The 47,239-nt window shown below is 67.1% G+C and carries 34 protein-coding genes and 1 pseudogene; 26 read left to right on the plus strand and 9 right to left on the minus strand.

Annotated features, from left to right (window positions below; genetic code table 11):
• Nucleotides 1-708 precede the first annotated feature (708 nt).
• Nucleotides 709-1,815 carry a hypothetical protein gene (locus EFAMC1_RS03285; protein WP_154052904.1) on the plus strand — a complete coding sequence of 369 codons (1,107 nt, stop codon included), beginning with the start codon at nt 709-711 and terminating at the stop codon, nt 1,813-1,815.
• A 564-nt stretch (nt 1,816-2,379) separates the two neighbouring features.
• On the plus strand, nt 2,380-3,750 hold the full coding sequence (locus tag EFAMC1_RS03290) for a Wadjet anti-phage system protein JetD domain-containing protein (protein ID WP_187324532.1): 1,371 nt from the start codon (nt 2,380-2,382) through the stop codon (nt 3,748-3,750).
• An 81-nt stretch (nt 3,751-3,831) separates the two neighbouring features.
• Here EFAMC1_RS03290 and EFAMC1_RS03295 read toward each other — a convergent pair whose 3' ends face one another.
• Entirely contained in the window at nt 3,832-4,842 is a 1,011-nt protein-coding gene (locus tag EFAMC1_RS03295; protein ID WP_154052906.1) for an endonuclease/exonuclease/phosphatase family protein, read from the minus strand.
• A 175-nt stretch (nt 4,843-5,017) separates the two neighbouring features.
• The gene (locus tag EFAMC1_RS03300; RefSeq protein WP_154052907.1) at nt 5,018-7,369 is read right to left on the minus strand and encodes a transglycosylase domain-containing protein; all 2,352 of its coding nucleotides are present in this window, start codon (nt 7,367-7,369) and stop codon (nt 5,018-5,020) included.
• Nucleotides 7,370-7,742: 373 nt separating this feature from the next.
• On the opposite strand from EFAMC1_RS03300, the gene EFAMC1_RS03305 reads away from it, so the two are divergent.
• The 4 genes from EFAMC1_RS03305 to tyrS all read left to right on the plus strand — a co-directional run bounded on the left by EFAMC1_RS03305 (nt 7,743) and on the right by tyrS (nt 14,687).
• Nucleotides 7,743-9,425, plus strand: a complete 1,683-nt coding sequence (locus EFAMC1_RS03305; RefSeq protein WP_154052908.1) for a hypothetical protein — start codon at nt 7,743-7,745, stop codon at nt 9,423-9,425.
• Nucleotides 9,422-11,302 carry a hypothetical protein gene (locus EFAMC1_RS03310; protein WP_154052909.1) on the plus strand — a complete coding sequence of 627 codons (1,881 nt, stop codon included), beginning with the start codon at nt 9,422-9,424 and terminating at the stop codon, nt 11,300-11,302. The genes EFAMC1_RS03305 and EFAMC1_RS03310 overlap by 4 nt, the downstream gene beginning before the upstream one ends.
• A 16-nt stretch (nt 11,303-11,318) precedes the next feature.
• A complete protein-coding gene (locus EFAMC1_RS03315) occupies nt 11,319-13,031 on the plus strand; it encodes a hypothetical protein (protein ID WP_154052910.1) in 1,713 nt (570 codons plus the stop codon).
• A 441-nt stretch (nt 13,032-13,472) separates the two neighbouring features.
• Nucleotides 13,473-14,687, plus strand: coding sequence for a tyrosine--tRNA ligase (gene tyrS, locus EFAMC1_RS03320; RefSeq protein ID WP_187324533.1), 1,215 nt, complete (start codon nt 13,473-13,475; stop codon nt 14,685-14,687).
• 972 nt (nt 14,688-15,659) lie between these two features.
• On the opposite strand, the gene EFAMC1_RS11145 is transcribed toward tyrS, so the two are convergent.
• Nucleotides 15,660-16,109, minus strand: a complete 450-nt coding sequence (locus EFAMC1_RS11145) for a hypothetical protein (RefSeq protein ID WP_154052911.1) — start codon at nt 16,107-16,109, stop codon at nt 15,660-15,662.
• A 69-nt stretch (nt 16,110-16,178) separates the two neighbouring features.
• On the opposite strand from EFAMC1_RS11145, the gene EFAMC1_RS11150 reads away from it, so the two are divergent.
• From EFAMC1_RS11150 to lgt, 6 genes are all read left to right on the plus strand, one after another.
• Nucleotides 16,179-16,580 carry a hypothetical protein gene (locus EFAMC1_RS11150; protein WP_154052912.1) on the plus strand — a complete coding sequence of 134 codons (402 nt, stop codon included), beginning with the start codon at nt 16,179-16,181 and terminating at the stop codon, nt 16,578-16,580.
• Between the two features lie 434 nt (nt 16,581-17,014).
• Complete coding sequence (locus tag EFAMC1_RS03330; protein WP_154052913.1) at nt 17,015-19,513, plus strand: U32 family peptidase; 2,499 nt, start codon at nt 17,015-17,017, stop codon at nt 19,511-19,513.
• Between the two features lie 232 nt (nt 19,514-19,745).
• Entirely contained in the window at nt 19,746-20,063 is a 318-nt protein-coding gene (locus EFAMC1_RS03335; protein ID WP_154052914.1) for a NifU family protein, read from the plus strand.
• Between the two features lie 15 nt (nt 20,064-20,078).
• A complete protein-coding gene (locus tag EFAMC1_RS03340) occupies nt 20,079-20,312 on the plus strand; it encodes a NifU family protein (RefSeq protein WP_154052915.1) in 234 nt (77 codons plus the stop codon).
• Nucleotides 20,313-20,870: a dCTP deaminase gene (gene dcd, locus EFAMC1_RS03345; protein WP_154052916.1), complete on the plus strand. Its 558-nt coding sequence runs from the start codon at nt 20,313-20,315 to the stop codon at nt 20,868-20,870.
• 52 nt (nt 20,871-20,922) lie between these two features.
• Entirely contained in the window at nt 20,923-21,738 is an 816-nt protein-coding gene (gene lgt / locus EFAMC1_RS03350) for a prolipoprotein diacylglyceryl transferase (RefSeq protein WP_154052917.1), read from the plus strand.
• 115 nt (nt 21,739-21,853) lie between these two features.
• Here lgt and EFAMC1_RS03355 read toward each other — a convergent pair whose 3' ends face one another.
• Nucleotides 21,854-22,264, minus strand: a complete 411-nt coding sequence (locus EFAMC1_RS03355) for a transcriptional repressor (RefSeq protein ID WP_154052918.1) — start codon at nt 22,262-22,264, stop codon at nt 21,854-21,856.
• Nucleotides 22,265-22,504: 240 nt separating this feature from the next.
• Between EFAMC1_RS03355 and ahpC the strand changes: the two genes are divergently transcribed.
• The 3 genes from ahpC (at nt 22,505) to EFAMC1_RS03370 (ending at nt 25,793) form a co-directional block, all read left to right on the plus strand.
• Nucleotides 22,505-23,068, plus strand: coding sequence for an alkyl hydroperoxide reductase subunit C (gene ahpC / locus EFAMC1_RS03360; protein WP_154052919.1), 564 nt, complete (start codon nt 22,505-22,507; stop codon nt 23,066-23,068).
• Between the two features lie 127 nt (nt 23,069-23,195).
• Nucleotides 23,196-24,878 carry an FAD-dependent oxidoreductase gene (locus tag EFAMC1_RS03365; RefSeq protein WP_154052920.1) on the plus strand — a complete coding sequence of 561 codons (1,683 nt, stop codon included), beginning with the start codon at nt 23,196-23,198 and terminating at the stop codon, nt 24,876-24,878.
• A 207-nt stretch (nt 24,879-25,085) separates the two neighbouring features.
• Entirely contained in the window at nt 25,086-25,793 is a 708-nt protein-coding gene (locus EFAMC1_RS03370; RefSeq protein WP_154052921.1) for a 5'-methylthioadenosine/adenosylhomocysteine nucleosidase, read from the plus strand.
• Between the two features lie 49 nt (nt 25,794-25,842).
• Here the strand turns inward: EFAMC1_RS03370 and EFAMC1_RS03375 are convergent, their stop codons facing one another.
• Nucleotides 25,843-26,676 (minus strand): hypothetical protein, encoded by an 834-nt coding sequence (locus EFAMC1_RS03375; RefSeq protein WP_154052922.1) that lies wholly within the window; start codon nt 26,674-26,676, stop codon nt 25,843-25,845.
• Between the two features lie 564 nt (nt 26,677-27,240).
• Here EFAMC1_RS03375 and carA point away from each other — a divergent pair.
• The 5 genes from carA to EFAMC1_RS03400 all read left to right on the plus strand — a co-directional run bounded on the left by carA (nt 27,241) and on the right by EFAMC1_RS03400 (nt 36,448).
• Nucleotides 27,241-28,527, plus strand: a complete 1,287-nt coding sequence (gene carA, locus EFAMC1_RS03380) for a glutamine-hydrolyzing carbamoyl-phosphate synthase small subunit (protein ID WP_261981746.1) — start codon at nt 27,241-27,243, stop codon at nt 28,525-28,527.
• Nucleotides 28,528-31,737: a carbamoyl-phosphate synthase large subunit gene (gene carB / locus EFAMC1_RS03385; RefSeq protein WP_154052924.1), complete on the plus strand. Its 3,210-nt coding sequence runs from the start codon at nt 28,528-28,530 to the stop codon at nt 31,735-31,737.
• A gap of 756 nt (nt 31,738-32,493) precedes the next feature.
• A complete protein-coding gene (locus tag EFAMC1_RS03390) occupies nt 32,494-33,534 on the plus strand; it encodes a branched-chain amino acid aminotransferase (RefSeq protein ID WP_154052925.1) in 1,041 nt (346 codons plus the stop codon).
• 441 nt (nt 33,535-33,975) lie between these two features.
• The gene (locus EFAMC1_RS03395) at nt 33,976-35,370 is read left to right on the plus strand and encodes a DNA recombination protein RmuC (protein WP_261981747.1); all 1,395 of its coding nucleotides are present in this window, start codon (nt 33,976-33,978) and stop codon (nt 35,368-35,370) included.
• Nucleotide 35,371: 1 nt separating this feature from the next.
• A complete protein-coding gene (locus EFAMC1_RS03400) occupies nt 35,372-36,448 on the plus strand; it encodes a M42 family metallopeptidase (protein WP_187324535.1) in 1,077 nt (358 codons plus the stop codon).
• A gap of 144 nt (nt 36,449-36,592) precedes the next feature.
• Here EFAMC1_RS03400 and EFAMC1_RS03405 read toward each other — a convergent pair whose 3' ends face one another.
• A complete protein-coding gene (locus EFAMC1_RS03405; protein ID WP_154052927.1) occupies nt 36,593-38,044 on the minus strand; it encodes an ATP-binding protein in 1,452 nt (483 codons plus the stop codon).
• A gap of 209 nt (nt 38,045-38,253) precedes the next feature.
• Between EFAMC1_RS03405 and EFAMC1_RS03410 the strand changes: the two genes are divergently transcribed.
• Nucleotides 38,254-38,535 (plus strand): HigA family addiction module antitoxin, encoded by a 282-nt coding sequence (locus EFAMC1_RS03410; protein ID WP_261981748.1) that lies wholly within the window; start codon nt 38,254-38,256, stop codon nt 38,533-38,535.
• Here EFAMC1_RS03410 and EFAMC1_RS11415 read toward each other — a convergent pair.
• On the minus strand, nt 38,486-39,106 hold the full coding sequence (locus EFAMC1_RS11415; protein WP_187324536.1) for a hypothetical protein: 621 nt from the start codon (nt 39,104-39,106) through the stop codon (nt 38,486-38,488). The two genes, EFAMC1_RS03410 and EFAMC1_RS11415, sit on opposite strands and share 50 nt — an antisense overlap.
• 251 nt (nt 39,107-39,357) lie before the next feature.
• Nucleotides 39,358-39,612 (minus strand): annotated as a pseudogene (locus EFAMC1_RS11420) (AbaSI family restriction endonuclease); the annotation flags it as partial.
• Nucleotides 39,613-40,137: 525 nt separating this feature from the next.
• Between EFAMC1_RS11420 and EFAMC1_RS03420 the strand changes: the two are divergent.
• From EFAMC1_RS03420 to EFAMC1_RS03435, 4 genes are all read left to right on the plus strand, one after another.
• Nucleotides 40,138-41,103, plus strand: coding sequence for a putative ABC transporter permease (locus EFAMC1_RS03420; RefSeq protein ID WP_154052930.1), 966 nt, complete (start codon nt 40,138-40,140; stop codon nt 41,101-41,103).
• Between the two features lie 260 nt (nt 41,104-41,363).
• Nucleotides 41,364-42,086 (plus strand): Bax inhibitor-1 family protein, encoded by a 723-nt coding sequence (locus EFAMC1_RS03425; protein WP_154052931.1) that lies wholly within the window; start codon nt 41,364-41,366, stop codon nt 42,084-42,086.
• A gap of 441 nt (nt 42,087-42,527) precedes the next feature.
• The gene (locus EFAMC1_RS03430) at nt 42,528-43,094 is read left to right on the plus strand and encodes a manganese efflux pump MntP family protein (RefSeq protein WP_154052932.1); all 567 of its coding nucleotides are present in this window, start codon (nt 42,528-42,530) and stop codon (nt 43,092-43,094) included.
• A 167-nt stretch (nt 43,095-43,261) separates the two neighbouring features.
• The gene (locus tag EFAMC1_RS03435; RefSeq protein ID WP_154052933.1) at nt 43,262-43,795 is read left to right on the plus strand and encodes an HdeD family acid-resistance protein; all 534 of its coding nucleotides are present in this window, start codon (nt 43,262-43,264) and stop codon (nt 43,793-43,795) included.
• 380 nt (nt 43,796-44,175) lie between these two features.
• Here EFAMC1_RS03435 and serB read toward each other — a convergent pair whose 3' ends face one another.
• Nucleotides 44,176-44,832 carry a phosphoserine phosphatase SerB gene (gene serB / locus EFAMC1_RS03440; RefSeq protein WP_154052934.1) on the minus strand — a complete coding sequence of 219 codons (657 nt, stop codon included), beginning with the start codon at nt 44,830-44,832 and terminating at the stop codon, nt 44,176-44,178.
• Between the two features lie 203 nt (nt 44,833-45,035).
• Between serB and EFAMC1_RS03445 the strand changes: the two genes are divergently transcribed.
• Nucleotides 45,036-47,123 carry a glutamine synthetase III gene (locus EFAMC1_RS03445; protein WP_154052935.1) on the plus strand — a complete coding sequence of 696 codons (2,088 nt, stop codon included), beginning with the start codon at nt 45,036-45,038 and terminating at the stop codon, nt 47,121-47,123.
• Nucleotides 47,124-47,239 lie beyond the last annotated feature (116 nt).

Genomic DNA, 47,239 nt, shown 5'->3' on the forward strand with positions numbered 1-47,239 from the left:
CCGGGGCAATGCCCCGGGCGCCCTTTCGACCTCGGGGCACTTGCGTCGCGTGCGTTATCTCGCGTCATTTCACTGTCTTGTGAGTCTTGCGCGCCATTTCCTGTCTGGCCACATCCGGGTCCTGTTCATGAACGCTCGCGTAATCTCTGACCGTGTCATCTTGCGCCGTGGCCATTTCCCTGTTGCCTGGCCTGGGGCTACCTACCACCGGAATTGACCGACAGCCTCGACCCGCGCGCAATCTACGTGGGAATCTCGAATGACGGTCTTCGCACTTTTGAGTTGTGAACGATTTTTCCGGGTCTATTTGGAGATGTGGCGGTAGGTATCCCGGCGTTTGCATCCGTGGGCCCCTCAAGGGCGCCAAATAGTCGTTCACAACTCAAATGTGCGAAGACGCAATTCTCCGAATCTCCGGTAGATTGGCTGCCGGCTGCTCAGGCGGGCAGGACGGATTGTCATATGGCTATCTTTCTGCTGATTGGCAGCTGGTCGATTACCAAGACGGATGGCCCGGACGCCTCTCGCCCCCTCCCGGTCTCCCGGGTGCTTCACCTTGTACCTCCCCGATGGTGCCGTTCATCCCATCTTTTCTGCCGCGCACCCCTCGAAGCGAACCATTTGCCGTTTTTAGGTGGCGGGGGTGACAAATCCTCGTGTCTTCTCGGTAGCATTTCTCCCCACCATCGCACGCGTGGAAGGAGTGCCATGCAGGGACGCAGTGACAGGCCGGGCTTGGCCTCACCCTCTCGGCTTGTTGGGTTTACGCGGGTCGTTCCCGGTGATGCCATCGTGTTTGGCTACGAGACTGCCGCGGCCTTCTGGGCCCACCTTCGCTCCTTTGACGATGCGTCCCTGAGAGGCTGCCTTGACGAGCTCTACCCAACCGACATGCTTCGCGGCATGGGGCACGAGGACATGATGAGGGACGCGTCATTGGCACCCATCACCGTACCCAGGCTCTCTGCCTTTCGCGCTGAGGACGCCGAGATGGCCCTGAGGCTATCTGGGCCGTACGAGGCCCTGGTTGGCAGCGCGAAGAACCGTAGGACCTCCAAGCTCCTGAGCTTTCACGTATGGCGCGGGGCAGTTCCCGACGGGTTGCTCGTTCGTGTGGCCAGAGACATGTACGTCTGCTCGCCGGAGCTCGCGCTGTTGCAGCTAGCTTCCGGAATGTCGCGCATCGCCCTGCTCGAGTTTGCGTTCGAACTGTGCGGCTCCTATGCGTTTCCGAATGGTCGAGGCAATCTTATGTGTGACGGGGTCCGTCCCGTCACGACCCCCGAGCGGCTTGCCCTCGTAAGCTCGCTCATCACGGATGTCCGTGGGCTTGCGAAGGCCTCGTTTGCCTCCCGACATGTACGTGCCGGGGCGCGCTCTCCGATGGAGGCCCAGCTTGCCATGTTGCTCGGGCTGCCAAAGGTCTACGGGGGCTTTGAGTGTGGCGACTATCGCATGGACTATCGGATCGACCTGCCCCCTGCTGCCCGGGTGCTTGCCGGGCGTGATTACCTCGTCGCGGACATCTATGTGCCAGGTGCGAGGACCGACGTGGAATACCAGGGCTTCGCCCATCGCCTTGCTGGTGGCAGCGCAAGAGACGATGCCAGAACGAACGCGCTGCTCTCGGTGGGCATCCAAGAGTTATCGGTCTGGGCCGATCAGCTGTACGACCTGGACGCCATGGCTGAGATCGCGAGGGTGATACGGCGCAGTGCCGGTCTAAAGCCAAAGTCTGAGAGCCATCGCACGCGGGAGGTCCGTGACCGGCTGTGCGCGGAACTCCGGGCATCCTCGCTTGCGGGTTTGGCCTGAGACGTAGGGTCACGGGCCGGGTTCAGGTCGTGGGGAGCGGGTGTGGCAGGGCCCTCGCGTCCTGTTGTCTCCGCGACGCGGTTGTGATGGCTCCGGGCTTGTTCGCGTGGATGATTGGACGTGGGACCTTTGCCTCGCGAGGCATCTACCGGAAGGATTGAGATTTGAGTCTTCGCACTTTCGAGTTGTGAACGAGTAATTGCGCCGTTTTTTGGCACGACGCCTGCAAACGCCGGGATAGCTACTTTCAAGGGTGCGTTTTGGTCCCTAAAAATCGTTCACAACTCAAAAGTGCGAAGACGCGAGCGTCGCTTTGCCCGGTAGATTGCGTGTCGCTGCTCAATCGTTGGCGCACGGCTGCTGCGGGGTCGGCGTGTGCGTGGGGGTGCGCGACGAGTCGGGCGGGGGCGCGAGGCCCGCGTCACAAAAGTGAAGTGTTGGTCCCGGGGGAGCGGCACTTCGGCAGTAGGTGGGCCGCATGATGCGTTGACGATCAAGAAGAGGGAGCCGGGGGCGTCGTTCGACGGTATGCTAAAAGAGTTGGCTCGCAAGGAAAGGGCAATCGTGGCAAAGAAGCTTACCGTCGAGGAGCAGGGCATGGTCGTGCGCCTTGCCAAGGTGCTGGCCAAGATCTCGTACGGGCCGGTGCGCAGCAACGCGAGCGGCATCTCGAGCGGCCTCGTGCGGCTTCGCAGGGACCCGCTCACGCCGGCGGACATCGACTCGGTGCTCGAGAGGTACGGCTGCGCGGGTCCCACCTCGCGCTCGACGCTCGAGCGCGCCGGCGTGCTCGTGGCCGCGGGTGAGTCGGGCGGCTTCCACCTGGCCCTGCCCAAGGGCGAGGGCGCCAAGAAGGCCCAGGACGCGCAGGCCCAGCCGACCGCCGCGAAGGGTGTCGCCAAGTCCGATGCGCCGTCGGCGAAGGCTCCCGCGGGCGCCAGGGGCGCAGACGCGCAGGCGGCCGCCTCGCGCGGCGCGGGCTCGCAGCAGCCGGCCGCCAAGCGCGGCCGCGAGCAGGCGAGGTCGCAGGCGGGACAGAGCCGCACCGAGCCCCGCTCGCTGCTGGGACCCGGCCCACGCACGCTTGCCGAGGTGCCGCGCGTGGTGCAGCACACGCCCGAGGCGACGGACCTGCGCCGCAAGATCTTGGACCTCGACCCGCGCCTGTGGATCAACGGCTGGCTGTTGAGCTTCCCGGAGGCCTACGAGCTCTTCGAGGACAAGATACGCTCGCTCGACCGCGCGCTCGTGGGCTCGCCCACACTCGGCGACGGCACGCTGACCTGCCGACAGCTCTCCTACCAGGTGTTTGGTGACGAGAAGTTCCTCGAGCAGGACGGCGACGGCCGCAAGCTCCTCGAGCGCATGGGGCTGCGCGACATCGTGCGCCACCGTCCCCAGCCGCGCCTGGGGCTGCTCCACCACGTGCCGCGCAAGCGGTCGCACATGCACATCGTGGTGACGGAGAACCTTGACCCGTGGCTCGACATCCGCGAGCTCATGTATGCCGACGGGCGCCGCCTCATCCTGGGCGAGCGCGTCGAGGGCGTGGTCTTTGGCAACGGCTACCTCGTGGACGACGCGCGGCGCCTGCCCGAGTTCATCGACTCGCTTGGCTGCGACGACGTCGAGGTCCTGTACTGGGGCGACATCGACCGGGCGGGGCTCCAGATCTACGACCGCCTGCGCCGCGTGGCCGAGGGGCGCTTCGAGCTGCGTCCCTTCGTGGCGGCGTATGTGGCAATGGTGCGCCGGGCCCGCGAGCGCTTCGCCGACCCGCTCGACAACGAGGCGAGCGCCCAGGAGGGCGTGCCCTTCGACGGCCTCGAGGCGTTCTGCAACGAGCTGCCGGCGGACGTGCGCGACTACGTGCGGGGCGTCATCTCGGGCAAGCGGCTCGTGCCGCAGGAGATCCTCACCAAGGCGGACCTGTAGGCGGGCGTCGGCTGCGGTGCAGGCGGCGGGTTGCCGCTGCCGGCGGGCCACGCATGCGCGAGCCGGCCGCCGTCCGGCTCGCTACGAGACCTCAAGCGTGGCGAGGAGGGCCCTGTGGTCCGTGCCGGCAACGGGCGCCACCTCGATGTCTTGTGCCCCCACGCCCGGCCCCATGACCACGTGGTCAATGCCGGAGAGCGCGGGCACGGGACCCCTGTCCGCCGGCCAGGTGAGCGTGAGCCTGCCCACCTCGCGGGCGGCGTCCCTCAGCGTGCCGCCCAGCATCTCCCGAAACAGCGCGTGGTCGTAGGTCGCGTTGAAGTCGCCCATGAGGACGTAGCGCGTGGCGGTGTCCACCGCGGCCCGGTCGCGCACCGAGCCGATCTCCTCGACGCTCCTTTTCCAGAGGTCCCAGTAGCCGGGGACGGGCGCGCAGGTGTGCACGGAGACGAGACAGATGCGCGCGCCCGCGCCCGAGTCATCCGCGCCAAGCGTCACCGTTCCCGACGGCATGGCCGAGGCGCTCGAGCCCACGGCGTCGCTCTGCGCGTCAGAGATGGGCAGGGCGCTCCAGATGCCATTGCCGTACACGCCGTCCGACGAGGCGCGCGAGGAGTAGGGGAGCAGCTCCCCCAGTCCCGCCCGTTCGAGCTCGCTCACGAAGTCGCGCGTCGTCTCCTGCAGGGCGAGCACCTGGACGCCCCCGGAGCGGACGAGCTCGACGATGCGCTTGGGGTCGGCCTTGCCCTTATAGACGTTGCAGGTCATGACGCGAAGCGTGGTGGCGGAGGCCTGCGCTGGGGCGGAGGCCTGTCCTGCGGAGGCACCCGCCTGGGCGTGGGGGACGAGGAAGAGACCCTGCCACAGGACCTCGAGTGCGAGCGCGCCCAGCATGAGGACGCGGACGGCAATCCGCGCGCCCGCGCCCAGCGCGTGCGACAGGACGAGCGCCACGACCGCGGTTGCCGCGAACCAGGGCGTGAGTGCCACGATGACGGGCAGGTAGGGCAGGTCTGATGCGGCCGCGGGCACGAGGCGGGCCACGACGCCCACGAGCGTGATGCCTGCAAAAACCCACGCGACGACGCGCATGCCAGCCCCTTCCACCGTGGTCCGAAGGCCTGCTGCCTATCGAACGCCCAATGAACTGGCCTTCCACTATGCCACGCCTCGGGCTCCTTCTCCAGGGGCTGCCCGGATACGAGAGCGGCCCGGTTCCCAGCGAGGGGGAACCGGGCCGCCTGCATGCCAGCGTGGCCGTGGCGCGCTACTGCTTGGAGGAGTCGCCCGGGCTGCCCGAGGCCGTCCCTCCGGAGCCGGAGTTTCCGCCCGACGTGCCGCCGGACCCCGACGTGCCGCCGGATCCGGGCGTGCCACCGCCGGAGGTGCTCCCGCCGCCCGTGCCGGAGCCATTGCTGCCCGGCGTGCCACCCGTGCCGGAGCCGTTGCTGCCCGGCGTGCCGCCCGTGCCGGAGTTGCCGCCGTTCGAGGTCGAGCCGGAGGTGCCGCTGTCCGTGGAGGTTCCGTTGCTCGAGGTGTCCTTGGAGGCGTCCGCGGTCGTCTTGTCCTTGCTGGTCGTGGCCGATTGGGACTGGCTCTTGCTCGTGGTGGCAGCCGCGCTCGTGGCGTTGTACTGCTTGTTGTTGTTCTTGTTGGTGCTCGCGTCGGTGTTGGAGAACGTCCAGGAGCTGTTGTCCTTGTAGGTGGGGTCGGGCGCGTTGGCCATGGCCCAGTCGGCCTTGGGCGTGCTGCCGAGGATCTCGTTCACGAAGTAGGCGAACGTGCGGCACGACGTGTTGAAGGGGTGGCCCGAGCCGTTGTTGGTCCAGACCGCCTTGTTGACGTCCTTGTAGCCCGTCCACACGGCCACCGACACCTGCGGCGTGTAGCCGCACCACCACAGGTTGTCGAGGTTGTCGGTGGTGCCGGTCTTGCCGGCCACGGGCTGGTCGATTTTGAGGGTGTTGAGCATCGTGTGGGCAGACCCGCGCGACTGCGTGATGACGCCCTGGAGCACCTCGGTGGCCACCTTGGCCACGCCCTCGTCGATGACGCGCGTGGGGTTGTCCTGGTGCTCGTAGACCACGTTGCCGTTGCGGTCCTCGATCTTGGAGATGGCCACCGGGTCGCGGTGCAGGCCGCCGCTCGCGAGCGTGGCGTAGGCCTCGGCCATCTCGAGCGGGCTCGTGAGCTCGGCGCCCAGGATGGTGGAGCCGTAGGCCTTGAGGTCGCTCGTGACGCCCATCTCCTTGGCCGTGGCCACCACCTGGTCGTAGCCAAACACGCCGGCCACCTGCACGTAGCCGGTGTTGGACGAGATGGCCGTGGCGTCGGCGAGCGTCATCGTGCCGTAGGAGTCGTTGCCGTAGTTCTGCACGCGCCAGGCGCCGCCCACCTGGATGGGCGAGTTGCAGTTGATGAGCACCGCCGGGTTCATGCCGTTCTTGAGGGCGGTGACGAGCGTGAACATCTTGAAGCTCGAGCCGGTCTGCTTGGAGGCCGTGGTGGCGGCGTTCACCTGGGCGCCCGCGCCCGAGCCGTAGAAGTCCTTGCCGCCCACCATCGCCTTGATGTAGCCGGTGGAGGGGTCGATGGCCACGAGGGCGCTGTCAAGCTCGCTGTTGCCCGTCTCGCTGAGCAGGCGCGTCACGGAGCTCTCCGCGGCGCTCTGCCACGTGGGGTCGAGGGTGGTGTAGATCTTGAGGCCGCTCTGGACGATGGTCTCGTGCGAGAAGTCGCCCTCGAGCAGGCCCTTCACGTAGTTGGTCCAGTAGGGGTAGGTGCCCTCGTTGTCGAGGTTGGTGTTGCCGGGGTTCAGCACCACGTCCTCGGCCGCGGCCGCGTCGTGTTCCTCCTGGGTGATGTGGCCCAGGCGCAGCATGTTGTCGAGGACCTTGTTGCGGCGTGTCTTGGCGGCGTCGGGGTTCTTCGTGGGATCGTAGTAGGTAGGCGAGTTGGGCAGGCCGATGAGCAGCGCCGCCTCGGCCAGCGTGAGGTCGCTCGCGTGCTTGTTGAAGTACGTGATGCTCGCGGCCTCGATGCCGTAGGCGCCGTTGCCGTAGTAGATGGTGTTGAGGTACATCATGAGGATCTGGTCCTTGGAGTACATCTTCTCCATCTCGATGGCGATGTAGGCCTCGCGCACCTTTCGCTTGAGCGACTGCTCGAACTGCTCGTCGGAGAGCACGGTGTTGCGCACGAGCTGCTGCGTGATGGTGGAGGCGCCCTCGTTTCGGCCGGCGAGCTGCGAGAACACGGCGCGCACGATGCCCGACGGGTCGATGCCGTTGTGCTGGTAGAAGCGCTCGTCCTCGACGTCGACGGTACCCTTGAGCACGTAGTCGGAGACCTGGTCGGACGTGATCGAGCGGCGGTTCTGCGTGTAGAAGGTGGCGATGGTGTTGCCCTGGGCGTCGTAGACCTCGCTCGGCTCGGAGACGAGATAGGCGTCGGCGGAGGTGTAGTCGGGCAGGTCCTGGAGCCACGACTCGACGAGCGCGCCAAGAGAAACCGCGAGCGCTATCGCGAGAAGGACCAGAAAGCCGAGCACGCCGGCGGCGGAGAAGCCGACGATGTGCGTCTTGGACCGGGCGTGCGCGCGACGGTTGCGAATTCCCATGCAAATCCTCCCATGCGTTTACACAGAGTGACCGCCATTATCCGACAAATCGCAGGCAGAGACGACCCACGGGCCGATCGCATATTGTGTTCACATCGCCAAGGCAGCGCGGGGGAGGGCGGCGCGTGGGCGGCAGGGTGCGGGGTGGCGTGGCCGCGTCATGCCACCATGCCGCGGCGAGGGTGACGCGGCTGTGCCGCGCGGCCGGTCCGCGGCGAGGGTGACGCGGCTGTGCCGTGCGGCCGGTCCGCGGCGAGGGGCCGCCCGGGCGGGGTGGGCGTGTGGGGGAAGTGTCGCTCACGCCCGCCCGTCGTTTTTTTGTCCGGCTTGTGCCGTAGACTATGGTGCACGCGAGGAGGAAGGGGTACGGGGGATGTCAAAAGCCAAGGTCAACGCCATGGGAGCCATGCTGCGCGTGCCGCGCGGCGACCTGCTCGTGGGCGCGCTCGGCATTGCCTGCCTCGTGGCCACCCTCGTGCCGCTCGTGCTCATCAGCGCCTACAACCACTCCTATGCCGACGACTGGCACTACGGCGTGTGGGCGCACCTGGTCCTCCAGGACACGGGCAACGTGTTTCTGGCCTTCGTCACCGCGCTCGAGCAGGCGGGCAAGGCATGGTTCGACTGGCAGGGCACCTACTCGGCCATCTTCCTCATGGCACTCGAGCCCAGCGTCTTCGGCGAACACGCCTACGTGCTCGCGGCGCCCATCGTGCTCGCGACGCTCGTGGCCGGCACGCTCTTCTTCTCGCGCGTGGCGCTCGTCGAGCTCATGGGGGCGGAGCGGGGCCTGTGGCTCGGCGTGAGCTGCGCGGCCATCGCCGTCCAGCTCCTGCTGCAGCCCAGCCCCGTCGAGGGCATCTTCTGGTTCAACAGCGCCATCTACTACACCGCCTACAACGCCGCCGCGCTCGTGCTCCTGGGGTGCGTCCTGCGCATCTGCAACCCGGCGCGCGCGAGGCGCCCCCGCGGCGTGGTGGTGGCGTCGGCCCTGCTCGCGGCCTTCGTGGCGGGCGGCAACTTCGTGACGGGCCTCGTCGCGGCGGGGGGGCTCGCGGCCATCCTCGTGGGCCTCATCCTGCGCGGCCGCAGGAGCGCCGTCGCCGTCATGCCCAGCTTTGGCCTCATGGTGGTGGGCCTTGCGGTGTCCCTGGCGGCGCCGGGCAACGAGGTGCGCCAGCAGACGCAGTTCCCCGAGGACGCCATGGGCGCGTGGGACACCATCTGGCACTCGGCGCTCTCGGCCTTCCAGTACCTGCAGCAGTGGTCGAGCGGCCTCGTGCTCCTGCTCGTGGTCTTCGCCATCCCGGTGGCCCTGCACGTGGGCCAGCGCGCCGCCGCGCGCGGGTGGCGCTTCCCGCTGCCGGGCATGGTCGCGGTGGCCTCGGTGGCGCTCTTCGGCACGAGCTTCACGCCCACGTTCTGGGCGCAGAGCTCGGTGGGGCCGGGCCGCGTGCAGAACTGCCGCTTCGAGATGTTCGTGGTGCTGGCGCTCGTGGACGTGTTCTGGGTCTGCGGGTGGCTCATGGCGCGGGAGCGCGCCCGCAGGGGCGAGGGCGGCGTCGTGTCGGCGGCGGCGTCGGAGGGTTCGCCGCAGGCGGGCGGCCTCGCCGGGGCTTCCAGGCCTGCCGTGCGCGACGCATCGCAAGCGCTGCGTCCGGTGGCGGCCGCCTGTGGGCTGGCCGTGCTCGTGGCCGCGTGCGTGGTGGGCTCCATGGCAGCCGACCAGAACCTCGGCGAGGAGCTCTCGAGCGTCTCGGCCGCGCGCTCGCTCGTCTCCGGCCAGGCGGCCGCGTACGACGCGCAGGTGTGGAGCCGCCTCGAGACCATCGAGTCCTCCACGGAGTCGAGCCTGAGGGTCCCCTTCTACACCAACGTGCCGCACGTGCTGCTCATGGGCGACATCCGCGACAACATGGACAACTACATCAACTACCGGCTCTGCCAGTGGTACGGCAAGGAGTCGATCGTGGGCTACCATGCCCCCACCACCGCGGCGGCCACGGCCGCACTCACGACGGGCCAGTCGGCCGAGACGAGCGGGAGCGGCGCGTGAGGCCGCCCGCGACGGCTGCCTCGTGCGGGTCGGGCGCGTGCGCGGCGGAGGCGATGGGAGGCCGGGGCGGCTCCGCGCGCCCGGACGCGGTGGCATCCGAGGGTTCGGGCGTGCCGGGCGTGCGCCATGCCCGCCCGAGCGCGCAGGGCCCCAGGCCGGAGCGCGCCGCGTGGGTGCGCTGCGCGGGCAACGCGCTCGCCCGGGTGGGCCTCGCGCTCGCGGCGGTGTCCCTCGGCGTCGTGACCTTCGTCGCCGCGCTCTCGACGGTCTGGCTCATGACGTCGTCGGACGATGGCAACCTCACCCAGAGCATGTCCGTCTTCACGGTGGCCGGTAGTGGCACCTGGGCGGTACTCGCGGCTGGCGCCGCCGGCGGCCTCTGCGTGCTGGGCCTCTGCGTGCTCGCCTACCGGCGCGGCTCCGCGCTCGATGGCCGGCGCGCGTCGTGGGGCCTCGCGCTCGGCACCTTCGCGCTGCAGCTCGCGCTCATTGCCTCGCTGCGCACCTGGCACACCTACTGGGGCGACTCCTGGATGATCAACGGCTTCGTGAACCACGCCATCAACGGCGGGAGCATCGCGGCCATCTTCGAGGGGCCGTACCGTACGCTCTTCTACGACGCGCGCCTCTACTTTGCGTGCTATCCCTTCCAGGCGTCGCTGTTTTGGCTCATGTACGCCCTCAAGCTCGCGTTTGGCACGTGGTCGTTCGTGGCGCTCCAGGTCATCTCCGCGCTTGCCAACACGCTTGCCGTGCTGAGTCTCCTGGCCATCGGACGGGAGCTCTGCCCCACGGAAGGCTCGCGCCGGGTGCTCTGGGTGCTCGTGGCGGCGTGCCTGCCCATGTACTGGCTCTCGACCTTCCTCTACGGCAACGCGATCGGCTGCGGCCTGGCGCTGGCCTTCCTCGCCTGTCAGGCGCGCTCGATGACCGTGCGCGGCGCCCGCGGCCTTGCCTGGGGCGCGGCCTCGGTGATGCCGCTCGCGCTCGCGCTCTGCATCAAGGCCACCTTCGTGCTCTTTGCGATTGGCGCCGTCCTGGCGTGGGCCGTCGTCGCGGCGTGCCGCAAGGAGCCGTGGGGGCTTGTCGTCTGCGCCCTGTCCGTGGCCGTGGCGCGGTCGGTCTCGGGGCTTCCGTTCGAGGCCCTGCGCTCGGCGTCGGGCGGCTACGAGTTTGGCGACGCGCTCACCACGCTCAACCACCTCGAGCTGGGGCTTCGCATGGGAACGGGCGAGTTCTACGTGAGCGTGGACGACGGGCCGGTGGCCTACGCGCCGGGCGGCTGGTCCAACCACGCCAATGCCGTCTGGGCCGCCACGGGCGAGGACACCAGCCTTCAGGACGCCGTCGCCGCCCGCGAGATCGCCTCCGACCTCCTCGGCTTCGCGTCGGACCCGGCACATGCAGCTTGGTTCTTCTCCGTGAAGCTCGCGACGGAGTGGGCCGACCCCACCTACCAGGCGCTCTACTACCTCTCCGAGTGCGGAGACCCAATGGGCGCCCGTCCCAACCCGGCCGACCTCTCCACGCCGTTCGGCGCGACGTGCACGGTGCTCACTTTCATGCTCGACGGCTACCAGACGGTGACCTTCGCCGCCGCGCTCGCCTTCGTCGCGCGCTCGGCGAGGCGGTGGGGGAGGGCTGGCACGCCTGCCCCCGCGGGATCCGAGCCGGGAAACCCGGTCGCCCTCCTTCTCGCCGCCGTGTTCTTCACCGGCTTTGGCTGCTATCTGCTCTGGGAGGCCAAGGCCGTCTACGTGCTGCCGTTCGCCATCGTCATGCTGCCGCTCTCCTCCGCGGGCCTTGCTCACGGTATACGATGGATGACATCGACCAAGGTGAGGCTGCCGGGCATCCGCGCGCGGTGCGCCGACTGATTGGGAGCGTGATGCCATGGGCAAGCTCGCCCGACCCGTACTCGCGTCCGTCTTCGCGGCCCTGGCCGTAGCCGTGGCGCTCTGCGTCGTCCATGCCCCCGTCTATGCCACGCCTCCCGACGACTTCGTGCAGGAGCTCTTCGCCCGCGGCCAGTTCCAGGCGGCTGCCTCGGGCGGGCTCATGCCCTACTCGCTCGTGCTCGTGAGCGCGCCCTTGTCTGCGCTCTATGCCCTGGCGCCGGCCGTGCCGTGGTATGCCCTCATGCTGCTCGCGCTCATCGTCGTCTCGTTCTCGGTCGCGTACTATCGGGCATCTGCCCTCGGGCTCGCGCGCTGGCAGCTCGCCTGCGTCATGTGCGCGCTCATCACGTGCGAGGTCCTCTGCGTCCTCTACTTCACCTTCACGATGGTGGCCTTCGTCTCGCTGGCGGCCGGGCTCATGCTCATCCTGCCGCGCGCCACCTTTGGCGACGCGGGACGCCTCCGCGTCTCCGAGGTCCTCGGCTACCTGCTCGTCGCCGTCGGGTTCTCCCTGCGCCCCGAGTCCGGCATCGCGGCGCTTCTGCTCTTCGTGCCCTTCCTCGTGTGGGTGCTCGCGCGCAACCGTCGGGCCGCCTCGCTCGGGCGCGCCCTGGCCGTGGTGCTCGTGATTGCGGCGTCGTACGGCGCCGGCCAGCTCGCCTACCGAAGCGTCCCGGGCTGGCAGGACTACCCCGCCTACCTCGACGCCGGCCGCACGGTGCTCGACAGCCAGCAGATGGCCGTCGGCGAGGTCCGCTCCCGAGCTCCCGAGCTCTCCGAGAACGACGTCGCCGTCATGTACGACTGGGACTTCGTCGACCACGACGTCTTCGACACGGACCTGTTCGCGCGCATCGGCTCGTTCGAGACCAAGTACGGGGTGTCGAACCTCGCGGCGTCCCTCCAGGCCAAGGTGACCTACCTGCTCTTTGGGCTTGCGGCGGCCCTTGCTGTGGTGGCCCTCGTCCTGGCGCGCATGGCGCGCCTGTCCGTGGGCGCGAGCCTCCTGGAGCTCCAGGTCGTCGCCATGGCGTTCGTGAGCTACCTGCTCGTGGTGATGCGCGGCAGGCCCCGCCTTCACATCGTCATCCCCATTGCCATCGTAACGTTCCTCGCGCTCATCGTGTGCTGCGAGGGGCCGAGGCACAAGGCGGGCCGGCACGCGCGTGTGTCCTCGGGCGTCGCCGGCGCGGGCGGGGGCTCTGTGGCGCGCCGCCGCGTTGCCGTGTGCGCCGTCTGCGCCGTGTGCGTGGTGGGCCTGCTGGGCTTCTGGCGCACGAGCGTGGCGCCCCTGCAGCGCCGCCTCGACCTGCCGTTCGCGAGCGTCATCGGCCAGTACGTGGCCGACAACCCCGACAAGCTCGTGGTCTTTGGGCACACCCAGAGCGCCTGGTTCAGCGGGGTCGACGCGTTCGGGTCCGCCTCGTGGGACTGCCCCGACAACGTGATGTTCGTGGGCGGCTGGGAGAGCGAGACCCCGGCGTGGGACGCGTCGCTCGAGCGTTGGGGCCTTGACGACGGCAGCCCGCTCATGCAGCTCGCGAGTCGCGACGACATGGTCTTCGTCGCCACGGAGCGCACGGCCTCGCTCGTCGAGGGTTACCTGCAGGAACATGTGGACGCGCAGGTCAGGGCCACGCGCGAGAAGGATCTCGGCACCGGCGCCGCGAGCGACGCCATGATTTCGGTCTGGACCTTCTCCCGCTAGCCCTGTCACATTTCCTTCCGTATGATTTGTCACATTTTCGGGTGGCTGGGTGGTGGGTGGCCGGGAGGCGGGGAGGGCTGCCCGCCGACGTGGCTAGCGCATGCCGGAGCGACCTGAACTTGTCAGCATCCGCGCGGCTTGCGCGCACAAGAGCGGCCCGAACCTGCCTGCACCGGCGCGGCTTGCGCGCACCAGAGCGATTCGCACCCGCCGGCGTCGGCACGGCTTGCGCCCGCCAGCGTGAATCGTCGGCCGGCTCCCCGCCTCACGCCGCCGTCCGGCGCATCGGACTTTCTCCAAGCCTTTCGCTAAACTGTACTAGTTGCCTCGACAGACGTGCCGCGCCCCAACACCGGGCGCGCGGCCGCGATCGGGGTCGCTCAGACACAAGCACCGCCCGCGTCGCGCAGGCGAGGGTGCTACCGACCTGCGGGAGGAAAGTTGCTATCAGTCGACGAACAGATGAAGGTCATCTCCTCGGGCGCGGCCCAGATCGTGCCCGAGGCGGAGCTGCGCAAGAAGCTCGAGCGCGGCGTTCCGCTCAACATCAAGCTTGGCGTTGACCCCACGAGCCCCGACCTGCACCTCGGCCACGCGGTGCCGCTGCGCAAGATGCGCCAGTTCCAGGACCTCGGCCACAAGGTCACGCTCATCATCGGCAACGGCACGGCCCTCATCGGCGACCCGAGCGGCAAGAACTCCACGCGCCCCCAGCTCACGCAGGAGCAGGTCGAGGCCAACGCCCAGACCTACGTCTCCCAGGCCATGAAGATCCTCGACTCCGAGAAGACCACCATCGTCCACAACGGCGACTGGATCCTCTCGCTCGACCTCAAGGGCTTGCTCGAGCTCTGCAGCAAGTTCACCGTGGCGCGCATCCTCGAGCGCGACGACTTCACGAAGCGCTACCAGTCGCAGACGCCCATCGCCCTGCACGAGTTCCTCTACCCCGTGATGCAGGCCTACGACTCCGTGATGATCAAGGCCGACGTGGAGATGGGCGGCACGGACCAGCTCTTCAACCTGCTCGCCGGGCGTGACCTCATGGACAAGATGGGCATGGAGCCGCAGGTGGCGCTCACGATGCCGCTGCTCGAGGGCACCGACGGCGTGCGCAAGATGTCCAAGAGCTACGGCAACTACGTGGGTCTCACCGACGAGCCGGCTGACATGTTTGGCAAGGTCATGAGCATCCCTGATGCCATGATCGGCAAGTACTACCGCCTCGCGAGCACGCTTCCGGTCGACGAGGTCGACCAGATTGACACCCAGCTTGCCGCCGGCACCGCCGACCCCTACGCGCTCAAGCAGGCGCTCGCGCGCAACATCTGCGACCTCTACCACGGCGCGGGTGCGGGCGAGGCCGCGCAGGAGGAGTTCCTGCACGTACACCGCAACCGCGAGATTCCCGAGGACGTGCCCGAGGCTGCCGTCGAGATCGAGCTCAACGACGAGGGCCTCGTCTACCTGCCGCGCGTGCTGGTGGCGGCGGGCCTGTCGAGCTCGGCCGGCCAGGCCAGGCGTGACATCGACGGCGGCGGCGTGAAGGTCGATGGCGAGGTGCTGCCGGCCAAGAGCTACAACGTCGACCCGTCGCTGCTCAAGAAGGGTGCCGTGCTCCAGGTTGGCAAGCGTCACTTCGCGCGCTTGGCATAGACCGCACCCGCATCCCCGCGCCAGCCACATAAGCTGTGCCCGCATCCCCGCGCCGGCAACCATTCACATAGCCTTGCCAAAGGGCCGCACCCCCTCGGGAGCGGCCCTTCTTCCTGCTCTGGGTCGTCCATTTCGTCGAGTATCCGATTCGTGGTCACGAGTGGTCATTTACTTGTTTCTTCAGCCCCGGCGTCATGGTTTTGCGTACTTGGGGGCCTCCCCAGGGCCGTCAGTAAGGCATATCTTTCGTAGACAACGCATGCATTCGAATGAGGAAAGCGCCTTTCTCACAAAAGAAAGGGTCTGAGGTCAGTCTTGCGCTTTGAGAATCAACGGTAAGTAGGCATTCGTGACCACGGGCTAGAAAACCGGCCGACATGCTTGGCGTATTTCCTGGCGCCTCAAATAGATCCCCCATGACTATTCGACTGGTCTCACGGGGTAGCGACTGCGTCTGCTTGACGGCTGTGCTTCGGCCTAAGGGCTTGAGGTGGCGAGGATCTTGACAGCATTTCAGGCAGGTGCTTTTCGGGCGGCCGTCCAAAAGGCAAGCCAACTTGCGGGAGATGGGCGTACGCGTTCTTGAGGGTTGATGGCTTTCCATTTTGTGGGCTGAGGCCTGGGGAGGCAAGCGCGCCTCGCGTGTTCCTCTCGGATGGTTGTGGTTTTTTCATGTCTTGGGCCAAAACAAGCGTGCAAAGCAAGTCTCTTTCCGCGCAGAAGCTAAGCATAGTTTTCAACAAACAGCTGGTGAAGGACTTGCGGCTTTGGTTTTTCTAGTGACACCAATTACGGCCAATAGGATAAGAAGCATAAGTCTTTGATAAAAACGCGCATCCTGTTCTCGCTTGTTGGGTTCTTGTCGGGTTAGTTGGCGAGCAAGTCTGAATGACGTGAGTGCTCTTCGGTGTCCTCTGCTAGGTTCTTTCCATGAGATGTCTGACGGACATATCGGCCCTGGAGTTCTATCGGTCACGCCGCGCGCTGGCTCCAGACCTGCTGGACATGCGCAGAACCTCGAAGCTCCACGACTGCGGCATCGCGCCCACGCGTTGGCTTGCCGAAGATCTTGGTCTCCATGGGGTTTCTCAGCGTCCCTTTCATCTTCTTGTGGGCGATTCTAATCGAGCCTGCTCGAGGGGCGACGTTGCATGTCACATACGAGAGGCTCCGCTTCCCCCGCGCTCGCTCATCACGGCAGCGCGCGATCTCAAGGTTATCTCGCCAGAGCTTCTCTTTTGTTCCCTTGCCGCCAGAGACGACATCGATGAGGTCGACTTGGCTTTGATTGGCTATGAGCTTTGCGGCTTCTATTTGCTTGATGCGGGCGCATCGTCGTGGGACGGCTACACGGGAATCTCCCAGCCGCTCACCAGCGTGGGACGAATCTCCCGTAAGATAGAGGCGCTCGGCGGGTTTCACGGGGCGCCTCGGGCACGAGCGGCAATCGTCCATGTTCGCGATGGTTCCAACTCGCCCATGGAGAGCATTTTGGATGTCCTGTTCCTTTTGCCCAGAAGGCTTGGTGGCATGGGGATAACCGGGAAGTCCGAGCTCAATGGCAGAGTTAGAACACCGGGCAATGACAGGTTCGTCGACCTGCTCCTCGATAGCGTTGGGCTTGAATACAAGGGAAAGCAACCGCATTCGATCGAGAAGGTCGGTCGTGATGATCGACGTCAGAACAAGCTGACGGGTTCTGGCATCTCGGTCATCAACGTGTGGTATGAGGACCTTGTTCAAGATGGCCTCTTTCGCGAGCTTGTGCTTGACGTGTACCGCGCAATGGGAAAGCGACTGAGGATTCGCGACGCGGGGTTTGAGGGCCGGCAGATGATTCTCAGGGCGAGGCTGCTTCCGGCTCTCAAAAGGTATTCCAAGCTGGACTTGTAGCTGGCGACCGCCGTTGCCGAGGAACTGATTATCGGATTCGTGGTCACGAGGGACGGTTTACCGTGGGTATTGAGCGCGAGGCTGCGCGAAAAGAAGGCGGCAAGTTCGAATATTGGCTGCTGATAGCGGCTTTACAGGGATATGGGGTTACCGGTGGCCTGCCGATGGCGGGGAACTCCGGATTATAGGCGGTCATAGCGCTTTGAATTGCAGGGTAAGTCGCCCGTCGTGACCACCAACCGCAAAATTGGCTTACTCAGATGGTCGGCGGGACGCTGGGCCGAGTCGGATGTTGCCTTGGGTGGATGGGTGCGTGCGCCTTGGCGCTCGGGGCGCCTGGGGGTGTGGAGCTTTCGGCTTTGCGGGTGGGGTTATGTTAACGTGAGGGCCGACTTCAATTGCTGGTTTTAGGGCAACATTTACGGAGAGGGACCATGGCAATCGAGCTGCTGGCTCCGGCGGGGGGTCCGGAGCCGTTTCGCGCGGCGCTCGCGGCGGGGGCCGACGCCATCTACTGCGGCGTCGGCAACGACTTCAACGCCCGCCGCGGCGCCCACAACTTCACCTACGACGCGTTCGAGGCGGCGTGCCGTGAGGCGCACCTGGCCGGGACGCGCGTCTACGTGACCATCAACGTCGTGGTCCGGCAGGGCGAGATGGCCCGCGCGCTCGCGCTCGTGCGCTCGGCGGCCATCCGCGGCGCGGACGCCTTCATCGTCCAGGACTGGGGCCTCTTCCACGAGGTCCATCGCCTGTGGCCCGAGCTTGAGCTGCACGTCTCGACGCAGGCCAACGTCCACGACGCCCGCGGCGTCGCGTGGTGCCGCGGGCAGGGGGCGCACCGCGTGACGCTCTCGCGCGAGCTCTCGCTCGCAGAGATCGAGCGCATCGCCGAGGAGGGCGTGGAGCTCGAGGTCTTTGGCCACGGTGCGCTCTGCTTCTGCTACTCGGGCGTGTGCCTCATGTCGAGCATGGCCGGCGGCCGCAGCGCCAACCGCGGCCTCTGCGCCCAGCCGTGCCGCCTGCCCTACGACCTCGTGGACGAGCGTGGCCGCGCCCTCGAGGCGCCCGGCCGCACCCGCCCGCTCTGCCCCAAGGACGCCTGCACCGCCTCCGACGTGGGCGCGCTCATGGCCGCCGGTGTGGGCTCGCTCAAGGTCGAGGGCCGCATGAAAGCGCCCGACTACGTGTGGAGCGTCGTGGGCGCCTATCGCGAGCAGATCGACGATGTGCTCGCGGGCATGGCGGGCCCCAAGGCCGCGGAGCTGGGCGGCACGCCGGTCGACAAGGCCGTGGCGAGGAGGTTGGCCCGCGCGTTCAACCGCGACTTCACCGACGCCTACCTGCGTGGCACCTCGGGCGACGAGATGATGAGCTACGAGCGCTCCAACAACCGCGGCCAGCTCGTGGGCGAGGTCATCGCGAGCTCCGGCGGCCAGGTCCAGAGGAGGGATGGTCGCGGCAACCTGCACCGCGACCCCCGCCAGGACCGCCGCGCCGCGCGCTGCACGGTGACCGTGCGCGTGAGCGAGCCGGTCGGGGCGGGCGACCTCCTCGAGCTCAGGCCCAAGGACAACCCCGACGCCTTCCTCACGGCGACGGTGCCTGTGGACGCGCGCGCCGGCGGCACGGTGGAGTGCAAGGTGGCGCGCCCGATGCCCAAGGGCTGCCCCGCGCGCCTCATCCGCAGCAAGGCCGCCCATGACGGCAGCTCCCAGGCGCTCAGTCGCGAGGTGACGCGCAAGCGGCCGGTCCGCGTGAGGGTCATCTCACGCCTGGGTAGGCCCTTCGCGGTCGAGCTTACGTGCGTGGGCGGCCCGCTCGGCCAGGACGGCGCCCTTCCGCGCGCTGTCGCCGAGGGCTTCGTGGTGGAGCCGGCCCGCACCCGCGCCGTCACACGCGACGACCTGGCCGAGCACGTGGGACGCATGGGCTCGTCCGCCTTCGAGCCCGTCTCCGTCGAGGTCGACATGGACGAGGGCTGCGGCATGGGCTTCTCTGAGGCGCACAAGGTGCGCACCGCCGCCTGCGAGGCGCTCGAGCGCGCGATTATGGAGCCCTACGTGGCGCGTGCGCGGGGCCTCGCCCAGGTGTCGGGCCTCGAGGATGACACGGACCATCCCGCAGCCCGAACCGCCGCGCCCGAGGTCTGCGCCATCGCGATGACGCCCGAGGTTGCCCGCGCCGCCCTCGATGCCGGTGCCGCCCGCGTCTACGTGCCCTCCGATGAGCTTGCCCAGGGCGCGTGGCCCGAGGGCTGCGTGCCCGTCCTCGACGAGGTCTGTCGCGAGCCCGACCACGCCCGGCTCGACGCGTGGGTGCGGACCGGCGAGCCCGTCGCCGTGGGCAATGTGTCCGAGCTGGCGCTCGCCGCCCAGCTTGGCGCCGCGCCCGAGGTGCGCGGCTGCATCCCCGTGCACAACGCGAGCTGCCTCGCGGCGCTCGAGCGCGCGGGCGCGGCGGGAGTGTGGCTCTCGCCCGAACTCACCCTGGAGGAGATCTCGGAGCTTGCCCCGCGCGCGACCGTGCCCGTGGGCCTCGTCGTCTCGGGGCGCCCGCGCGTCATGACGAGCGAGCACTGCGTGCTGCAGACGGCGAACGCCTGCATCCACGACTGCCCGCGCTGCGCCCTGCGCGGGCGGCGGCTGTCGCTTCGCGACCGCGATGGCAAGCTCCTGCCCGTCCGCACCGACTTGCACGGGCGCTCGCGCATCTACGATGCCTTCCCGCTCGACCTCACGCCGCAGACAGGCGAGCTCGTTGCCGCTGGCGTCACGCGGCTTGCCGTGGACGCGACGCTGCTCGACGAGGGGGAGGCCCGCGCGGCCGTGGCGAGGCTCGTGCGCGCGCTCGATGCCGTGGCGGCGGGGCGCAAGCCGGCCGCGCGCGAGCGGCACGCCACGAGCGGGCACCTGTTCTCGGGCATCGGGTAGGGCGCGGCTCAGCCGACGCCCCAGCCCGCGGTGGTCTCGCTGGCCCGTGCCGCTCCGTGCCGCCCAACGGCACCCCAGCCGCCCTGCGCCCGATCCCGCAATCTCGCGCTCGGGCGCGTACCGTTTTGGGTATACGCTGCTGCTAGTATGTGTGTGTGACGCACGGGCACGCCCGGCCGCGGCCGGAGGCCCGTGCGAGCGATACCCGGCCATGCCGGGGGAGAGGAAGGACATGGCAGAGAACGAGACCACGACCACGGCCGATTCGGCCAAGGCCTCTGCGGCGGCCACTGCCGAGCCGGCGGCTCGTCCCAAGATCGACCACCAGCTGCTCGAGGACGTCATCGACGCGATTCGCCCGAGCTTCCAGGCAGACGGCGGCGACCTCGAGCTCATCGGCGTCAACGACGAGACGGGTGAGGTCACCATCGAGATGACGGGCGCCTGCGCTGCGTGCATGTTCGCGACGGCCGACATCTCCGAGGGCATCGACGGCATCATCAAGGAGCACGTGCCCGGCGTCACGGCTGTCCGTCCGGTGATGTACTAGAAGGCAGGAGATTCGATGGCAGTTGACACCGAGCTTCTCGAGTCCGTGCTCGATGCCGTGCGCCCCAGCCTCCAGGCCGATGGCGGCGACTGCGTGCTCGTGGGGGTCGACGACGCCGGCGTGGTGTCGCTCGAGCTCACGGGCTCGTGCGCAGGCTGCTCGCTCTCGGGCCTCACACTCTCGCAGGGCATCGAGCGCGTCCTCGTCGAGCACGTGCCCGGCGTCACTGCCGTGAAGGCGGTGGGGTAGATGGTGCTCTCCGACCGGGACATCAAGGCCGAGCTCGCGAGTGGTCGCATCGTCATCGAGCCGCTGGACCCCAAGGACGTCCAGCCCGCCTCGGTCGACGTGCGCCTGGGCTCGAGCTTCAGGATCTTCCGCAACTCGACGCACACCTACATCGACCCGACGGTCTCGCAGCCCGAGCTCACGGAGGCCGTCGAGGTGCCGGAGGGCGGGCAGTTCGTGCTGCACCCGGGCCAGTTCGTGCTGGGCACCACGCTCGAGCGCATCGCCGTGCCCGACGACATCCTCGGCAAGCTCGAGGGCAAGTCGACGCTCGGGCGCCTCGGCCTCATGATTCACTCGACGGCCGGCTACGTCGACCCGGGCTGGGACGGCGAGATCACCCTCGAGCTCTCCAACGTGGCGACGCTGCCCATCGTGCTGCACCCGGGCATGCGCATCGGGCAGATGTCGTTCGAGCGCATGACGGGCCCGGCAGAGCGCCCGTACGGCTCCAAGAGCCTGGGGAGCCACTACCAGGGCCAGCGCGGCGCCGCGGCGGCGCGCACGCTCACGGACTGACGAAGTCGCCCCTCCGCCCCGGCCGGCGGAGGGGCTTTCATGAGGAGCCTCCATGCTCAACGAGCTCTACCACAGCCTGAATCCGGTGGCCATCGCCCTCGGCCCCATTGTCATCCGTTGGTACGCCCTTGCCTACCTCGCGGGATTCGTGCTGGCGGGCGTCGTCGTCTACCGGGTTGCGCACCGCTGGAGCCTCGACCTCACGTCCGAGGAGGTCACGAGCGTCATGGTGGGCATCGCGTGGGGCGTCATCATCGGCGCGCGCCTCTTCTACTGCCTGTTCTACGGCGACGGCTACTACCTTGCCCACCCGCTCGAGGTCTTCGCGGTGAGCGAGGGCGGCATGAGCTTCCACGGCGGGCTCGCGGGCGCCGTCGTGGGCGGCGCGCTCGTGTGCCGGGGACTCAAGGTCTCGTTTCCCACCATGTGCGACCTGGGCGTCATCGGCGCGCCCATCGGTCTGTTCTTTGGCCGCTGCGCAAACTTCGTGAACGGCGAACTCTGGGGCAAGCCCACCGACCTGCCCTGGGGCGTTGTGTTTGAGACGGGCGGCAACGTGGCGCGCCACCCCAGTCAGCTCTATGAGGCGGTCCTCGAGGGCCTCGTGATCTTCCTCGTGCTGCTGTGGCTGTCGCGAAGGACCCCGGCCCGTCCGCAGGGCACGTTCATGGGCACGTTCCTCGTGCTCTACGGCGTGTTTCGCTTCCTCATCGAGTTCGTGCGTGTGCCCGACGCGCAGCTTGGCTACCTCTTTGGGCCCGTCACGATGGGACAACTGCTGAGCCTGCCCCTGGTGGTGGTGGGCGTCTGCGTGCTCGTATGGGCGCGCAGAGCGGACCGCCCGCAGGTGGGTCACATCGGGGCGTAGGGCCCGGCCGCTATCGATATGAGGCGGGGGTGCTGCCAGCTCGGCAGCACCCCCGCCCTCCTCTTCTCGCGACATTCCACTCGCCTGGGCGGCCGAGCCTGCCCGTGACTTGCGGCTACTTCTTGGCCATCCGCTTCTGGCAGCTCGGGCAGATGCCCACGAACGTGGTGACGTGCCCCTTCACGGCAAAGCCGGTCTGCTCGGCCAGCTCGGTGTCGAGCGCCCCCTCGTAGGGCAGAGGCGCGTCCGTGACGGCGTCGCACTCCTGGCACACCACGTGCGCGTGGCGGTCGCAGCGCAGGTCAAAGCGGTCGCCGCCCTTGACGTGCACGGCCTGGATCTCGCCCTCGTTGGCAAGCAGGTTGAGGTTGCGGTAGACCGTGGCCCTGCTGATGTGGTCGTCCTCCTTGCGCGCGGAGAGGTAAATCTCGTCTGCGGTGGGGTGGTCGTGGCGCGAGCGCACGGCATCGAGCACCAGCTGACGCTGCTTCGTGTTGCGGCGGTGCCTCGCGTTCGCCTCCTGCATGGCTGGAACCTCCTCGGGTGGCCCGGATGCCCGCGCGTGGCACGCGATCTGGCCGAACCAAAACCTGATCGAAAACTAGCTCATTCCCCTTGACTTAGCCTGAGGTAACTCCATAATAGGATTCAGTACTAATAAGGGCAAGTGGTATTCGTCAGTACCATATCTAAGACGAGGCCACAGCGGAAGAGCCGGGCGCACACGGCGCCCGGGACTGCCGCCAGAAGAGCAAAGGAGCTCATCATGTCCCAGATCGGACGCGAGATCGGCGACTTCACTGTCCAGGCATTCCAGAACGGCGAGTTCGAGACCGTCACCAAGGCCGATACGCTTGGTCACTGGTCCCTGTTCTTCTTCTATCCGGCTGACTTCACCTTCGTGTGCCCCACCGAGCTCGAGGAGCTCGCGGAGAACTATGACGCCTTCAAGGCCGAGGGCTGCGAGGTCTACTCCGTCTCCTGCGACACGCACTTCGTGCACAAGGCCTGGCACGACGAGTCCGAGCGCATCAAGAAGGTCACCTACCCGATGCTCGCCGACCCGGCGCACGTCCTGGCCAACGACTTCGATGTCCTCATCGAGTCCGACGGCGTTGCCGAGCGCGGCGCCTTCGTCGTCGACCCCGAGGGCAAGGTCCAGGTCTACGAGGTTACCGCCGGCGGAATCGGCCGCAACGCCAAGGAGCTGCTGCGCCTCGTCCAGGCCGCCAAGTTCGTGGCCGAGCACGGCGACCAGGTCTGCCCCGCCAAGTGGCAGCCGGGTGCCGAGACCCTGAAGCCCAGCCTTGACCTCGTTGGTCAACTGTAGGGTTATCGCTCGCTGATCCTTGCGCCCACATTGGCTTTTTTGTAGCTGGGTGAGTGGAGCACACAACAGTCTCTTCGGGCCGCGTCGGGTTGCCGGCGCGGCCCTCTTCGTAACAAGGGAGTTAGATATGGCAGACATTGACATCGCCAAGCTCTACGACGCGGTCATCGTGGGCGGCGGCCCAGCGGGCCTCACGGCCGCCATCTACCTCGCGCGCGCCCGCTATCGCGTGCTCGTCGTCGAGAAGGAGCACTTTGGCGGCCAGATTACCATCACCGACGAGGTCGTGAACTACCCGGGCGTCTTCTCCACCTCGGGCAAGGAGCTCACGGCCACGATGCAGCGCCAGGCCGAGGCCTTTGGTGCCGAGTTCATGCTCGCCGAGGTCACGAGCCTCGACCTCACCGGCGACATCAAGCACGTCCACACCACCAAGGGCGACATCCCCTGCCTTGCCGTGCTGCTTGCCACGGGCGCCAGCCCGCGCCACGTGGGCTTCAAGGGCGAGGAGGAGTTTCGCGGCCATGGCGTGGCCTACTGCGCCACCTGTGACGGCGAGTTCTTCACGGGCAAGGACGTCTTCGTCGTGGGCGGTGGCTTCGCGGCCGCCGAGGAGAGCGTGTTTCTTACCAAGTACGCCCGCCACGTCACCATCCTCGTGCGCGGCGATGACTTCACCTGCGCCGAGGGCACGGCGGAGGAGGCCAAGACCAACGACAAGATCTCGGTGCTCTACAACACCGAGATCGTGGAGGCCACGGGCGACTCGGCCCTCCGCCGCCTCGTCTACCGCAACGACAAGACCGGCGAGGAGACCACCTACGAGGCCAAGCCGGGCGAGACCTTCGGCATCTTCGTCTTCGTGGGCTACGCGCCTGCCACCCAGCTCGTGGACGGCGTCGCCAGGACCGGTGACCACGGCTACATCGTGACCGACGCGCACCAGGCCACGACGGCCGACGGCCTCTTCGCCGCGGGCGACGTGTGCGAGAAGCCCCTGCGCCAGGTGGCCACGGCCGTGGGCCAGGCGGCCACGACGGCCACCGAGATGGAGCGCTACCTCAAGGCCGCCCAGGAGCGCACGGGCCTGGTGCCCCAGGCCCCGGTGAGCCGTTCGAAGCCGACGCCCGAGGACAACAGCGCGGCCCCCAAGCCTGCCGCCGACGGCGAGGCCGCGAGCTCGGCCGCATCGGGCTCGCTCTTTGACGACGCCATGCTTGCGCAGCTGAACGCCGTCTTCCAGCGCATGGCCTCGCCGCTCACGCTCGAGCTCCACCTCGACGACCGACCGGTCTCCGGCGAGCTTGAGGGCTACATGACCGAGCTCGCGAAGCTCACGGACAAGCTCGACGTGAGGCACGCGGACACCTTCGGCGACGCTGCGTCCGAACTTCCCTTCGTGGCGGTCATGCGCGCCGACGGCACGCCCTCCGGCCTCGCCTTCCACGGCGTGCCGGGCGGCCACGAGTTCACGAGCTTCGTCCTTGGCCTCTACAACGCCGCCGGCCCCGGCCAGCCCATCGCAGACGAGGACCGCTCGGCCATAGCCGCTATCGACAAGCCGGTGCGTCTGCGCGTGCTCGTGGGCCTCTCGTGCACGATGTGCCCCGAGGTGGTCACGGCGGCCCAGCGCATCGCGGCCGACAACGCCAAGGTCACGGCCGACGTCTACGACATCAACCACTTTGGCGCCCTCAAGGACGAGTTCAACGTCATGAGCGTGCCGTGCCTCGTGGTGGACGAGGGCGACTCGGAGCAGGTGAGCTTTGGCAAGAAGGGGCTCACACAAATCCTGGAGCTGATTGGCTAGCGGATGGCTTGCCGGCGGCCCGGCGGGCCTCGAGGGCCTGGCGGGCCTGTCGGGTCCGCCGGGCATGACGGTCATGGCGCGCACCGGACACAGGGCCGAGATGCGCGAGCATCGCGGGGGCGCTCGGGCGTATGCCGGGGCGCCCCGCCCGCTGTCCGGAAGGCGCGGTATAGTATGCCCGTCGAGTAGGCGAGTGGGGGAGGGCCCATGGCACGCGTGAAGGTTGGCATCATCGGGGCGATGGAGTCTGAGGTCGAGTACCTGAAGTCGCAGGTGGCGGATGCCACGACGCGTACGGTGGCGGGGATGGAGTTCGTGGAGGGCACACTTGAGGGCGTGCCGGTCGTGGTCGTGCGCTGCGGCGTCGGCAAGGTGAACGCCGCCATGTGCGCCACCGTGCTCACGACGGTCTTGGGCGCAACGCACGTGATTAACACCGGCGTGGCGGGCTCGCTCGACGCGCGCATCGGCATCGGCGACCTTGTGGTCTCGACCGACGCGGTGGAGTACGACCTCGACGTGACGCTGCTTGGCTACAAGCCCGGCGAGCACCCCGACCTGCATCTCGTTGCCTTCGAGGCAGACGCGGCGCTGCGCCGCGCGGTGGTTGGCGCGGCCGGAGAGGCGGCCCGTGACGTGCACGTCTTCGAGGGCCGCGTGTGCTCGGGCGACAGGTTCGTGGCGTCCGACGACGCCAAGCGTTTCATCGTCGACACGTTTGGTGGCGTGTGCTGCGAGATGGAGGGCGCTGCCATCGCGCATGTCTGCCACCTCGTAGGCGTGCCGTTCGTGGTTGTGCGTGCCATCTCGGACAAGGCGGACGACTCGGGCACCGTGGACTACCCCACGTTCGAGAAGGCCGCCGCGGCGCACTGCGCGGCCATCGTGCTCGCCGCACAGCCGCACGTGGCGTAAGGGCGGGTGCCCGCGCCTGCTGCCCAGGCCTGTTCCTATTCGGCCGAGCCTACTCGCTGGTCTCCTTGGCGGAAGACGAGGTGGTCATCGTGGCAGGGCTGCTTGCGGCGGCGGTGCTTGCCGCGGAGTTCTGGCTGGCCTTGGGCGTGGCGGCCGAGGTGGTCGCCGACTGGCCCGAGGTCTCCTTCTGAGCGGTGGACTCGCCCTTGCTCGCGGACCCCTCGTCGGAGGCGGACCCGGCCGTCGTGCCCTGCGTGGCGGCCGACGTCTTTGCCGCGGATGTGGAGGCCGAGGTGGTCGCTGCCTTGGTGGTGGCGGACGCGGTCACCGAGGCCGTCGTGGTGACCTGCGAGGCCTTGGGGCCCAGGCCGTTGCCGGCCGTGAGCAGCGACACCACGAGGGCCGAGGCGCCCACCGCCGCGAGCGCTACCACGACGGAGACCACGATCACCTTGCGCTGCAGCTCGGCGCGGCGCTTGCTCGCGGCCTGGGCGCGCAGGGCCGGGGGAGCGATGCGTCCTCCGGCCGCGGTGCGCGCCGCGGGCTCGCGCGAGTCGAGCGCCACGCGGCGGGTTGCCTGGGCGCGCGGGTCCATCGCGCTCGAGGGCAGGGTCTCCGATCCGGGCTCCTCGCCCGAGTCGCCGCCGAGGTGGTCGCGCAGGCGCTCGCCCGACTTGGCGAGCATGTTGCCGTAGACCTTGGCCGTCACGGTGTAGGCTACCGAGCTCACGACCACGCCGATGATGCCACCCGCGATGCCCACCTGCTCGGTGAGCAGCATCGAGGTGACCGATGCTAACGCGCCGGCTATGACCTGCGCCATCGAGAGCCCCTTGAAGACTCCCGGCCTGTCCGTCTCGTCCCTGCGCTCGTCTGCTGCCATGCCAGCCCTCCGACGTCCGTGCCGCGCGTGCCGCACCAATCGTCGCACGCGAACAATCCTTATGTCCGGATGGGCATCAGAGTATAGGGCCGGGGGCACATCGTCTCGAATTCCTCACGAATCCGGGACGGCCGTCACCCACGCTAACGAGGCTAACGGCGCCCGCTCCGGCGGGACGGCGCCACCCGCACCGGCGGGCCGGGCAGCGCGGGCGTCGCGGCCGGCGCCGGGCACCCCGAACGCGCCCCACCCGCGTAGCTTTTGCGGACGTGTGTCCCGTCGGGGATTCTCGCGAGCCCGGGCCGCCCGCGCGCGTATACTGTCTCCCGACCTTTAAGCCGGTACGGGATACCTGCAAGGCACATGGCCTGCCTCGGCGTTGGACAAGTCGGGGTTACGTTGGGCCGCAGGGCACGCCACGAACAGGCGCGCCTGTCTTGTGGGCGCCGCCGTCATGGGCTGGCGCTTTTTTTTCGCGGGTGCGCCGGGACGTCCGGTCGTGCGCCCGCCCAGGCCCCGACCGGCACCATGGCCCCACGGGGCCGCGAACAGGAAGGGGTACGTGTGAACCCACTGCTGGCAACCGGTGCCACGCGGGCGCTCCTGGCGCTCGAGGACGGCACCACGTACGAGGGGCTCTCTGCGGGCGCGCCCGGCGAGACGTTCGGCGAGCTCGTCTTCAACACGTCCATGTCCGGCTACCAGGAGGTCGTCACCGACCCGTCCTACGCCGGCCAGGTGGTCGCCTTCACCTACCCACAGATCGGCAACTACGGCGTGTGCGCGGCCGACATGCAGTCCGACGGCGTCGACCTCGCCGGCGTCGTGGTGAGCGACATGTGCCACACGCCCAACAACTGGCGAAGCGAGGGCACCCTGCCCGACTTCCTCGTCGAGCACGGCATCGTGGCCATCGAGTGCGTTGACACCCGCGAGCTCACCCTGCGCGTACGCGAGGCGGGCACGATGCGCTGCGCCATCTCCACCGAGGACCTCGACCCGTCGAGCCTCGTGGAGCGCGTGAAGGCCGCCCCCTCCATCTCCGAGACCAACTGGGTGGCCAAGGTCTCCTGCCCGGAGCCCTACGAGGTCACGGCCAAGGTCGACCTCGACCACCCGCGCCGCACGCACAAGGTGGTCGCCCTCGACTGCGGCGAGAAGCGCGGCATCCTGCATGGCCTCGTGGGCGTGGGCCTCGACGTGCGCGTGGTGCCCTGGGACACCCCGGCCGACAAGATCTTGGCCATGCACCCCGAGGGCGTCTTCCTCTCCAACGGCCCCGGCGACCCGCGCGAGCTGCCCCAGCCCGCCGAGACGGCCGCCCAGCTCATCGGCAAGGTGCCCGTCTTCGGCATCTGCCTGGGCCACCAGATGATCTCGCAGGCCGCGGGCGCCGCCATCGAGAAGCTGCCCTACGGCCACCACGGCGGCAACCAGCCCGTCATGAACCTGCTCTCGGGCATGGTCGAGGTCACCGCGCAGAACCACAACTATGGACTCGAGTTCGGCAGCATCGGAGAGCTCGTGCCCGAGCTCTCCGGTGGCGACGATGTCGTGGCCGCGTGGAAGGCCGCCAGCACGGCCGACCTGCGCTTCTGGACCCGCCGCCACATCGCGCCGGTGGTGCGCTCCGAGCGCTTCGGCCGCATCCGCCTCACCCACGTGAACCTCAACGACGGCACGCCCGAGGGCATCCAGTTCCTCGACGCGCCGTGCTTCTCGGTCCAGTACCACCCCGAGGCCTCGCCCGGCCCGCACGACGCCACGTACCTCTTCGAGGCGTTCCGCCGGCTCATCGAGGGCGTGCCCGACTACCTTGCCATCGACGTCCGCGAGGGGAGGCGCTTCTAAGTGCCGAAGCGTACCGACATCAAGAAGATCCTGGTCATCGGGTCCGGCCCGATCGTCATTGGCCAGGCCTGCGAGTTCGACTACTCGGGCACCCAGGCCTGCGAGGCGCTCAAGGCGCTGGGCTACGAGGTCGTGCTCGTGAACTCCAACCCGGCCACCATCATGACCGACCCCACCGTGGCCGACCGCACCTACGTCGAGCCCATCACGGTCGACTCGGTCGCCAAGGTCATCGAGCGCGAGCGCCCCGACGCCCTCCTGCCCAACATGGGCGGCCAGACGGGCCTCAACTGCGCTATCGAGCTCGACGAGAAGGGCGTGCTCTCCAAGTTTGGCGTGGAGGTCATCGGCTGCAACACCGACTCCATCCGCATTGGCGAGGACCGCAAGCTCTTCGCCGAGGCCATGGAGGATATCGGCCTGCACATCTGCAAGAGCGGCTTCGCCTACTCGGTGGCCGACGCCGAGCGCATCGTCGAGACGCTGGGCTTTCCCGTCATCATCCGACCGAGCTTCACGCTGGGCGGCGCCGGCGGCGGCATCGCCTACGACATGGACGACCTGCGCCGCATCGTGGCCCAGGGCATCGACCTCTCGCCCGAGGGCGAGGTCCTGGTGGAGGAGTCCATCCAGGGCTGGAAGGAGATCGAGATGGAGGTGATGCGCGACTCCGCGGGCAACGGCATCGTCATCTGCTCCATCGAGAACCTCGACCCCATGGGCGTGCACACCGGCGACTCCATCACCGTGGCGCCCGCGCAGACCCTCGCCGACACCGAGCTGCAGAAGCTGCGCGACTACTCGCTCGCCATTCTCGAGAAGGTGGGCGTGGCCACGGGCGGCTCCAACGTGCAGTTCGCCGTGAACCCCGAGGACGGCCGCATCATCGTGGTCGAGATGAACCCGCGCGTGAGCCGCTCCTCGGCGCTTGCCTCCAAGGCCACGGGCTTCCCGATCGCCAAGGTTGCGGCGCGCCTCGCCGTGGGTCTCACGCTCGACGAGATCACCAACGACATCACGCGGGCCACGCCGGCGTGCTTCGAGCCCTCCATCGACTACTGCGTGGTCAAGGTGCCGCGCTTCGCCTTCGAGAAGTTCAAGGGCACCGACACCACCCTCACCACGCGCATGAAGGCCGTGGGCGAGGTCATGGCCATCGGCCGCACCTTCGAGGAGAGCTTCAACAAGGCTATGCGCTCGCTCGAGATCGGTCAGAACATGCTGGGCGCCGACCACCCCGAGATGTACGACGTGCCGGACTTCCGCCAGAAGGTCTCCGTGCCCACGCCCGAGCGCATCTTCTACGTGGTCGAGGCCCTGCGCCGCGGCTGGGACATCGAGGACATCCACGACCTCACGGGCATCGACGCGTGGTACCTCTCGCGCCTCAAGGGCATCGTCGAGATCGAGCGCTGGCTCTCCGAGCGCAAGATCTCCGACATCTCCGAGCGCGACATACGCTCCGTGAAGCAGATGGGCTTCTCCGACGAGCAGATCGCGCACTTCTGCGGCTGCACCGAGCTCGAGGTCCGCGCCTGGCGCAAGGCCAAGGGCGTCATGCCCGTCATCAAGACGGTCGACACCTGCGGCGGCGAGTTCCCGGCCCGCACGAGCTACCACTACAAGACCTACGAGTGGGGCGAGTCCGAGCGCCGTGAGGCCACCAAGCCGCGCGCGATGATCCTCTCGGCCGGCCCCAACCGCATCGGCCAGGGCATCGAGTTCGACTACTGCTGCTGCCACGCCGCCTACGCCCTGCACGACAAGGGCTACGAGACGGTGATGGTCAACTGCAACCCCGAGACCGTCTCGACCGACTACGACACGAGCGACCGCCTCTACTTCGAGCCGCTCACGTTCGAGGACGTCATGGACATCGTCGACGTGGAGCAGCCGGCGGGCGTCATCTGCACCCTGGGCGGCCAGACGCCGATCAATCTCGCCGCGCGCCTCAAGGCGGCGGGCGTGCCCATCATGGGCACGCAGCCCGACGCGCTCGACCTGGCCGAGGACCGCGAGCGCTTCAGCGTACTTCTCGACGATCTGGGCGTCGCCTACCCCACGAGCGGCGTGGCCGAGACCTACGAGGAGGCCGTGGAGGTGGCGCACCGCATCGGCTTCCCGCTGCTCGTGCGCCCGAGCTACGTGCTGGGCGGTCGCGGCATGCAGATCTGCTACGACGAGCGGCACCTCAAGAGTTACATGGAGGTGGCCACGCGCGTCTCGAAGGACCACCCCATCTACCTCGACTCCTTCCTCGACGCGGCGGTGGAGCTCGACGTCGACGCCCTGGCCGACGGCGAGCAGTGCTACGTGGGCAGCGTGCTCGAGCAGATCGAGGAGGCTGGCATCCACTCCGGCGACTCGGCCTGCTGCATGCCGCCCTACTCGCTGGCCGACTCCATGGTCGACGAGATCCGCGAGACCACGCACAAGCTGGCGCTGGCCTGCCACGTGGTGGGCGCGCTCAACGTGCAGTACGCGGTGCACAACGGCAAGCTCTACGTGATCGAGCTCAACCCGAGGGCGAGCCGCACCGTGCCGTTCTCGTCCAAGTCGACGGGCGTGCCGCTCGCGCGCATGGCGGCCAACATCATGGCGGGTGACAAGATCTCCGAGCTGGGGCTTCCGCCCGAGGACCGCGCGTTCGACTACTTTGCCTGCAAGGAGGCGGTGCTGCCGTTCGACCGCTTCCCGGGAGCTGACATGACGCTGGGCCCCGAGATGAAGTCGACGGGCGAGGTCATGGGCATCGCGCCGACGTTCCCGGCGGCCTACGCCAAGACGCAGCTCGCAATCAGCTATGGCCTGCCGACGCAGGGCCGCGTCTTCATCTCCGTGCGCGACCGCGACAAGCGCGCCGGCGTGAGCATCGCGCGCGACCTCGTGGGCATGGGCCTGACGCTCGTGGGCACCACGGGCACGGCGAAGGCGCTGCGTGCGGCCGGTATCGACTGCAAGAGCGTGCGCCGTACGAGCGAGATGCGCCCGAACATCGGCACGATGATTTCCGGCGGCGACATCCAGCTGATCATCAACACGCCGGGCGGCTACGACACGCGCGACGACTTCTACACGCTGCGCTCGCTCGCCGTGCGCTACCACGTGACGAGCGCGACCACCCTTGCCGGTGCGCAGGCCATGGTCGAGGCCATCCGCACCGCGCGCGAGGGCGACCTCGAGCCGGTGGCGCTGCAGGACCTCAAGTAGGGGAGGCGTGGCGCCGCCTGCGCGGGAGGTGCGTCATTCGTGCGTGCGTAGTCGCTGTGCCTCCGCGCCCGCGTGGCCGCCGCGCCATTTGTGGGCGTGGCCGTGGCGTCATTTGCGTGCGTGGTCGCTGCGCCATCTTCAGATGGGCGGTCCGCCTCATCCGGGCGCGGGTTCCAAGCTTTGGAACCCGCGCCCGTCGTGTGCTCGCCTCTTGTGTTCGTTCGCGCGCTCGTCTCTCGGAGCCGCGAGACACATAGTCGCGTGTTCGCGCGTTCGCTCGATCACGCAGCTCAGCAAGTTGCACGCTGAGGAGCGTTTGCTCGCGAAGGGGGCCGCAAATACTCCTCAGCGTGCAACCTGTATAACAGCGCGCAAGAGCTTACACGTCAGGGAGCGTTTGCTCGCGATTTGAGCCGCAAATACTCCCTAGCGTGCAACCTGTGTGGCGGTGCGCAAGAGTTTGCACGTCAGGGAGCGCTTGTCCGCAATCTGAGCCGCAAATGCTCCTGAGCATGCAACCTGTGCGGAGGCGTGCAAGCTTCATGAGCAGCGACTGAGCAGCGACCGTCTTGCGGTGTAGCTGCGCGTAACCAACCCGTAACAGTGCCGCTGGCCGATGTTGTGCCCGCGCTTGCCGAAAAGGGCTATGATTCGGCATTACCTGCGGGTAGCTCCCTCGCGGCGTCCGTGGACCCATGTCCGCCCCGCCACCTCAGGCCCCCGCGGCACGTTGGAAGCGTTCGTAAGGAGCTTTGCATGGCAGTTGAGAAGAAGGATCTGGACTGGGGCAACCTCACGTTTGACTACCAGCCCACCGACTACAGCTACGTGTCCAACTGGAAGGACGGCAAGTGGGACGAGGGCGGTCTGACCGACCAGCACACCGTCACGCTCTCCGAGTGCGCCGGCCTTCTGCACTACTGCCAGGAGGTCTTTGAGGGTCTCAAGGCTTACACCACCCAGAACGGCGACATCGTGTGCTTCCGCCCGGACATGAACGCCGAACGCATGTACAACTCCGCCGCCCGTCTCGAGATGCCGTCCTTCCCGAAGGACCGCTTCGTCGAGGCCGTCAAGGAGGTCGTGAAGGCCAACGCCGCGTGGGTGCCGCCCTTCGGCTCCGGCGCCACGCTGTACGTGCGCCCGCTCATGTTCGCCACGGGCAACGTCATCGGCGTCGCCCCGGCCGACGAGTACCAGTTCCGCATCCTCGTCACGCCGGTGGGCCCGTACTTCAAGGGCGGCCTCAAGCCCATCAAGCTCTGCGTCTCCAAGTACGACCGCGCCGCGCCCCACGGCACCGGCAACATCAAGGCCGGCCTGAACTACGCCATGAGCCTCAAGCCCACCATGGAGGCCCACCGCAACGGCTTTGCCGAGAACCTCTACCTCGACTCCGAGAGCCGCACCTACGTCGAGGAGACCGGTGGTGCCAACGTGCTGTTCGTCGCCAAGGACGGCACGCTCGTGGTCCCCAAGTCCCACACCGACTCGATCCTGCCCTCCATCACCCGCCGCTCGCTCGTGCAGGTTGCCGAGGACCTCGGCATGAAGGTCGACCAGCGTCCCGTCACCTGGGCCGAGGTCGCCGAGGGCGAGTTCGTCGAGTGCGGCCTCTGTGGCACCGCCGCGGTCATCTCCCCGGTGGGCGAGATCCACAACAACGAGCTCGTCGTCACGTTCCCGGACGGCCACGAGGAGTGCGGCCCGGTCATGAAGAGGCTGCGCGAGACCCTCGTGGGCATCCAGTCCGCGGCGCTCGAAGACAAGCACGGCTGGGTCTTCAAGGTGTGCTAACCAGCTTCTGACGCTATTGGCAGCTGCTGACGTTGGTTGACGGCCGCCCGACGGAAACCTCCGCGTGGGGTCACTTTGCTTCGCAAGGTCCCCTAGCCCCGCGCATCCGGTTTTTGTCGGGCGGCCTGGTGTTTACGTTGTTGACGGGGCTGGGCGGCATTGCTGGGGGTTGGGTGACGGCTGGCTGGGGCTGTGGGTGGCTCGCTTGGTTGTGATGATCGCCTGGCCTGATTCGTCTGGTGCGATTTGTCTGGCTCGATTTGCAGCCACCACGGTTTGGCGTGTTTGCTCGCTGCAAATGCGTAAATATGTGGAGGCTGTGCTGGGCGGCGGTTGGGCGTGCGCGGCGGGTTGGCTGCTGTCGCATATTGCCTGCGGCTTATTGTCCGGTCTGCGGGGTAGGATGGGGTGAATCGATTCTTGTCCCGGTAGGAGGCCTCCTTGCCCGCTGAGTCGTTGTTGGTCGTGCTTGTCGGTCTGCTCGTCATCGTGATTGGCGCGGTGCTCGTCGTGCTTGTGCGTCTCGTCCGAACGCAGGCGGGGCGGGCTCTCGCGTCGCCGTCCCAGGCGCCTACCGTCTCGGCCATGCTTGAGCGCCAGTTCGCGCAGAGCCGGGAGCTGCAGCAGGTCGAGCTCTCGCAGGCGGCCGGCAGCGTGTCCAAGCTCTCCGACCAGGTGGCGCAGCTGAGGGCGGAGACGGCACGCAGCCTCGAGGCCATGCGCGCCGAGAACCAGGCGAGCCTCGAGCGCGTCCGCGTCGAGAGTGCACGCAGCGCCGAGGCCGTGCGCTCCACGATGGACGACAAGCTTGGCCGAGAGCTGGGCGAGCAGCTCACGCGCTCGTTCTCCCGCGTTGACGCGCGCCTCGAACAGGTGAATCGCGGCCTTGGCGAGATGCAGGGGCTTGCCCAGGGTGTGGGAGACCTCAAGCGGGTGCTCTCCAACGTCAAGGCGCGCGGCATCGTGGGCGAGGTGCAGCTGGGTGCCATCCTGCGCGAGGTGCTGGCGCCTGCCCAATATGCCGAGAACGTGGCGACGGTGCCCGGTAGTTCGGAGCGCGTGGAGTTTGCCGTGCGCATCCCGGGCGAGGACGGCTTCTCGGTGTGGCTTCCCATCGACGCGAAGTTTCCCGGGGACACCTACGACCACCTGCGCGAGGCCCAAGAGACGGGCGATGCCGCGGCGGTTGACGCGGCGTGGCGCCTACTCGAGGCGAGGCTTCGCGCAGAGGCCAAGGATATACATGACAAGTACGTTGCGCCGCCGGCAACCACGAGCTTCGGGATTCTGTTCCTGCCCTTCGAGGGACTCTACGCAGAGGTGGCCGGCCGTCCCGGGCTCCTCGAGCGCCTGCAGCGCGAGAGCCGCGTGAGCGTGGCGGGTCCCTCCACCATGGCGGCGATGCTCAACAGCCTCGAGATGGGCTTCCAGGCTGTCGCGATCCAGCAGCGGGCCAACGAGGTGCAGCGTGTGCTCGTCGACGTGAGGACCGAGTTCGCAAAGTATGCGGACGAGCTCGCCAAGGCGCAGCGCCAGCTGGCGACCGCCTCCCGTACGCTGGACGTTCTTGCCACCACGCGAACGAGGGCCATGGAGCGCCGGCTGGCGAGCGTGACCGAACTGGAGACGGGAGAGGACTCGGCCGCGGCTGGCGCGGACGAGGCGTTGGATGCATCCTCGCAGGTCGAGCCCGACGCCCTGTCTCCGGGCGCATCTCTGCAAACCAATACCGGCGCCGCTTTCTCGAGTGCATCCTCACGGCCCAAGCCCAGCGCCGCTTCTCCGGGTGCGTCTCCACAATCCAAACCCGGTGCCCACTTCAAGCAGGAGGTATGAGATGAACTTCAATAAAGACGAGGTAATCGGCCTGCTCGAGCGCCTCTCGAACGCAAAGTCCCCCTCGGGCTTTGAGGACGAGACGGTCGCGGTGGTACGCGACTTCTGCCAGGGCTGGGCCGACGTCGAGGAGAACTCCCTTCGCGACGCCCTGATCACGCCGAGGGGCATGTGCGGGAATCGCCCCCGTGTCATGCTCGACGCGCACGGCGACGAGGTGGGTGGCATGGTGAAGGCCATTCACGCCAACGGCACCATGTCACTCGTGACCCTCGGACGCTGGCCGGACGGGGCCCTGACCGGCCAGGACGTGCTGGTCCGAAACACCCGGGGCGAGTGGCTGCATGGCACCATCGGCGTGAAGCCGCCGCATTTCGTGAGCGAGGCCGAGCGTGCCGCGCGCGTGGCGCAGCCCCTCATCCTGGACGTGGGGGCCACGAGCGCGGAGGAGGCGCGCGAGGGCTTTCACCTCGGGATTGGCGAGCCCATCGTGCCGGCGACGCGCTTTACCTGCGACCGGGTGCGCGGTATCTGCGTGGGCAAGGCGTTCGACTGCCGCGCGGGCGTGGCGGCGCTGCTCCTGGCCCTGCGCGAACTTGCCGGGAGGGGAGACCTCCAGGTGGACGTCGTGGCCTCGGTCTCCGGCCAGGAGGAGGTGGGGGAGCGCGGCGTTGCTGCGGCGGCTCGCCACTTTGGGCCGCGGGCTGCCTTCATGTTCGAGGGATGCCCGGCCGATGACACGTTTTTGCCCGCCGACGAGGTCCAGGCGGCCCTGCACAAGGGCCCGATGTTCCGCTACTTCGACCGCTGCATGATCACCAACCCGCGTTACCAGCGCTTTGTTCTTGAGTGTGCAACAAAGGCCGGCTTACCGGTGCAGACGTCGGTCCGCGAGGGTGGCGGCACCGACGGAGGCCCCGTGCACCTGCTCGACATCCCCTGCGTGGTGGCCGGCGTTCCCTGCCGCTATATCCACACCGCGGCCTCCCTCGTGGCCCTGGACGACGTCATGCACACCGCCCGCGTTGCCGTGGAGGTCCTCTCCAGCATGACCCCCGAGGTCATTGCGGGGTTCTAGGGCTGTCGCAGGCTTGAAGGTTTGGCTGCGGCGTCAGATGCGACTGGCGCCGCAGCACAGACGGTGGCTTCCAGACCGTCGAGGGGCGCGGAGTGGGCCATGCGACTGCCGCAGCCATAAGCACGAAAGCTGTATCTCCACACATCATCTCTCCACTCGTGCGGTAACAAACCGCTGGTTCTTGCTCTTCGGCTTCGCCGGAATCGTCTGTAGCAACTTGCCGTCCGCCACCAGCGGATTTAGGTAGCGCGTGCCCATGTAAGTAGTTCCCACTCCGAAATGATCCGCTATCTCGTGCCTGCTTCTGGGAACAGAGCAGAACGCCAGGATCTCCTCTCGCGTAATGCCCTTCTCGGAGGCATCTGTAGCGGCCTTAGTGAGAGGCTCGGGCTCGTTGAAGAGCTGCACGGTAAATGTGCCGCGCACATCCGCGAACACAGGCGGGCGAAGCCCCACCTTGCGCATCTCGTCTCGAATGACGGGGATGCCCGAATGCCGGTTCTCCGCCACCCCCTGAATCTCCAAGATGGACACGAGTGTGGGGTTGCGGGTCTGGACGTTCACGTGCCCCAAGTCCTCGACGCTCTGCCCGCCGAAGATCCCGCCCGGGTTCCAGCACTCAAGTCTGTCGCTGAACAGCATGAGGCGCGTGGGCGTTCCGTTGCTGTAGGGACCGTAGTCGCGGTGCATGAGCGAGTTCGCAATCACCTCGCGAACCGCATTTTCGGGGTACTCGGGAACGTCCTCCCTTTTCCCATCGACGATGACAGTCCTCGTCCTCGTGTTTCGCCTCACAAAGGCCAGGGCGTCCTCGACCATCTGGCCGATCGCTCCCTCGAATCGCTTGTTGTCCACGAAGCGATTGCCGTGCTCGTCCTGGCTCATCTCGGTGCCGGCCACGACGACGGCCGTTACGCACAGGTTGGGATACGCCTGCTGCGGATAGTCGGAAAGCGTGAGCATTCCCGCCAGCGTTGGCGAGCCTCTCCTCACGGCGCCGGTCAGGGCGAGCACCTCGTCTGTCGAGCGGTGGGAGAGGTGCGGCCGCTCAGCTTTTGCATCCAACACGTACTTGGACACAAAGTCGCTGCTCAGCATTTCTATGGAAGAAGCGGGGCTCACGTCGATGTCGTCACGAACGCCATTCCTGAAGGCTTCAATCTCGTAGAGCTCGGGAGCACCCATATGAAGGTCCTGGTCGCCCACGCGGACGAAGGAACCCTTTGTGATTCCGACCGTCCTTCGGTACGCCGGCTGCTTGCCCATGGGCAGTCCAGCAACGTAGCAACCAACGATTACGACCCCTTGGTGCTCTGCAACTTCGAACACGGGAGCGAGGGCTGGCTCAATCTCCTTGGCCTGCTCCGCAACAGCCTTTTGCAGGGCCTGCGCGTCATAGACGCCAACTGCGGCGAATGCGTTGTCCTCATCGAGGCCAAAGACGATGACGCCCCCGTCGCTTTGGTTGGCAAAGCTCGAGAGCGTGTCGTAGACCTTTGGAGCGCCGTGGGTTGCGGCCTTGACCTCAACCGTCTGCTCCTCGCATTGGCGTCGCTGAATGGATTCGACAAGTTCGATGAGATTCCGTCGTTCCATGGCTCCTCAAGTTCACGTATTTACTAAATCATTGCTAATTTTAGCAGACAGTTACCTAATTCTACTTAATAACTCAACTAGTTAAGAAGAATTAGGTAACACTCGTGTAGTTTTTTCAACTCTTTTGAACTGTGGGCAGAATCCTTACGTATTCGAATGGAGGCTTTGCTCCAAAAGGGATGACGGAGAGGCACGGGAGGTCGAGTTCTGTGACTATCACCGACTGCATTTCCACCCCAGGCGAGATTCTCAAGGAGGAGTTCCTCGAGCCGCTCGGCATCAGCCAGTACCGGCTGGCGAGGGCGATCGGCAAGCCCGAGTCTGTAATCTCGGAGATCGTAAACGGCCGACGCTCTATTTGCGTCGAGATGGCCTGGCTGCTGTCCCGCGCACTCGGCACGACGCCCGAGTTCTGGATGAACCTCGAAACCACCTATGAGCTCAAGACGCTCGACACCAGCTCGATGCCGCAGGTTGCGGCCTTGGCCTGAGGACCGGGGTCCGAAGGGATACGCAGATGACAGCCTGGGTGATACGCGCGGGCCGTCGGCGAAGCCCTCGAGCGCTGCGCGCTGCTGCCCCTCGTGCGGATCTGGTGGCCGGTGTAGGGGGCAAATATAACGTGGCAAGGTACGAGCGGAGAATCCCGAGCGATTCCGCCACTCTTGAGTACGTGGCCTCGTCGCCCTCCTCTGCGGTCTGGCGGTATGTGCCGGCGAAGCGGTAGATGGACCTCCCGGTGAGGGTATGGCGCTCGCGCAAGAACACGGCGCGGGTAGGTTCGTCGACGAGCGCGGCGCCGCCCGTCCGGGTGCCAGTGGGGGCGTACTCGCGGATGGCGGCCGTCTCGGGGTCGATGACTTCTTTCCAGTGCTTGTCGTCTCTCATGCCCTCCACATAATGGACGGGGAACCACACCTTCCACCCCTCGAAGCGCGTGCTCTTGAGGGTGGCCGGGGTGAAGTAGCCCCGACGCGGCCCCTTGGTGTCCTCCTGGTAGGAGCACCCGAAAAGGCAGTTGCACACCTGGGCGATCGACGCGAAGCGCACGGGGTCGTCCACGGTGAGCTCATCCCTGCCCGCGCACAGCGGACAGGGTCGAAAAACGACCAGACCCTGTCCTCGGCTCCGGCCATCTTTGCTCGGATGCCTCGCTTTCCGGCACGCGCCCGGACGTCGCCGGCGACCTCCTCGATCTGGCGCTCCACGTCCAACCAGCTGCGATCATGCACCACGACGCGGTGGAACTCGAGCCCTCCCGAGAACAGGCCGTCGAGGACGTCTGAGGCCTGGATTTCGCGCTCGCGCTCGGCGTCCTCCTCGGCCTGCTGCGCGTGCTGCTGCTCGTCGTACTCTATGGCGAGTCCGACCTCGGGGAAGCACAGGTCGATGAAGCGACGGTGGGCGTTGCCCTCCTCATCGCGCACCTTTGCGTACATCTGCGTGCGCGGGCGCAGCGGCAGGTCGCAGACCGGCCCCCAGATTCGGTTCACGACGTTGCTCTCGTAGCGCTTGTTTCGGGCGCGGGAGAACTCTCCGACGAGGTGCTCGAGTTTCGGGGCGTACATGGGGCCTCCATTCTCTCTCGCATGTACGAACAACGATTGCCCGCCAGGACAGGTTTGTGCCGTCACGAACAATGCCTGAGACGGTGACGTTGCGACACATTTCTCTTGCCCGCCAGACGCGGAAGGTTCGACGTATGCTCTCAAAAGGAGGTGCGCACTACTTGTCGTGACACAATGTGCGAGCGTAGCGGTTTTGGACAAGAGGCTCGACAAAACCCCAGTTGGCGGAGGGCGGCGTGTCCGAAAACGCTACAGTCGCGGATGGGGGGCGGAAACGCCACGTTCTCGGGAGCCGACGCGACCGGAAACGCTTCGTACGCGGGCGAGCCGACGTGACCGGAAACGCTTCAGTCGCGGCGACACCTCCGACATTGAGTGCTGCGCTCGCGCCCCGCACCAGACAAGATGCCCCCCAACCCCCACCGGCGCCTCTGCTTTGGGTACCATGCAGGGGAGGGGCGCACTGCCGCACTGCCGCACCGTCGCGCCCCGCCTGCCAGACCTCTGTGACGGGAGCCTGCCCCCTTGGTCAGCGTTCTGCTCATACTCATCCTCGTCGGCGTCGTCTACGTCTTCTTCCAGTGGGCAACGCGCACGCTGGGGTATCGTGCCGCGCGGGGCCGGAGCTTTCGCGCGCTTGCCCGTCGCGGCCGCGTGCCCGACGAGCTCCGTGACGCGGCCGACGAGGTCATCCTCGACCGCTCGCGCCGCCGTGCCGCGAAGGTTCGCCACGACGCGGCCTACGCGCGGATGCGCACGCGTCCCAAGCCTCGCCTCTCGACCGAGCAGGTCAAGGCCCTCAAGGCCGCCCGTGCCGACGTGCGCGAGGAGTTCCTCGACCACATGCACCCCGTCTTCTACCACTACGTCATCATCTTCATGGTGGCGAGCGTGGCGGGCCTCGTCCTCGAGATGGTCTGGATGTACGTCTCGGCCGGCCGCACTGAGCTGCGCGTCGGCCTCGTGTGGGGTCCGTTCTCGCCGCTCTACGGCTTTGGCGCCTGCCTGCTCACGATGGTGCTCTGGAGCTTCCGCAAGGCCCCCACCTTCCAGGTGTTCCTCGTCTCCGCGGCCCTGGGCGGCGGGCTCGAGCAGACCACGGGCATGCTCATGGAGGACCTCTTCCACGCGCAGTCGTGGACCTACGCCGGCCTTCCCGACGCCATCACGCAGTGGATTGCCTGGCGCTTCCTCTTTGCCTGGGGCGTCATCGGCCTCGTGTGGTGCCGCGTCGTGATGCCCGAGGTCATCTACCGCATCGGCGAGCCCACCAACAGGCTGCAGGTCGTCGTGGTTTCGCTTCTCACGGCCTTCCTCATCCTCGACATGCTCATGACGGTGTTCTGCTTCTACCGCAAGGCCCAGCGCGACGCCGGCATCCCGCCCGCCAACTCGGTGGAGGCTTACGTCGACCGGCACTTCTCGGACGAGTTCATCGAGAACCGCTTCCAGAACCTCGTGGTGGGCGAGGACCTGGCGCCCAACAGCTAAGCGCGCGGGGCCCCTCCTGCGCCGCGCCCGCGTGGGCCTCCAGCGGCCGCGCCCGCGCCCATGCGCTTTCGCTCGCCGCCATCCCAAAGGTCCGCGCGCCCGGCCTTAAGCTCGCATAAGGATTTGTGCCCGCCCCCGCGCACGGGCTCGCCCTCTGTCACAATGGGTATCCATACTGGAAAGGAAGCCCGGGCACCCGCCCGCCCGCTTCCAAGACCTGTGCGCCGCCGCTTGCGCCGCACCCGTGGATTGGACATGACATGGCCGACACCCCCTTCAAGAACGACCCCCAGGGTGGCCTCGAGCCGTACTCGCCGTTCGTGACCGAGCAGCGCGCTGGCTCGGGAAAGCCGCTCTCGCTTCGCGGCTACAGCCTGGCGCTGACGGGTCTCGTGCTGCTTGGCTTCGTGGTGATGGGCGCCTGCGCCAGCCTCTTCACCAACGTGGGCTTCCTGCTGTGGATCTATGACAAGTTCACCCTCGTGACCATCCTGAGCTTCGTGGGCGCCATCGCCGGCATCCTCATGATGGGCCGCGCAAAGTCGTCCCAGTCGGTGGGGCTGTCGCTTGTGGGCTACGCGGTCTTCGTGCTGTCGTTTGGCTTCACCACGTCGACCGTCTTGCTCATGTACACGGCGCAGACCATCAGCAACGCCTTCCTCGCCACGGCCGGCATCGTGGCCGTGTTCGCGTGCCTGGGCGTGGCCTTCCCCAAGGCGTTCCAGCGCATCCAGGGCATCCTGTTCTTCGCGCTCATCGGCCTCATCCTGGCCGAGGTCGTCATGATGTTCATGGGTGTCGACCAGACGTGGATTGACTTCGCCGTGATCATCGTGTTCTGCGGCTTCATCGGCTTTGACTTCTACCGCGCCATGCAGGACGAGCCCACGCTCGTGAACGCCGTGTTCAACGCGTCCAACCTGTTCCTCGACGTCATCAACGTGTTCATCCGCGTGCTGTCGATCTTCGGCCGTCGCGACTAGGGTCGCCCGGCTCCGGTTCGCAGCGTCTCCTCCCGCGCCTCGTGCGGCCTTGCCGTGCGGGGCGTTTTCTGTTTTGGGTACCCGGTCGGGATGCCCAGCCGAGACATCCAACCCAGCCGAGACATCCAACCGGGGCGCCCAATCAAGATGCCCGGCCAGGGTGCTGCCAGCTTGCCTTCTTATGTCAACTGTGTAATACTACTCACTGTGAGTAATATCTGTGACGCCGCATTGCGACGCCATCGGTTCGACCGCCTTCGGCCGCGCCCTTGCCGGGTCTCTCGCGAGAGTCCGGCACATCGGAGGCCCACCCTCCGATCCCGCTGCTCCCGGTTCGCCGGTTTCAGCTTCGGGTCTGCCAACGCAACTGTGCCATGGGTCCCCTTGGGGTGTCGGGGGAGGGCCGTGCGCATGTCCTCCCATCCAGAGAGGAGCATGCGTATGGCACTGTGGGAGATCATCGTCATCAGCGTCGCCACGAGCATGGACATCTTTGCGGTGACCATCTCCAACACATTTTTGCACCCCGGCGAGCGTCGCAGCAGGCTTGCCCTGATGCCGCTCTCGTTCGCGCTGTTCCAAGGCGTGTTCCCGGCGATCGGGTACTTCCTGGGCGGCTTCGCGGGAGACCTCATCGAGGCCTATGCGGGCATCGTCACCCTCTGCGTGCTCGGCTTCATCGGAATCGGCATGATTCGCGAGGGCGTGGTGGAGCTGCGCGCCGACGAGACGGGCCACGGCGAGGACCTCTTCGAGCGCAGGCTCGCGAGGCGCTCGATCCTCGTCCAGTCGCTCGTGACCTCGATCGACGTGTTCGCCATTGGCGTGAGCATGCGTGCGATGGAGGCCGACATCGTGGCCGTCGGCGTCTGCAACGCCATCGTCACGGCGCTTATCTGCGTGGCTGGCATTCTGCTTGGGAAGCGCTACGGGCACCTGCTTGGCGACTACGCGCTCATCGTGGGTGGTGCCGTGCTGACTGCCGTCGGCATGAACGCGCTGTTTTAGGAGGCTTGCCGACGCGCGCGCTCGCGAATCCTCGTGCTCGCACGTGGCGGGCAACGTACATTGCCTCGCATCGTCCCCAAGGCTCGGCGTCCAGCTCGCAAGCAAGTCGGCGGGCCTCTTGTTTGGGTACATACCAAAGCGCGGGAACTGCGAAAGGGGAGACGGCCATGAACATGTTCGAGAGGTTCTTCAGGCGCACGAGGACGGCGGTCATCCTTATGGGCGTCGCGCTGCTCGTGCTGGGCATCGCTATGTTCGTGAGCCCGATCGACGCCACGCTCCTCATCGTGGGCATCGCCGGCTGGACGCTCGTGGTCGCGGGTGCGGTGACGCTGCTCAACAGCTGGGTGCACCGCTCGGTCGAGCTCAGGCAGGCAGACCTCGTGATCGGCCTCATCGAGGTCGTGCCGGGCATGTGCCTCGTCATCTGGCCGGAGGCCTTCGTGGCCGTCGTCTACGTGCTCATCGGCATCATCATCCTGGTGACGGGTGTGAACGACGTCGCCGAGGCGGGTGCCGTGCGCCGGCTGGGCCTGCCCGGCTGGGGCTGGCGCATGGTGTTGGGCGTGCTCACGCTGCTGGCCGGTGCCGCCGTGGTGTGCTCGCCCTTTGCCATGGCCGAGTTCGTGATGCTCGTCGCGGGCCTTGCCCTCGTCTTCGACGGCATCACCGAGATCGTCGCCGGCGTGAGGATGCGGTAGTGCCGTCATGTCAGGATTCGTTCCGTACGGCCGCCATTTGGCTGGCACAGAGGGTGGACGGGCAATCTACGTGAGATTTCGCGATGGGCGTCTTCGCACTTTCGAGTTGTGAACGATCTATTGGGGCCTGAGGGCAGCTCGAATCCGTAAACGCCAAATAACCTAGTCGCGGAATCTCGAAAACCAGGCCAAAAACCGTTCACAACTCAAAAGTGCGAAGACGCAAATCGCCGCTTGTCCGGTAGATGGCCTGTCGGTCTGCTTCGCGGGCCGATGCGGGGCGTCCGAGCAGCGTTTTAGCCGAGCCGCGTCACGAAAAGTGGCGCAGCACCCCTCCGCGGCGGTGAGCCTCGCCCCGAATCCCGCGGCATCTCCCGTGACTACCTGCCGTCCCCTTCCGCGCCGTCGATGACGTCCAGCGCCAGCATGAGGTCACGCTCGTCGATGTGGTGCGGTGCAGCGGCCCTCACCTTGGGCTTCGCGCAGAAGGCGATGCCCACGCCGGCTGCGAGGATCATCGGGATGTCGTTGGCCCCGTCCCCGATGGCGACGGTCTGCCCCATGGGAATGCCCAGCTCGGCCGCCCAGCCGCGCAGTGCCTCGAGCTTGCGCTCCTTGGTGACGATTTGGGCCGCGAGCCTGCCCGTCAGCCTGCCGTCCGCCACCTCAAGGCGGTTCGCCAGGCAGTAGTCGATGCCCGCCGCGGCCACGATGCGGCCTGCCACCTCGTGAAAGCCGCCGGAGACCACGCCCACCCGCCAGCCGCGTGCGTGGGCCGCCGCAACCAGCTCGCGCGCGCCGGGCGTGAACGTCACGCGCGCGAAGGTGCGGTCGAACACGCCCTCGTCAAGCCCGGCGAGCAGGGCCACGCGCTCGGTCAGGGCCTGGAGAAAGTCCAGCTCGCCGCGCATGGCGCGCTCGGTGACGCGCGCCACCTGCTCGCCCACGCCCGCCTCCTCGCCCAGAAGGTCGATGACCTCCTCGTTGATGAGCGTCGAGTCGATGTCCATGACGATGAGCCGCATGTCGCTAGCCATGTGAAGCCTCCCGGGTTGTGTCCGGCCCCATCATGCCATGGCCCGCGCCCGCCACACGCGCGATTCCAACCCTTAATCCACCCGTAATAGAGCGTCGCTAGAGTATCTGGACGTCAAGCGAGTTCGCGAAGCGCGCCGGCCTCACCGGCCCGCCCGTGAGCGCGGACGACACGGTCCACCTCGAGAAGAGAAAGCGAGACCACATGGCTTCTAAGGTCACGGAAGAGTACGGAAGCTTGGTATTCAGCGACTCCGTCATGCGCGAGCGCCTCCCCAAGCCTACGTACAAGGAGCTCTCCCGCGTCATCAAGGAGGGCAAGGCGCTCAACCTCGACATCGCCAACGAGGTCGCGCACGCCATGAAGGAGTGGGCGCTCGAGAAGGGCGCTACCCACTACACCCACTGGTTCCAGCCGCTCACGGGCATCACATCCGAGAAGCACGACGCGTTCATGGAGCCCACGGGTGACGGCCGCGCGCTCGAGACCTTCTCCGGTAAGGCGCTCGTCCAGGGCGAGCCCGACGCCTCGAGCTTCCCGTCCGGCGGTCTGCGCGCCACCTTCGAGGCCCGCGGCTACACCGCCTGGGACCCCACCTCCCCGGCCTTCATCAAGGACGAGGTCCTCTGCGTCCCAACGGCGTTCATCTCCTACACCGGCGAGGCCCTCGACAAGAAGACGCCGCTGCTCCGCTCCTGCGTCGCCCTTGACACGCAGGCCAAGCGCGTCCTCAAGGTCTTCGGCAAGGACGTCACGAGCGTCACCACCACGGTGGGTCCCGAGCAGGAGTACTTCCTCATCAAGGAGGAGGACTACGCCGCTCGTCCGGACCTCATCATGTGCGGCCGCACCCTCTTCGGCTGCGAGCCGGTCAAGGGCCAGGAGCTCGAGGAGCACTACTTCGGCGCCATCCGCCCGACGGTCAACGAGTTCATGAAGGAGCTCGACGACGAGCTCTGGAAGCTTGCCGTGCCGGCCAAGACCAAGCACAACGAGGTGGCCCCCTGCCAGCACGAGCTCGCCCCGATCTTCGAGGCCAGCTCCAAGGCCATCGACCACAACCTGCTCACGATGGAGAAGATGAAGATCATCGCCTCCCACCATGGGCTCACCTGCCTCGAGCACGAGAAGCCGTTCGACTACGTCAACGGCTCGGGCAAGCACAACAACTGGTCCATCTCGGCCGACGGCAAGAACCTGCTCGACCCGTCCGATACGCCTGAGGACAACCTGCAGTTCCTCGTCTTCCTGGCGAGCATCATCGCCGCGGTCGACGACCACCAGGACCTCATGAGGTGCTCGGTCGCCAGCGCCGGCAACGACCACCGTCTCGGTGCTAACGAGGCGCCCCCCGCGATCATCTCCGTCTTCCTGGGCGACGACCTGGCCGCCGTCGTTGACGCGCTCATCAACGACAAGCCCTACCAGAGCCATCCCAAGGAGAAGATGGACCTTGGCGTCCCGCAGCTCGCGGACCTCACCAAGGACAACACCGACCGCAACCGCACGAGCCCGTTCGCCTTCACCGGCAACAAGTTCGAGTTCCGCATGTGTGGCTCGCAGCAGAACCTGTCCGACCCGAACATGGTGCTCAACACCGCGGTGGCCGAGAAGCTCGACGCCTTTGCCACCTACATGGAGGGCGTGCCCGAGTCCGACTTCATCGTCGAGGCCCTCGCCTGGGTCAAGAAGACGCTGACCGACCACCAGCGCATCATCTTCAACGGCAACGGCTATTCCGAGGAGTGGCCGGAGGAGGCTGCCCGTCGTGGCCTGCTCAACAACCGCACCACGCCGGACGCGCTGCCCTGCATGCTCGACCAGAAGAACATCGACCTGTTCAACCACTACAAGGTCTGCTCGCCTGACGAGATGCACGCCCGCTACGTCTCCAAGGCCGAGCAGTACGCCAAGCTGCTCAACATCGAGGCCAATACGATGGTGTACATGACCAAGCACATGTACCTGCCGGCGCTGTTCGACTACTCCGGTGACATCGCGACCACCGTGGCCACGAAGGCCGAGCTGGGCGTCGCCGCCAAGGCCGAGAAGGCGCTCGTCCAGACCCTCACCGACGGCATCGACAAGATCACCGAGCTTGTCGCCACGCTGGAGGAGAAGAACACCGCCGCCCAGGGTCTCGAGGACTGCACCGCGCAGGACAACGAGTACCGCGACTCCGTCATCCCGGCGATGGATGCCCTACGTGCTGCCGTCGACGCGATGGAGAAGGTCTGCGGTCACGACTACTGGCCGGTGCCGAGCTACAACAAGATTCTCTTCTACGTCTAGGTTGTGGCTGGGAGTTCGTAGCTGAGCTGCCAGGTATTGGCAGCGGTTTTTTGGGGGAGGCTCCGCTTGGCGGGGCCTCCCCTCTTGTGCGGGGCGGCCGTGCGGGGCGGCCGTGC

This window comes from Olsenella uli (assembly GCF_901212675.1).
Classification (GTDB): domain Bacteria; phylum Actinomycetota; class Coriobacteriia; order Coriobacteriales; family Atopobiaceae; genus Parolsenella; species Parolsenella uli_B.

Bases quoted from the DNA above. Each gene is read 5' to 3' on its own strand.
- EFAMC1_RS03305 (WP_154052908.1), top strand. From the start codon at position 7,743: ATGTCAAAAGCCAAGGTCAACGCCATGGGAGCCATGCTGCGCGTGCCG.
- EFAMC1_RS03435 (WP_154052933.1), top strand. From the start codon at position 43,262: ATGAACATGTTCGAGAGGTTCTTCAGGCGCACGAGGACGGCGGTCATC.
- EFAMC1_RS03430 (WP_154052932.1), top strand. From the start codon at position 42,528: ATGGCACTGTGGGAGATCATCGTCATCAGCGTCGCCACGAGCATGGAC.
- EFAMC1_RS03445 (WP_154052935.1), top strand. From the start codon at position 45,036: ATGGCTTCTAAGGTCACGGAAGAGTACGGAAGCTTGGTATTCAGCGAC.
- EFAMC1_RS03375 (WP_154052922.1), bottom strand. From the start codon at position 26,676: ATGGCAGCAGACGAGCGCAGGGACGAGACGGACAGGCCGGGAGTCTTC.
- EFAMC1_RS03405 (WP_154052927.1), bottom strand. From the start codon at position 38,044: ATGGAACGACGGAATCTCATCGAACTTGTCGAATCCATTCAGCGACGC.
- ahpC (WP_154052919.1), top strand. From the start codon at position 22,505: ATGTCCCAGATCGGACGCGAGATCGGCGACTTCACTGTCCAGGCATTC.
- dcd (WP_154052916.1), top strand. From the start codon at position 20,313: ATGGTGCTCTCCGACCGGGACATCAAGGCCGAGCTCGCGAGTGGTCGC.
- EFAMC1_RS03390 (WP_154052925.1), top strand. From the start codon at position 32,494: ATGGCAGTTGAGAAGAAGGATCTGGACTGGGGCAACCTCACGTTTGAC.
- EFAMC1_RS03365 (WP_154052920.1), top strand. From the start codon at position 23,196: ATGGCAGACATTGACATCGCCAAGCTCTACGACGCGGTCATCGTGGGC.
- EFAMC1_RS03315 (WP_154052910.1), top strand. From the start codon at position 11,319: ATGGGCAAGCTCGCCCGACCCGTACTCGCGTCCGTCTTCGCGGCCCTG.
- serB (WP_154052934.1), bottom strand. From the start codon at position 44,832: ATGGCTAGCGACATGCGGCTCATCGTCATGGACATCGACTCGACGCTC.
- EFAMC1_RS03295 (WP_154052906.1), bottom strand. From the start codon at position 4,842: ATGCGCGTCGTCGCGTGGGTTTTTGCAGGCATCACGCTCGTGGGCGTC.
- EFAMC1_RS03355 (WP_154052918.1), bottom strand. From the start codon at position 22,264: ATGCAGGAGGCGAACGCGAGGCACCGCCGCAACACGAAGCAGCGTCAG.
- EFAMC1_RS03370 (WP_154052921.1), top strand. From the start codon at position 25,086: ATGGCACGCGTGAAGGTTGGCATCATCGGGGCGATGGAGTCTGAGGTC.
- EFAMC1_RS03400 (WP_187324535.1), top strand. From the start codon at position 35,372: ATGAACTTCAATAAAGACGAGGTAATCGGCCTGCTCGAGCGCCTCTCG.
- lgt (WP_154052917.1), top strand. From the start codon at position 20,923: ATGCTCAACGAGCTCTACCACAGCCTGAATCCGGTGGCCATCGCCCTC.
- EFAMC1_RS03340 (WP_154052915.1), top strand. From the start codon at position 20,079: ATGGCAGTTGACACCGAGCTTCTCGAGTCCGTGCTCGATGCCGTGCGC.
- EFAMC1_RS03335 (WP_154052914.1), top strand. From the start codon at position 19,746: ATGGCAGAGAACGAGACCACGACCACGGCCGATTCGGCCAAGGCCTCT.
- EFAMC1_RS03300 (WP_154052907.1), bottom strand. From the start codon at position 7,369: ATGGGAATTCGCAACCGTCGCGCGCACGCCCGGTCCAAGACGCACATC.
- EFAMC1_RS03285 (WP_154052904.1), top strand. From the start codon at position 709: ATGCAGGGACGCAGTGACAGGCCGGGCTTGGCCTCACCCTCTCGGCTT.
- EFAMC1_RS03330 (WP_154052913.1), top strand. From the start codon at position 17,015: ATGGCAATCGAGCTGCTGGCTCCGGCGGGGGGTCCGGAGCCGTTTCGC.
- EFAMC1_RS03425 (WP_154052931.1), top strand. From the start codon at position 41,364: ATGGCCGACACCCCCTTCAAGAACGACCCCCAGGGTGGCCTCGAGCCG.